This window comes from Spirosoma spitsbergense DSM 19989, assembly GCF_000374085.1.
Classification (GTDB): Bacteria; Bacteroidota; Bacteroidia; order Cytophagales; family Spirosomataceae; genus Spirosoma; species Spirosoma spitsbergense.
In genome coordinates this window covers 1-47,979 of the sequence record NZ_KB893533.1, presented here as the reverse complement: position 1 = coordinate 47,979, position 47,979 = coordinate 1, and the positions used below count along the sequence as shown (strand labels likewise).

42 protein-coding genes and 2 pseudogenes are annotated in these 47,979 nt (G+C 54.0%); 33 read left to right on the top strand and 11 right to left on the bottom strand.

Going from position 1 to position 47,979, the window contains the following annotated elements; all coding sequences use genetic code 11:
* Both B157_RS40520 and B157_RS40515 read left to right on the top strand, forming a co-directional pair.
* Window positions 1-1,716 (top strand): annotated as a pseudogene (locus B157_RS40520) (beta strand repeat-containing protein); the annotation flags it as partial.
* A gap of 789 nt (window positions 1,717-2,505) precedes the next feature.
* Window positions 2,506-4,734 (top strand): annotated as a pseudogene (locus B157_RS40515) (putative Ig domain-containing protein); the annotation flags it as partial.
* A 622-nt stretch (window positions 4,735-5,356) separates the two neighbouring features.
* Here the strand turns inward: B157_RS40515 and B157_RS0113870 are convergent.
* On the bottom strand, window positions 5,357-6,094 hold the full coding sequence (locus B157_RS0113870; protein WP_020603918.1) for an IclR family transcriptional regulator: 738 nt from the start codon (window positions 6,092-6,094) through the stop codon (window positions 5,357-5,359).
* A gap of 254 nt (window positions 6,095-6,348) precedes the next feature.
* Between B157_RS0113870 and B157_RS0113865 the strand changes: the two genes are divergently transcribed.
* From B157_RS0113865 to B157_RS39725, 18 genes are all read left to right on the top strand, one after another.
* Window positions 6,349-9,405 carry a SusC/RagA family TonB-linked outer membrane protein gene (locus B157_RS0113865; RefSeq protein ID WP_020603917.1) on the top strand — a complete coding sequence of 1,019 codons (3,057 nt, stop codon included), beginning with the start codon at window positions 6,349-6,351 and terminating at the stop codon, window positions 9,403-9,405.
* A 13-nt stretch (window positions 9,406-9,418) separates the two neighbouring features.
* Window positions 9,419-11,125, top strand: coding sequence for a RagB/SusD family nutrient uptake outer membrane protein (locus B157_RS0113860; RefSeq protein WP_020603916.1), 1,707 nt, complete (start codon window positions 9,419-9,421; stop codon window positions 11,123-11,125).
* A 137-nt stretch (window positions 11,126-11,262) separates the two neighbouring features.
* Window positions 11,263-12,666 carry a GH39 family glycosyl hydrolase gene (locus B157_RS0113855; RefSeq protein WP_020603915.1) on the top strand — a complete coding sequence of 468 codons (1,404 nt, stop codon included), beginning with the start codon at window positions 11,263-11,265 and terminating at the stop codon, window positions 12,664-12,666.
* Window positions 12,667-12,683: 17 nt separating this feature from the next.
* A complete protein-coding gene (locus tag B157_RS0113850) occupies window positions 12,684-14,141 on the top strand; it encodes a right-handed parallel beta-helix repeat-containing protein (RefSeq protein WP_020603914.1) in 1,458 nt (485 codons plus the stop codon).
* 11 nt (window positions 14,142-14,152) lie between these two features.
* On the top strand, window positions 14,153-15,616 hold the full coding sequence (locus B157_RS0113845) for a GH39 family glycosyl hydrolase (protein ID WP_020603913.1): 1,464 nt from the start codon (window positions 14,153-14,155) through the stop codon (window positions 15,614-15,616).
* Window positions 15,613-17,277 carry a sodium:solute symporter family transporter gene (locus tag B157_RS0113840; RefSeq protein WP_020603912.1) on the top strand — a complete coding sequence of 555 codons (1,665 nt, stop codon included), beginning with the start codon at window positions 15,613-15,615 and terminating at the stop codon, window positions 17,275-17,277. The genes B157_RS0113845 and B157_RS0113840 overlap by 4 nt, the downstream gene beginning before the upstream one ends.
* Entirely contained in the window at window positions 17,274-18,686 is a 1,413-nt protein-coding gene (gene uxaC, locus B157_RS0113835) for a glucuronate isomerase (protein WP_020603911.1), read from the top strand. The genes B157_RS0113840 and uxaC overlap by 4 nt, the downstream gene beginning before the upstream one ends.
* Window positions 18,679-19,515 carry an SDR family oxidoreductase gene (locus tag B157_RS0113830; protein ID WP_020603910.1) on the top strand — a complete coding sequence of 279 codons (837 nt, stop codon included), beginning with the start codon at window positions 18,679-18,681 and terminating at the stop codon, window positions 19,513-19,515. The genes uxaC and B157_RS0113830 overlap by 8 nt, the downstream gene beginning before the upstream one ends.
* Before the next feature lie 35 nt (window positions 19,516-19,550).
* Entirely contained in the window at window positions 19,551-20,303 is a 753-nt protein-coding gene (locus B157_RS0113825; RefSeq protein WP_020603909.1) for an RraA family protein, read from the top strand.
* Between the two features lie 2 nt (window positions 20,304-20,305).
* A complete protein-coding gene (locus B157_RS0113820; RefSeq protein ID WP_020603908.1) occupies window positions 20,306-21,292 on the top strand; it encodes a mannonate dehydratase in 987 nt (328 codons plus the stop codon).
* A gap of 8 nt (window positions 21,293-21,300) precedes the next feature.
* Window positions 21,301-22,803 carry a GH39 family glycosyl hydrolase gene (locus tag B157_RS0113815; RefSeq protein ID WP_020603907.1) on the top strand — a complete coding sequence of 501 codons (1,503 nt, stop codon included), beginning with the start codon at window positions 21,301-21,303 and terminating at the stop codon, window positions 22,801-22,803.
* Between the two features lie 63 nt (window positions 22,804-22,866).
* On the top strand, window positions 22,867-25,533 hold the full coding sequence (locus B157_RS0113810; protein WP_020603906.1) for a glycosyl hydrolase-related protein: 2,667 nt from the start codon (window positions 22,867-22,869) through the stop codon (window positions 25,531-25,533).
* A gap of 24 nt (window positions 25,534-25,557) precedes the next feature.
* Window positions 25,558-26,475, top strand: coding sequence for an ROK family protein (locus tag B157_RS0113805; RefSeq protein ID WP_020603905.1), 918 nt, complete (start codon window positions 25,558-25,560; stop codon window positions 26,473-26,475).
* A gap of 6 nt (window positions 26,476-26,481) precedes the next feature.
* Entirely contained in the window at window positions 26,482-27,426 is a 945-nt protein-coding gene (locus B157_RS0113800; protein WP_020603904.1) for a DMT family transporter, read from the top strand.
* A gap of 27 nt (window positions 27,427-27,453) precedes the next feature.
* Window positions 27,454-28,377, top strand: coding sequence for an SIS domain-containing protein (locus B157_RS0113795; RefSeq protein WP_020603903.1), 924 nt, complete (start codon window positions 27,454-27,456; stop codon window positions 28,375-28,377).
* A gap of 61 nt (window positions 28,378-28,438) precedes the next feature.
* Window positions 28,439-29,914, top strand: a complete 1,476-nt coding sequence (locus tag B157_RS0113790; protein WP_245565082.1) for an endo-1,4-beta-xylanase — start codon at window positions 28,439-28,441, stop codon at window positions 29,912-29,914.
* Window positions 29,915-30,068: 154 nt separating this feature from the next.
* Window positions 30,069-30,440, top strand: coding sequence for a hypothetical protein (locus tag B157_RS39730; RefSeq protein ID WP_245565081.1), 372 nt, complete (start codon window positions 30,069-30,071; stop codon window positions 30,438-30,440).
* Window positions 30,441-30,507: 67 nt separating this feature from the next.
* Window positions 30,508-30,789: a hypothetical protein gene (locus tag B157_RS39725; protein ID WP_245565080.1), complete on the top strand. Its 282-nt coding sequence runs from the start codon at window positions 30,508-30,510 to the stop codon at window positions 30,787-30,789.
* A gap of 21 nt (window positions 30,790-30,810) precedes the next feature.
* On the opposite strand, the gene B157_RS35345 is transcribed toward B157_RS39725, so the two are convergent.
* Window positions 30,811-31,749, bottom strand: coding sequence for a c-type cytochrome (locus tag B157_RS35345; RefSeq protein ID WP_020603901.1), 939 nt, complete (start codon window positions 31,747-31,749; stop codon window positions 30,811-30,813).
* Window positions 31,750-31,919: 170 nt separating this feature from the next.
* On the opposite strand from B157_RS35345, the gene B157_RS0113775 reads away from it, so the two are divergent.
* The 3 genes from B157_RS0113775 (at window position 31,920) to B157_RS0113765 (ending at window position 34,172) form a co-directional block, all read left to right on the top strand.
* Window positions 31,920-32,927 (top strand): helix-turn-helix domain-containing protein, encoded by a 1,008-nt coding sequence (locus tag B157_RS0113775; protein ID WP_020603900.1) that lies wholly within the window; start codon window positions 31,920-31,922, stop codon window positions 32,925-32,927.
* Between the two features lie 10 nt (window positions 32,928-32,937).
* Complete coding sequence (locus tag B157_RS0113770) at window positions 32,938-33,537, top strand: Crp/Fnr family transcriptional regulator (protein ID WP_026308687.1); 600 nt, start codon at window positions 32,938-32,940, stop codon at window positions 33,535-33,537.
* Between the two features lie 86 nt (window positions 33,538-33,623).
* On the top strand, window positions 33,624-34,172 hold the full coding sequence (locus B157_RS0113765; protein WP_020603898.1) for an SRPBCC family protein: 549 nt from the start codon (window positions 33,624-33,626) through the stop codon (window positions 34,170-34,172).
* 347 nt (window positions 34,173-34,519) lie between these two features.
* Here B157_RS0113765 and B157_RS0113760 read toward each other — a convergent pair whose 3' ends face one another.
* The 4 genes from B157_RS0113760 to B157_RS0113745 form a co-directional block, all read right to left on the bottom strand.
* Window positions 34,520-34,819 carry an SCP2 sterol-binding domain-containing protein gene (locus B157_RS0113760; RefSeq protein WP_020603897.1) on the bottom strand — a complete coding sequence of 100 codons (300 nt, stop codon included), beginning with the start codon at window positions 34,817-34,819 and terminating at the stop codon, window positions 34,520-34,522.
* A gap of 37 nt (window positions 34,820-34,856) precedes the next feature.
* Window positions 34,857-35,003, bottom strand: coding sequence for a hypothetical protein (locus B157_RS38280; protein WP_020603896.1), 147 nt, complete (start codon window positions 35,001-35,003; stop codon window positions 34,857-34,859).
* Between the two features lie 42 nt (window positions 35,004-35,045).
* Window positions 35,046-35,531 (bottom strand): antibiotic biosynthesis monooxygenase family protein, encoded by a 486-nt coding sequence (locus tag B157_RS36860; RefSeq protein ID WP_020603895.1) that lies wholly within the window; start codon window positions 35,529-35,531, stop codon window positions 35,046-35,048.
* 94 nt (window positions 35,532-35,625) lie between these two features.
* Window positions 35,626-36,240: a TetR/AcrR family transcriptional regulator gene (locus tag B157_RS0113745; protein ID WP_020603894.1), complete on the bottom strand. Its 615-nt coding sequence runs from the start codon at window positions 36,238-36,240 to the stop codon at window positions 35,626-35,628.
* Window positions 36,241-36,613: 373 nt separating this feature from the next.
* On the opposite strand from B157_RS0113745, the gene B157_RS0113740 reads away from it, so the two are divergent.
* The 3 genes from B157_RS0113740 to B157_RS0113730 all read left to right on the top strand — a co-directional run bounded on the left by B157_RS0113740 (window position 36,614) and on the right by B157_RS0113730 (window position 38,232).
* Window positions 36,614-37,138, top strand: a complete 525-nt coding sequence (locus B157_RS0113740) for a hypothetical protein (protein ID WP_020603893.1) — start codon at window positions 36,614-36,616, stop codon at window positions 37,136-37,138.
* A 15-nt stretch (window positions 37,139-37,153) separates the two neighbouring features.
* Window positions 37,154-37,654: a TspO/MBR family protein gene (locus B157_RS0113735; RefSeq protein ID WP_020603892.1), complete on the top strand. Its 501-nt coding sequence runs from the start codon at window positions 37,154-37,156 to the stop codon at window positions 37,652-37,654.
* Window positions 37,655-37,776: 122 nt separating this feature from the next.
* Window positions 37,777-38,232: a TspO/MBR family protein gene (locus tag B157_RS0113730; RefSeq protein ID WP_020603891.1), complete on the top strand. Its 456-nt coding sequence runs from the start codon at window positions 37,777-37,779 to the stop codon at window positions 38,230-38,232.
* A gap of 220 nt (window positions 38,233-38,452) precedes the next feature.
* Here the strand turns inward: B157_RS0113730 and B157_RS0113725 are convergent, their stop codons facing one another.
* Window positions 38,453-38,929 (bottom strand): MarR family winged helix-turn-helix transcriptional regulator, encoded by a 477-nt coding sequence (locus tag B157_RS0113725; protein WP_020603890.1) that lies wholly within the window; start codon window positions 38,927-38,929, stop codon window positions 38,453-38,455.
* 80 nt (window positions 38,930-39,009) lie between these two features.
* Here B157_RS0113725 and B157_RS0113720 point away from each other — a divergent pair, with 80 nt between their 5' ends.
* The 4 genes from B157_RS0113720 (at window position 39,010) to B157_RS35335 (ending at window position 41,722) form a co-directional block, all read left to right on the top strand.
* Window positions 39,010-39,642 (top strand): flavin reductase family protein, encoded by a 633-nt coding sequence (locus B157_RS0113720; protein ID WP_020603889.1) that lies wholly within the window; start codon window positions 39,010-39,012, stop codon window positions 39,640-39,642.
* 9 nt (window positions 39,643-39,651) lie between these two features.
* On the top strand, window positions 39,652-40,053 hold the full coding sequence (locus tag B157_RS0113715; RefSeq protein ID WP_020603888.1) for a GlcG/HbpS family heme-binding protein: 402 nt from the start codon (window positions 39,652-39,654) through the stop codon (window positions 40,051-40,053).
* A gap of 220 nt (window positions 40,054-40,273) precedes the next feature.
* A complete protein-coding gene (locus B157_RS0113710; protein ID WP_020603887.1) occupies window positions 40,274-41,095 on the top strand; it encodes a helix-turn-helix domain-containing protein in 822 nt (273 codons plus the stop codon).
* 72 nt (window positions 41,096-41,167) lie between these two features.
* Window positions 41,168-41,722, top strand: a complete 555-nt coding sequence (locus B157_RS35335) for a YceI family protein (RefSeq protein WP_157618438.1) — start codon at window positions 41,168-41,170, stop codon at window positions 41,720-41,722.
* A gap of 103 nt (window positions 41,723-41,825) precedes the next feature.
* On the opposite strand, the gene B157_RS35330 is transcribed toward B157_RS35335, so the two are convergent.
* On the bottom strand, window positions 41,826-42,263 hold the full coding sequence (locus B157_RS35330) for a Rossmann-fold NAD(P)-binding domain-containing protein (RefSeq protein ID WP_211224994.1): 438 nt from the start codon (window positions 42,261-42,263) through the stop codon (window positions 41,826-41,828).
* A 53-nt stretch (window positions 42,264-42,316) separates the two neighbouring features.
* On the opposite strand from B157_RS35330, the gene B157_RS35325 reads away from it, so the two are divergent.
* The 3 genes from B157_RS35325 to B157_RS0113680 all read left to right on the top strand — a co-directional run bounded on the left by B157_RS35325 (window position 42,317) and on the right by B157_RS0113680 (window position 45,826).
* A complete protein-coding gene (locus tag B157_RS35325; protein ID WP_020603884.1) occupies window positions 42,317-43,171 on the top strand; it encodes a Gfo/Idh/MocA family protein in 855 nt (284 codons plus the stop codon).
* A gap of 755 nt (window positions 43,172-43,926) precedes the next feature.
* Entirely contained in the window at window positions 43,927-44,937 is a 1,011-nt protein-coding gene (locus tag B157_RS0113685; protein WP_026308686.1) for an IS110 family RNA-guided transposase, read from the top strand.
* A gap of 394 nt (window positions 44,938-45,331) precedes the next feature.
* A complete protein-coding gene (locus B157_RS0113680; protein ID WP_020603881.1) occupies window positions 45,332-45,826 on the top strand; it encodes a transposase in 495 nt (164 codons plus the stop codon).
* A gap of 71 nt (window positions 45,827-45,897) precedes the next feature.
* Here the strand turns inward: B157_RS0113680 and B157_RS0113675 are convergent, their stop codons facing one another.
* From B157_RS0113675 to B157_RS0113665, 3 genes are all read right to left on the bottom strand, one after another.
* Window positions 45,898-46,200 carry a hypothetical protein gene (locus B157_RS0113675; protein ID WP_020603880.1) on the bottom strand — a complete coding sequence of 101 codons (303 nt, stop codon included), beginning with the start codon at window positions 46,198-46,200 and terminating at the stop codon, window positions 45,898-45,900.
* Window positions 46,201-46,399: 199 nt separating this feature from the next.
* Window positions 46,400-46,678 carry an HAD family hydrolase gene (locus B157_RS0113670; protein ID WP_020603879.1) on the bottom strand — a complete coding sequence of 93 codons (279 nt, stop codon included), beginning with the start codon at window positions 46,676-46,678 and terminating at the stop codon, window positions 46,400-46,402.
* A complete protein-coding gene (locus B157_RS0113665) occupies window positions 46,675-47,682 on the bottom strand; it encodes a type I phosphomannose isomerase catalytic subunit (protein ID WP_020603878.1) in 1,008 nt (335 codons plus the stop codon). Before B157_RS0113665 ends, B157_RS0113670 begins: the two co-directional genes overlap by 4 nt.
* Window positions 47,683-47,979: the final 297 nt, after the last annotated feature.

Here is a 47,979-nt window from a genome sequence, read left to right as displayed (position 1 = left end):
GTGGATGGGGATGGCGACCTGGACTTCTTAGTTGCTAATCAGAACAGTGCCAGTGTGAGTGTGCGCTTGAATGACGGCAGTGGTAACTTCAGTGGTGGCTCCAATATAGGGGTGGGCACTAGTCCTTATAGTGTAGCAGTGGGGGATGTGGATGGAGATGGCGACATGGATATCTTAGCAGCTAATAATAACTCTAACACGGTGAGTGTGCGGCTCAATCAACTACCACCCCCTACCATCACCGGCTTTGCCGCCGTGGACAACACGGTGTGCGTGGGTAGTCCCATCAGCTTTACCGCCACGGTAAGCAACGTGACGGGCGCCTACGCCTTTACCCTCTCCAACGGCAGTAGTACCACCATGGGCAGCGCTAGCGGCTCGGCCTTCAGCCAGAGCCTGACGGCCAGCGGCAATGGCCCCCAGAACTTCACCCTGAGCGTGGGCGACAACGGCTTCCAGGCCATGGCCCAGACTTCGGTGACGGTCAATGCCCTGCCCCTGGCGGGCCTGACCAACAACGGTCCGTTGACCTGTGCCCAGACGTCCGTCACCCTGACGGCCTCAGGGGGCAGTTCCTACACCTTCAGCGTGGGGGCTACCCAGATCGGCACCAGCAACCGGGCCACCATAAGCAGTGCGGGCAGCTACTCGGTGAGCGTGGGCGACGCCAACGGCTGCGTGAGCACCACCAATACAACGGTGATGAGCAACACCGCCGTGGTGACGGTAAGCAACCCCACCACCAGCACGGCTACCATCAACACGCCCTTCAGCCAGAGCTTCACCGCCAGTGGTGGAGTGGCTCCTTATACCTACAGCCTGGCCAGCGGCAGTCTGCCCCCGGGCCTGAGCCTGAGCACGGCCGGGGTGCTATCGGGCACTCCCACCCAAGGGGGCAGCTTCACGCTGGTAGTGCGGGGGCAGGATGCTAACGGCTGCGCTGACTTAGGACCCGCCTACATCCTGACAGTCAACGCCACGCCTACCATCACGGGCTTTGCGGCTGTGGACAACAGCGTCTGCGTGGGTAGTCCCATCAGCTTTACCGCCACGGTAGGCAACGTGACGGGGGCTTACGCCTTTACCCTCTCCAACGGCACCAGCCCCCTGAGTGGCACGGCCACGGGCACGGCTTTCAGTCAGGTACTGACGGCCAGTGGCAGCGGCACCCAGAGCTTCACGCTCACGATAGGTGACAACGGTTTCCAGGCCACGGCACAGACTACCGTGACAGTCAACTCCCTGCCCATCGCGGGCCTGACCAACAACGGTCCGTTGACCTGTGCCCAGACCTCCGTCACCCTGACGGCCTCGGGGGGCAGCTCCTACACCTTCACCAACGGCAGCGGTCAAGTGTTGGCCGGCAGCGGCAACACCCGGATGGTGAGCAGCGCGGGTAGCTACTCGGTGACGGTGGGCGACGCCAGTGGCTGCGTGAGCACCACCAGCACCACGGTGCTGAGCAATACGGCGGTGGTGATGGTGAATAACCCTGCCACCAGTGCGGCCACCATCAATATGCCTTTCAGCCAGAGCTTCACCGCCAGTGGCGGAGTGGCTCCTTATACCTACAGTCTGGCCAGCGGCAGCTTGCCTGCGGGCCTGAGCCTGAGCACGGCCGGGGTGCTATCGGGCACGCCTAGCCAGGGCGGCAGCTTCACGCTGGTGGTACGGGGGCAGGATGCCAACGGCTGCGCTGACTTAGGACCCGCCTACATCCTGACAGTCAACGCCACGCCTACCATCGCGGGCTTTGCGGCTGTGGACAACACGGTGTGCGTGGGTAGTCCCATCAGCTTTACCGCCACGGTAGGCAACGTGACGGGCACCTACGCCTTTACCCTCTCCAACGGCACGAGTCCCCTGAGTGGNACGGCCACGGGCACGGCCTTCAGCCGGAGCCTGGTGGCCAGCGGCAATGGGCCTCAGAACTTCACCCTGACAGTGGGTGACAACGGTTTCCAGGCCACGGCACAGACTACCGTGACAGTCAACTCCCTGCCCATCGCGGGCCTGACCAACAATGCCCCCCTGACCTGTGCCCAGACCTCCGTCACGCTGACAGCCTCAGGAGGCAGTTCCTACACCTTCACCAGTCCGGCCGGCAGCGTGCTGGCCGGCAGCGGCAACACCCGTACCGTGAGCAGTCCGGGCAGCTACTCGGTCACCGTCAGCGACGCCAACGGCTGCGTGAGCACCACCAGCACGACGGTGAGTCAGGACAACTCCGTGCCCCCGGCCAGTCTGTTTAGTTCGGGCACGCTTACCTGCGCCACCACCAGCGTGACCCTAACGGCCAACACCGGGGCAGGGTTGAGCTACCGCTTTAGCAGCGGAGCCACTCAGATCGGCTCAACCAACCAGGCTACGGTCAGCAGCTCGGGTACCTACTCGGTGACGGTAACGGGGACCAACGGCTGTTCGGCTACGGCCCAGACCACCGTCACAGGGGATCAATCGGTGCCCACGGCAAGTCTGACTAACAACGGTCCCATCACCTGCTCTATGACCAGCGTGACGCTGACCGCTTCGGGTGGCACCAGCTACCGCTTCAGCAGCGGGGCTACCCAGATTGGGTCAAGTAATCAGGCTACCGTCACCACCGGCGGCCTCTACTCGGTCACCGTCACCAACGCCGGCAACGGTTGTTCGGGCGTGGCCAGCACCAACGTCAGTTCCAGTACGGCCCTGCCCACGGCGACCATCAGCGGCAATACGACCGTCACCAGCGGGGGCTCGACCACGCTCACCGCATCGGGGGGCACCTCCCAGACCTGGTCCACCGGACAAACTACCCCCAGCATCATCGTTATGGCGGGAACCTACTCGGTGACCGTCACCAACGCCAGCGGCTGTAGCAGTTCCACCAGCGTGACCGTTAGCACCGTCAATTCGGCCCCGGTGGCCACGGCCAACGCCAACCAGACGGCCACCGTGGGCGTGCCCTTCGCTTATACGGTCAACGCCTTCACCGATGCCGACACGCCCAATCAGCTCACCTACAGCGCCAGCATTAATCCGGCCAATGGGTTTAGTTTCGATCCTAACAGTCGTGTTATTTCGGGCACACCTTCCATGAGTGGGGTGAGCAACGTGACTGTCACGGCCACCGACCCGGGGTCACTATCCGCCAGTACCAGCTTTACCATTACGGTAAACCCGCCCCCGCCAACGCCGGTCTTCAGCATCACGAGTGTCACGACGGTGAGTTGTCAGGTGCTTTCGGCCGGGCAGCGCCGGGTCACCTTCAACCCCCGCTACGCCGGGCTGGATGGTAGTCCGGTGAGCTTCTCGGTGGTCAACGAAATGCTGCCGACGACGAATCCGGGGCCTTACACGCTGAACCTGTACACCGACAATTCGGTCATCACCCTACAGGCACGGCAGAGCGGGGCCTCCACCAGCTTCGCCTACAACTGGCTCTCGGCCTGTAGCTCCTCGACGGCCAATACTCCTCCCACGGTAGCGAATCCGGTGCCACCCCAGTCGGCCACGGTGGGAGTGAGTTACACGCTCTCACTGGCCAATGTGTTCACCGATGCCGAAACGCCCAATGGCCTGGTGTTGTCGGTAACGGGTCTGCCCGCGGGGCTGAACTTCGTGGCTCCCTCGACCATCTCGGGCACGCCCTCGATGTCGGGTGTCTCGACAGTGACGGTGACGGCGACTGATCCGGGTAGCATGAGTGCCAGCACCAGTTTCACCATCACGGTGAGTCCGGCCGCCGGTACGCCACCCCCGCCAACGGGCACCTTCAGCATCACCAGCGTGCAGACCATCAGCTGCCAGGTGCTCTCAGCGGGTCAGCGCCGGTTGACCTTCAATCCGCAGTACGCGGGCCTGAACGGAGCCCCGGTGAGTTTCTCGGTGGTCAACGAACTGGCCCCCACTACCAACCCCGGCCCCTACAGTCTGGACCTGTACACGGATAACCCGGTTATCACCCTGAGAGCGGTGCAGAGCGGCATCAGCAGCAGCTTTGCCTACAACTGGCTGTCGGCCTGTAGTTCCTCGACGGCTAACACCCCGCCCACGGTGGCCAATCCGGTGTCGCCCCAGTCGGCTACGGTGGGTGTGGGCTACACCCTGTCTTTAGCGAATGTGTTCACCGATGCCGAAACGCCCAACCAGTTAACCTTATCCGTTTCGGGCTTACCCGCGGGCCTGAACTTCGTGGCTCCTTCGACCATCTCGGGTACACCGTCGATGAGTGGGGTGAGCACCGTGACAGTAACGGCCACTGATCCGGGTAGTATGAGTGCCAGCACCAGCTTCACTATTACGGTGAATCCAGCGGGCGCTACGCCACCACCAAGTGGCCCCTTCAGCATCACGGGCGTGCAGACCATCAGCTGCGAAGTGCTTTCGGCGGGTCAGCGTCGGGTGAACTTCAATCCGCAGTATGCGGGTCTGGATGGTAGTCCGGTGAGTTTCTCGGTGGTCAATGAGATGCTGCCCACGACGAGTCCGGGTCCGTACGTACTGAATCTGTACACCGACAATCCAGTCATCAGTCTGCGGGCGGTGCAGAGCGGGGTGAGCAGTAGTTTCAGCTACGGCTGGCTGGCGGCCTGTAATCCGGGTGCACGGCTGGGTGTCAGTCCCGAAGTACCGCTGAAGGTTGTGGTACTGGGTAATCCTGTGGTGAGTCAAACGGTCGAAGTGGAGGTGTGGGGCGCCCAGGGCCAACCGCTGCGACTGCACCTGACCGACGAACGGGGTCACCTGGTGAGTGAGCAGTCGGTTGGAGAAGCCGGGATGGTGGAGCGTCAGACGCTCAACCTGGGCCAGACCCCGGCAGGAGTGCTGCTACTGCGGGTGAGTACGTTCACCCAAAGCCTGACACTCAAGCTGCTCAAAGTAGAGTAGGTCTGGTTCTTCACCAGAGTGGTTCACAAAAAAAGCCGCGTTCCTCCAAGGGAGCGCGGCTTCATTGTTGGTAGGATGCTAAACTGGGATGGCTACGGACACCGGGAGACATGGCGGTTTTAGCGTTGTATGTGGGTAGGTCCGTAATGTGCGCGGTAGTCCCCGAGGCCCGATAGGATTTGGAGGATTTTGTGGACGATTTTTTGATGGCTGTTAGTAATACAACCCATTCATTGATAACAAAATAACGAGTTCATTAAATAGCATAAGTTACCCTTTTATTGGCCGAAATCAGCCGGTTGAGTAGGAGGGGAGCGTGTACGGAAATAAACATTGATGTCACATAAGGAAAATGCTCCGCAACATCCACCAGAAGCTTTGTGAGGGTGTTTTGAGCTATTTATTGCCTATATGAAGCTGACCAGTACTGTACGCCGAAAATCACTACAATTTCTCGGAACGGCGGTTCAGGCAAATTACTTGACTATCATCCAAGTCGTGCTGAAACTTCAGTAGCTGCTCTTTGCAAGGCTGTAATTATTTCCTGCTCTTTTGATCTTGAACAGCGGAATTCCGGCAGAAAAACGCTGAGTCCAGCCACAACCCCGCCCTTCGCCCAAACCGGGACAGCATACCCTTTTACGTGCCTGTCTTTGTGGTCAGTAAAGACGATGCCTTCCCGTTTAATGCTCTCCAACTGCATTTTCAGGACTTCAGTGGTAATTACTCCCGGCCACAAAGCCTCCGTCGGTAATCCATTCAGGTCAATGAATCTTTTCAGTTCGCCCGGATTTAAGTACGCGATTAAAAGCCGCCCGCTTGCTGTATCATACACGTTACGTTCCGAATGAACCTGCACCTGAATATCGTGCCGGGAATTGACTACGTTCAGCGTGTAGCGTTTGTTGTTCCGCAAAACCCCCAGAATGCAGGACTCGCCTAACAAGGTTGTAAGCCGCTCCATTACATCCTGCGATGCACTGATGAGTTCCTGTCCGTAGGCGTTCTGATTGGTTAGCTGGAAGGCGGCTGGCCCCAGCCGATACCCTTTCTTGGTGCCTATGTGTTCCAGATACCCTTTGTGGACGAGCGTCTGGATGATGTTGGCAACCGTCGACTGGTTCAACGTCAGCTTCTCGGAAATTTCCGTGAGTGTAAGCGCGTCTCCCCGACGCTCGGCAACCAGTTCTATGATGTCGAATCCCCGAATAATCACCTGTACCATATTCTGAAATGGCTTCTGCGTTTTACTGTATCAATATGAGAGTAAATGTATGACTATTTTGCCTAACTACATCAATGTTGTGGTAAATCAGTAAATGGCAACATGATATGAAAAATATTTTTTACTGTAATAGATTGATTAATAGAATTTTATAAAAGTTAGTCTCTGATTATTGCAACTTTATTTGCTATTTATTATATCACTCTATAATATTGTATCGTGGTAGTATTAAATATCATTGTTGTAGTAAAACTATGAAAAAGAAATACGAAGGATTCAAATGGGGGCTGGTTTGGGCATTGATGTTGCTCATTCCGGGTATCTCGCTGGCGCAGGTTGTCAGCGGCAAAGTAACCGACGAAACCGGTGGGGGCCTGCCCGGAGTAAGCGTGGTGTTAAAAGGTACGACTACAGGCACCACCACTGATGTTTATGGGCAGTACAAAGTTTCGGCATCTCCCACGAACACGCTGATTTTTTCGTTTGTCGGCTACGGAACCAGGGAGGTACTGGTCGGTAATCAGACGACTATTAACACCGTTCTGGCGCCGGACGACAAAACCCTCAACGAGGTGGTTGTTGTTGGCTACGGCACCCAGCAACGCAAAGACCTGACAGGCGCTATCGCATCGGCCAACCTGGTGGCGTTCAAAGAATCGCCGAACGTGAGCATTCTCCAGTCGCTGAAGGGATCACTGCCGGGCCTGACCATCGGCCAGACCAACCGGGCGGGCGACGAAGCCGCCATCAACATTCGTGGCACCTCGACGCTTAACGGCAACACCGCCCCCCTCATTATTGTGGACGGGCTTATCTTCAATGGGCGGCTGTCGGACATCAACCCCGCCGACGTAGCCAGCGTCGATGTACTTAAAGACCCCAGCAGTAAGGCTATTTATGGGTCACAGGCGGCCAACGGGGTTATTCTGGTGACTACCAAAACAGGCCGGGCTTCAACCAAACCAACCATTACCTATTCGGGCAGTTATGCTTCGTCATCGCCTACCGTGAATGCGAAACTGCTGCGCCGGGATGCGTTCCTGGAGAAAATTCGGGACATCAACTACCTGAAGGCCTTCACGAAAGAGTCGGGTTATACCCAGCCGGACCCCGCCTGGACGTTCGCCAACTCCGAACTGTTTCCCATTTCGCTGGCTGGCGTTGCCGCCGGTAACGACTTCGACTGGTATGGCGGCCTGACCCAGAATGGCTCCATTCAGAGCCATAACGTAAGCATTTCGGGGGGGGCGGATAAGACCAACTACTTCATGTCGGGCGGGTACACGAAGGAGAAAGGCTTTATTAAAAACGACGATTACGCCCGCTATACCCTGCGTATTAACCTGGATACCGAGGTGACGAAGTGGCTTACTATTGGAGCCAACACATCAGGGGCATTTACTAATTTCTTTAAAGACTCGCCCGATATGAACTCCATCGTGGGCACCAATCCGCTGGTACTGCCCCGCGATGCCGGCGGAAACTATATCATCAATCCGATTGGCGATTTCAATGTCAACCCGTATCTGTCCGCCGAAAACGACCGTTACGAAGTGCAGAACCGGCTGGTGGGCAACTTCTACGGTATCGTGCGGATTCCGGCCCTGCCGGGGTTCAGCTACCGGGTTAATTTCGGCAACAACCTGAAGTTTTTCAAGAACTATGCCTCCAGCATCTACGGGGCTGGCCAAACGGGGTCGGCATCCAAAAACGATGCCACGCAGTATGACCAGACGCTGGATAACATCCTGAACTACACCCACAGTTTTGGCAAACACAGTCTCAACGCCACAGCCGTGTATGGCTACAATGCTTCCCAGTATAACAACACGGCCGCGTCGGGTACGCAGTTTTCGGACTTGAACCTGTCCTATAACAGCCTGCAGCAGGCTGAAATACAAAAAATATCCTCGTCAGCCTGGAAAGAGGTTTTGCTTTACCAACTCGCCAGCGTATCGTATAACTACGGCGGCCGGTATCTCGTCAAAGCCACCGTTCGGCGGGATGGATTCAGCGGCTTCTCGGCCAATAACAAAACGGGCATTTTCCCATCGGTGGGTCTGGGCTGGGTCATTTCAGAAGAAAAATTCTTCAAAGTCCCCGGCATTGACTTCCTGAAACTCCGGGGCAGCTACGGCGAAAACGGCAACAAGGTGGCCCGGTACAGTTCGCTGGCGCAGGTGGCAGCGGTCGACGCATCGAAGTACGTCTACGGTGATGGCGGGCTGACGGCCATTGGTAGGTCGGTGTCGACGCTGGGCAACAACGACCTGAAGTGGGAACGCACGCGGGGTATTAACGTCGGGGTTGACTTTGCCATTCTCAACAACCGCGTCGACGGTAACATCGAGTATTACAACTCCAATACGAAGGATTTGCTGTGGCAAAAAACGCTGCCGCAAACGTCGGGCTTCGCTAATGTGTTCACCAACCTGGGCCAGCTTAACAACACCGGCTTTGAGTTTATGCTGCATGCACAGCCCGTGCGAACCAAAAACCTGAGCTGGAACGTAACCGTCAACTTTGCCCGCAACCGCAACAAAGTGGTCACGATTCTGGGCGAAGACAAAAACAACGACGGCGTAGAAGATGACCTCGTGGCAAGTGGCCTGTTCATTGGCAAACCCATCGGCACTGTTTACGACTACAAGGTGCAGGGTATCTACCAGTTGAACGACGAGAAACTGGTGGGCTTCCTGCCGGGTACGTACCGCATCGAAGACGTGAACGGAGACGGCAAAATCACGGTTGCCGACGACCGGCAGTTTCTGGGAAACACCGAACCGGCGTATTCGTTCGGGATTCAGAATACGGTTTCCTACGGGCAGTTTACGCTGCGGGCGTTTATCAACTCCATTCAGGGCGGTAAAAACAGCTACCTGAGCGCCAACTTTCCCTACGCCTACAACGGCACGACCGGACAGGCCACCAACGCCAACTGGTTCGATTTCACGGATTTCTGGTCGCCCCGCAACCCTAATGGCCGCTACCCCAACCCGTGGTTGTCTACGCCCGCCGGGGGGCGCGAGTACGTGCAGCGCAATTTCGTGCGGCTACAGGATATCTCGCTGTCATACAGCCTGACCGATCAGGTAGCCAAAAAAATCGGGGCGGCCAATTGCAAAGTATTCGTGAGCGGCAAAAACCTGCTGACGTTCACCAAATGGCAGGGCTGGGACCCCGAAACAAACACCACCCTCTACCCAGTCGGTGGGCCGTCGGGTGGCATCAACACCGCCTTCGGCGTTACGTCGATCAATGCCTTCCCGGTCATGAAATCGTATTCTGTTGGACTCGACATCACCTTTTAATTCCTGAAACGCCATGAAAACCAATATAGTAAAAATAATCCTTCTGGCCGCTGTCCTATTGTTTCAGGCCGGGTGTAAAGAAGACGAGTTTCTGAAAGAAGTGCCGCTGGATTTTTACAGCCCCGAAAATTCGTTCATTACCGAAGGTAACTTTACGGCTGCCCTCACCGATTTATACGCCCGCGTCCGGGCCATTCAGAGCGTGGATGGCGGGGCTAACCTGTACTCCGAAGTGCTGGGTACCGACGTGGCCCTGAACGCCCGCCTGGATCAGTCGCGGCTGGGCAACTACACTGTATCGCTTACGCCCCAGGGCGATATTCCGAATCAGCACTGGATTCGGTGGTACAAGATTATCTCGAACGCCAACACCATCATTGCGCGGGTAAACACCTCGGCCCTGACTGATGCCCAGAAGAAAGTCATCGGTGCAGAAGCTAAACTGTTCCGGGCCTATGCTTACTTCAAGTTAGTGCATCTGTACGGGGGCGTTCCGCTGATTCTCGATGAGATAAACACCCCCCAGAACAACTTTACGCGGGCTACGAAAGAGCAGATTCTCCAGCAGATTATTCTCGACGCAACCGATGCTGCTACCAATCTGCCCGCCATCGATGCGGTAAGAGACGGGAAACTCAGTAAGCCCGTAGCCAATCACGTGCTGGCGGAAACCTACCTTTCGCTTAAAGACTATGACAAAGCCATTGCGGCCGCCACGGAGGTTATCGAGAAGTCGAACCTGAAGCTGATGACCGACCGTTTCGGGAGCCTTCGATCACAGCCCGGCGATGTGTACTACGACCTGTTCCGGGTGGGCAACCAGAACCGCAAGTCGGGTAATACGGAGTCTATCTGGGTTATTCAGTACGAATTAGACGTAATTGGCGGGGCGCTGACCTCGGCGGGTAGTCCCCTGAACAACCTCGAACGGGTAGTCGCCCCGGCGGTTTTCTCTATCGTTGATCCGGGTGGCAAAGCCGCTCTGCTCGACAATTCATCGGCCTCGACGCTCAATAGCGGTGGGCGCGGGGTGTCCTTTGTACAGCCAACCAATTACTGGACGTATGACATCTGGGGGCTTGATCCCAAAATAGACAACCGGAAGCTGGATGCATTTGTCACCGACATCCGTACGTCGCCGTTCAACATTGTCCGGGATTTTGTGTATACCAACCCGGCTTCACCGACCTACCTAAATAAAAGCCTGATTGATTTCCCGGCCCCCAACTGGCTGTCGTCCTCCTGGCGTTGGTACCCGTACCCCTCAAAAGTGACCACCCCCGGTCAGCATCCGGTGGGCGTGGTACAGGACGCGGCCAAACAAACGCTAAAAACCAGTGCCGGGGCTACCTTCCGGGATATGTATCAGATCCGGCTACCCGAAACCATTCTGCTCCGGGCCGAAGCGTACCTGATGAAAGGCAATACGACCCAGGCCGCTGCCGACATCAACATAATCCGTAACCGGGCAAAGGCCAAGCCCGTAACCCCCGCCGAGGTCACGCTCGACTACATCCTGGATGAGCGGGCCAGGGAGTTGATATTCGAGGAAGACCGTCGTATAACGCTTTCGCGAATGGGCAAACTGGTAGAACGGGTGAAAAAATATAATCCGTTGAATGCGCCTAACATTCAGGATTTCCACGCCCTCTTCCCCATTCCGTTCTCCGAGATTCAGGCCAACACAGGTGCGAAACTGGAGCAGAATCCGGGGTATTGATTTGTAAGGTTACCGACGCATTGTAGAGACGCATATTTGCGTCTCACCGCCTAGACGCACTGCCGGATGGCTCTGATGTACTTGAATTGCTGACGCACCTGAGACGCAAGTATGCGTCTCTACAATGCTCAAACGCCATGAAAAACACCTTATTTCTTTTTTTGCTTCCAGTACTGGCAACCGCCCAATACCAGCCTACCTGGAAAGTAGTTGGCTCACTCAACACCCGCGATGCGAAGACCATTGCCGCCAGTACGTGGAGTATCGGGGCCGAAACGCTGGACCGGGATTATACGGATTACCAGTCGTACAAAACGTACCTGGGGCCGCTGGGTGCCAAACGAATCCGGTTGCAGGGCGGCTGGTCGAAGTGCGAAAAAGTAAAAGCGGAGGGCCGCCCCGGAGCCTATGACTGGGCATGGCTCGATGCAGTGATTCCTGATGCGGCCAGCCGGGGAGTAGCCCCCTGGGTTGAGCTCTCGTATGGCAATCCGATTTACGAAGGTGGGGGAGAGGCCAAGCTGGCGGGGCATATTCCCACCTCGCCCGAAGCCCTCACGGCCTGGGATAACTGGGTACGTGCCATTGTGACGCGTTACAAAAACCAGGTGCCCGAATGGGAAATCTGGAATGAACCCGACCTGAACAAAGAACATACCGGCACCGAAATCGCTCAGTTTTATATCCGTACAGCGCGGGTCGTGAAATCGGTGCAGCCCAACGCCCGGCTCATTGCGCTGGGTATGGCAAGCGTAACCAGACTTGATTTTACACGGGATTTTTACGATGTACTCAAACGCGAGAACGCGCTGGATTTGGTCGATGTAATGACCTATCACGGCTACGCGCCTAACCCCGATACGTCGTACCCCCAAATTGAAAAACTCCGCGAACTGGTCTGGTCATACAAGCCAGATGTAGTATTCATGCAGGGCGAAAACGGCGCACCGTCAACGGCCAAACCCATCGGTGCGCTGCGGCAGTTTGACTGGTCTGAACTGACCCAGGCCAAGTGGGACCTGCGCCGGATACTGGGCGATCATGGGCGCGGCATTGCTACCAACCTGTTTACCATCTCTGATATTCACTACGCAGCGGGCGATCATATGGTGGGTGTGAATACCAAGGGCATCCTGGAAACTAACCCCGACAAAACCATCAAGCGGCCCAAACTGGCTTACAAAGCCGCCCAACACGTATTCTCGCTCTTCGACGATCAGTTGGAAACGCAGTTGACTAGTAAGCCAACGCTCAATCAGGAAACGGTCAATGCGTTTGTGTATCGTCACAAAAAAAGCGGGGGTAGCTTAGTCACGCTGTGGAGTAAAGAAGCCCGGCCTGCTGAAGAATACAAGCCCAAACCCACGACTATTTCGGTTGAAGGCCAGTTTAGTCAACCCGTTTTTGTGGATTTGATATCGGGCAAGATTTATGAAATCCCGGAAAGCCAATGGTCGAAAGCGGGGGAAACTTATACGTTCACGTCCATTCCAGTGCCGGATTACCCAGTGTTGCTGGCCGACAAGGCTGCCCTGAACTGACGAACACACCTAAGCGTATGAGAACTGCCGTCTATTTCTGCCTGTGCTGGGCGTTGTTGCTCGTTGATGGAGCCTGTCAAAAACAGGCCGATAACGGCGTTATGCCAACACCGCCCGTTGTGACCCCGCCTGCTGCAGCAACGACCACCCCCGCTGTCTCGAACCTGGTCTTTTACGTATCCGGCACAACCGGTGACGACAGCCGCACCATCGAACAAGCCAAAAACGCGGCTACACCCTGGAAAACTATTCAGAAAGGAGTAAATGCCTTACCCGCCAGTGCTACGCTCATTATTGCGGGCGGGACGTACATCGAAAAAGTGAAAATTCCGGCTTCGGCCAGCGGCACGGCCACCGCGCCTACCCTCATCCGAAACAAACCGGGCGAAACGGTTATTCTCGACGGGCAGAATGTGGGTACTTCCTTTGAAAGTATCGTTGGTCTGAACGGCAACCAAAACCTAATTGTACGCGGGCTGAAAATCCAGAACGGATTCTGGTTTGGTTTCGCAGCAGAGGCCTCGACCAACATCAGTTTCGACAGTTGCAGTACGTTTAACACGCGGGCTTCGGGGATTTACGTCAAAACCACGTCACAGCTTACCATTAGCCGCAATAATGTCCGGAAAGCGTGTCAGGAGCCGGGGCGCGATGCCAACGGAAACGGGGCGCAGGAGTGCATTACCGTAGCCGGGGTGCAAAACTTTACCATCACCCAAAACGAAGTCTGGGATAGCGCCGTCGTGGGCGAAGGCGGTGAAGGCATCGACGCCAAGGGCGGTTCTTTCAACGGCGAAATCAGCGGCAACTACGTCCATGATTTAGCCGAACTTGGCATCTATGTCGATGCGGGCAGTAAAGAATCCTATACCATTCGGGTGCTTGGCAACCGGCTCGTCAGCACCAGTGGCCTGTCCGTTGCCGGTGAACTGGGCGGCCATGCCCGCGACATTTATTTTTATAACAATCTGGTGGTTAACAGCAAAAGCTCCAGCCTGACGTTCCAGTCGATTGGAAACGGCAAATTCACGAACGTGTATGTGGTGAATAACACCTTTTATAACAACGCTCAAAACGGTTTTGCGGGCGACGTATCGAATTTCAGTAAGAACACGGGCAACGGGAATCTGGTGATTCGGAATAACATTTTTTACAACAAGACCGCTAACTACCGCTACTCCATCTGGCACGATATAGCCGGCCCGCACGTCGTTGGCAACAACCTGTATTTTGATTTTAAGCCGAGTGCAAACGGGACTAACAGCTTCACCGCAACCAGCTTAACGAGTGCCGATATACAGGCCGACCCGCAGTTTGTGAACGCAGCGATCAGCGATTTCTCTCTGAAACTAACCTCGCCCGCCCTCAAAAAAGGCGTAATCGTCCTGGTGTCCGGTGCACCCCTGTTTACGACCGATTTTGCCGGTAAATTGAGGGGAGTGTCGGCCTGGGACATGGGGGCTTTTGCCAATTGACAAGAAAAAGCATGAGAAAACAGACGTTCATATTTCTGATTGCCGCGTTGACCACAATCAGCGCTTCGGGCCAATTTATCGACTCGTCTCCCGACCGGGTGAAAACGCCGTTGACGATTAGCTGGAAACGTATCGGTACGCTCAAACCCCGTTCGGCGAAGGACATTGCTTCATCGCGGATTACGGTGGGCTGCGAAACGCTGGACCGCGACTATACAGACTTCGACGCCTACAAGACGTACCTGCCTCCGCTGGGGGCCAAGAAAATCCGGCTTCAGGCGGGCTGGGCCAAGTGCGAAAAGGTGAAGGGTGTCTATGACTGGGCATGGCTCGACAACGTGATCGACTATGCCGTGGCCAACAAGATTGAACCCTGGCTCGAAACCTCGTATGGCAACCCGATTTACGAAGGTGGTGGTGGTACAAATCTGTTGAACAGCCTGATGACCTCGCCCGAAGGCTATGCCGCCTACGACCGCTGGGTGGAGGCAATGGTGACACGCTATAAAGACCGGGTGCGCGAGTGGGAAATCTGGAACGAACCCGATCACCCCATGCAGAAAATCACGCCCGAAACGATCGCCGAGCTGAATATCCGCACCGCCGACATTATAAAACGCATTCAGCCCGATGCCCGAATTGCCGGACTGGCCTTTGCCTCGCATTCAGATACCGAATATCTGGATCGTTTTCTAAAGGTTATCAGCGACAGGGGCAAGCTCAATCAGTTTGAGTGGATTTCATACCACAGCTACGACTTCCGGCCCGAAGGTTCTTACAAAGGGGTGATGGCGTTGAAAGCCGTGATTGAGAAATACTCCAAAACGCTGTTGCTACGGCAGGGCGAAAACGGCGCCCCGTCGGGCTACATTCCGAGCTTCGCCCTCGACAAATACTACTGGACAGAATACACGCAGGCTAAATATGACATACGCCGGTTACTGGGCGACCTGGGCCGCGACATCGAAACGTCGATCTTTACCATCATCGACATTCGGTACGCGTTTAATCAACCAGTGCTAAACATGAAAGGATTAATTCAGTCAGATTTAGACAAAACGGCCATCCGCCCGAAAGTGGCGTATTACGCCGTGCAGAACGTGACGTCGGTGTTCGACAATACGCTCGAACTGGTGCCGAACGCCAACCCGGCGACCACAGCCACTGAGTCAGTTTCTATTTTTCAGTATCACCGGAACGCCGGCCGGGAAAAAGCGGGAAAAAAGCAGGTCGTTACCGTTTGGTTAGACAGCAAAACACCCAACAACCTGTTTCAGACAACGCCCATCGACATCACCCTACAAACCGGTAATTTCGACAACCCGGTCTGGGTGGATATGCTAACGGGTCACGTCTATGAAATTCCGAAAAGTAGCTGGAGTAAATCCGACTCGACCTACACGTTTAAGGCAATTCCGGTGTACGATTCGCCGGTACTGATTGCCGATATATCGCTTTTAAACCTAACCAAATGACCTCACTCGCCACCCTCGATTACGTCGCCATTGTGCTGTACATGGTTCTCATGGCGGGAATCGGCTTGTTTTTTAAGTGGTACGTCAAAGACCTGGCCGCCTACACCAAAGGGTCGGGGGCGTTGCCCTGGGTGGCGGCTGGCATTAGCAACTTCATGGCTCTCTTCAGCACGTTCGTATTTGTGGCTTACGCGGGTATTGCCTACGAACACGGGCTGGTATCGGTTACGGTGCTGACGAGTACGGTACCGGCCTGCCTCATTGCAGGAGCCGTATTTGCCGGACGGTGGCGACGGTCCAACGTGGCCACGCCGGTCGAATACCTCGAAACCCGCTTCAATGCCACGCTGCGGCAAACGGTGGGCTGGGTCGGCATTCTGATGCGAATTCTCGATAACACGGTACGACTCTACGCCATCGGTATTTTTCTGAGTGCCGTAACGCCCCTGTCGCTGCCGATGGCCATGATTCTGTCGTCCGTTATCGTTATCGGGTTCTCGCTCTACGGCGGTTTGTGGGCGGTATCCATCATGGGCACAGTGCAGTTCGTTATCCTGCTGTTCATCTCGTTCATGCTCTTCTGGCTCTCGCTCGACTACGTGGGTGGCTTTTCGATCATCGCCCAGAAACTGCCGCAGCACGTCACCTGGTTCAACGGTCCCAAAGGCCAGTTTTTCTGGCTCAGCGTGTATTATGTCGTCATCATCATCAAATACAACGAAAACTGGACGCTCATTCAGCGATTTTATTCGGTGCGCGACGAAGGCGAAGCTCGCAAAGTCGGCTATCTGACGGCGGCTCTATTTCTGATTACGCCAATTATTTTTCTGGTGCCGCCCATCGTGAGCCGCATCATCATGCCCGACCTGCCCGACAAAGAAATGGCCTACGTTGCTATTTCAAGTATGCTACTGCCGCCCGGCCTGATGGGCGTGATGATTGCGTCGATGTTTGCGGCCACCATGTCGTCGCTCAATTCGGAGTATAACGTGGTGGCCAGCGTCCTCTCAACGGACGTGTACCAGCGGCTTATCAACAAACGGGCAACGGACAAACAACTGTTTCTGGTGGTGCGCATTGCGTCGGTGCTGGTGGGGCTGCTGGTGCTGCTGGGTTCCCTGTTCATCAGCGACATGGGCGGGGCGTTTGAAGCCAACAAGCTGTTTACCGGTATCTTCGCCATTCCCATCGGCATTCCGCTGGTGCTGGGCATCGTCAATAAAAAAGCCACCCCGCGCGGGGCCATGCTCACGGTTGTGGTGGGTGCGCTGACCGGTATCGTACTGAATGCCCTGCCCGGTTATTTTTCGTGGGAGCTGGCTACGACCATCGAAATCGCGGTGTGTCTGCTCATTTTCTTCGGTTCCGGTTTGCAACACTACGGCAATGCCGCTTATCTGGAGCGGGTACGGCTGTTTTTCGAGAAATTAACCACGCCCATCGCTGAGCAGGACAAGCCATCGGTCGATACCGGGTTCGGCAACGCGCTCAAATACTTGTACGCTATTTCGCTGCTGTTCGCTGCCGTACTGTTTATCGGGTTGGGTCTGCCGTACCGGAACTTGCTCAGCGGTGCGCTGTCCATTGCGTCGGGTATGGTGTGCCTGTTCATCGGTGCGGTCATCTGGTGGGCCATGCGTAAAAAAACTAACCCCGAATGACAACGACCATGCCTTTCATTCACGACAATTTTCTGCTCTATAACATAACGGGCCGTTCGCTGTACCACGATGTGGCGGCCCGACTGCCTATTGTCGATTTTCACAACCACATCGACCCCGCCATGGTGGCCGGGAACGCGCCGTTCCAGACCATTCAGGACGTTTGGGTGTCGGGCGACCCGTACAAGCACCGGGCCATGCGGATTTGCGGCATTCCCGAACGGCTCATCACCGGCGACGCACCCGCGTTCGAGAAGTTTGTGGCCTGGGCGAAATGCCTGACAAAGACCGTTGGCAATCCGCTGTTTCACTGGTCGTGCATGGAGTTACAGACCATTTTTGGGATTGACGAGTTGCTGACCGAATGCAATGCCGCCGACATCTGGGAACGGGCTAACGCACTGTTGGTGACCGAAGCGTTCCGACCACAGGCAATCCTGAAAAAGTTCGGTGTCGAACTCCTCTGTACTTCCGACGACCTCGCCGATTCGCTCGAACACCATCGGGCTATAGCCGACCAGAACGTACCGTTTCAGTGCCTGCCCTCGCTGCGGGGCGACAGTATCATCGCCGTTAATCAGCCCACGTTTCCGGCCTGGCTACCGAAAATAACGGAGCAAACCGGCGTGGACATTACTGATCTCGCGACGTTCAAGCAGGCGGTGGAAACCCGGCTCGATTTCTTCGTGGAATGCGGCTGTCTGCTGGCCGACCATTCGTTCGATGCTGGTTTTCGGTACGTGGCCACCGACGAAGCAACGGCCAGGAACCTACTCGACAACGTCCTGAACGGAGCCGCGTTGAGCAGTGAACAGACGGTTCAGTTGCAATCGTATTTGCTGCTGTTTCTGGGTCAGGCATACCACCATCGACGCTGGCGGATGCAATTGCACATTGGCGCGTTCCGTTACACGAGTTCACGGCTGCGGGCGCGGGTGGGGGGCGCGGGCGGGTTTGCCGCCATCGGCCAAACCGCTGATATAGCCTCCCTGAGCTGGTTTCTGGACGATCTGGACAAGACGGAAAGCCTGCCGAAAACGATTTTATACACGCTCAATCCCGCCGATAATGCCGCGTTTGCGTCGCTGACGGGTTCGTTTTCGGAGGATGGCGTAGTGGGCAAAATTCAGTTTGGCCCGGCCTGGTGGTACAACGATCATTACCTGGGCATTACCGAACAACTGACCACGCTGGCTAATTACGGACTCCTCAGCACGGCCATCGGAATGACCACCGATTCGCGGAGTATTTTCTCGATGACCCGCCACGACTACTACCGCCGGATTCTGTGCAACCTCGTGGGCAACTGGGTCGAGTCGGGGCAGTTACCAAACGACGACGAGCTGCTCAAAAACCTAATCAAAGACCTTTCGTACAACAACATAAAATACTGGCTGACTAATGAGTGATACAAGTAAAATAGCCGTTGTAACTGGCGCGGGCGGGACGCTCTGCTCCGAAATGGCGCGAAACCTGGCCGGGCAGGGCTATAAAGTTGCTCTGCTGGGACGTAGCATGGACAAACTACAACGGGTAGAGGCCGAGATAAAACAGGCGGGTGGCACCGCTATTTCCGTGGCTGCCGACGTGGCCGACGAAGCCTCCGTCAAAGCGGCTCATGCCGTTGTCAGCGAAGCGTTTGGCCCGTGTACGGTGCTGATTAACGGGGCGGGTGGTAATCAGATGGACGCGCTGACCAACACCACCGAATTTGACGAACGCGAACTGCTTGACGATGGGTCGGTGAAGGGTTTTTTCAACCTCAGTATGCCGGTGTTTCAGAGCGTTATCGACATCAACACGATGGGGACGGTGATACCGAGTTTCGTGTTTGGCCGCGATATGGCGGCTCAGAAGCGAGGGGTTATTATCAACATCGCGTCGATGAATAGCTACCGACCGCTGACTAAAGTGGGGGCGTATGGCATGGCTAAAGCCGGTATTGCCAACTTCACGCAGTGGCTGGCCGCGTATCTGGCCCCGGCGGGGGTGCGGGTCAATGCCATTGCGCCGGGCTTTTTCCTGAACGACCGCAGCCGCAAAATCATGTTCCACGAAGACGGCTCCCATACGCCCCGCGCCGAGAGCATCATGGGCCACACGCCCCAGAAACGCTTCGGCGAAGCGCCCGAACTGATTGGCTGCATGAACTGGCTCATCAGCGACGAAGCCGCCGGATTCGTCACGGGTATCGTAGTGCCGGTGGATGGTGGTTTCCTCGCCAGTTCGGGCGTGTAAAACAAAGACAACAACCTTTTTAAAAGACGATAGACATGATACACAACGGAATTGACCAGTACAAAAAAGAAGTTGGGATGATGAATCTCGAAAAGGTTATCAAAGAGCGGGAGTACATCTCGACGAAGTCGTTTCCCGTGCCGGACAACGAACTGCTGCTGCGCTTTGAGCAACTTTATACGGGTGCTGTTAACGACGTACTCCGCGAACATTGTTTGCTGAGTCAGGCCCTCCCCAATCGCATTGTGCCGTTGCGCGAGTACCGGACAGTGGCAGGTTTTGCCTTCACGATCAAGAGTGCGCCGAACGCCGTAATCACGGGCGAAATGGCCTTTCGAACCGAAATGCTGGATGCTATGCACGAAAACGCGTTTGTCATCTGGGATTCCAGTAAAGACGAAAAAGCGACGCTCTGGGGCGGGGTAATGACCGCTACGGCCAAAGGAAAAGGCATAAAAGCCGCCTGTCTGGACGGCGGTATTCGGGACACGCACCAGATTCTGGAAGCTGACTTCCCGGTTTTTTACAAGTACCGCATCTCCAACGGAAGCCTGGGCCGTTGCCTGATTACACATTACCAGACCGTGCTGCAAATTGACGACGTAACCATCCGCCCCGGCGATGTGCTGCTGGGCGACATTGACGGGGTGCTGGTCGTGCCGCGCGACATTGCCTACGCCGTGCTGGTGCGGGCTGAAGAGATTCGGGAGAACGAAAAGAAGATTTTTGGCTGGGTGCGCGATGGTGAAACGGTGCAGTCGATTACCGAAAAAGGCGGTTATTTCTGAGCATGACCTTAACCTTCCTCTTTTTCGGCAATCGGCCCGACGAGAAGTGGCAACTGGCTCGGCAGATGGGCATCAGCGAAGCCATCGTCAAACTCGCGCCCGAACTGACTGGACTGCCCGCCCCCGATAACCTCGACTCGCTCCGGCAGTCGCAGGAAATCTACGCGGCTAACGGGTTGCGGATTATTGGGCTGGAGGGCGACCAATTCGACATGAGCCGGATCAAACTCGGTTTGCCGGGCCGCGATGAAGACCTTGACCGCTATTGCCGAATGCTGGAAAACATGGGGCAGTTGGGTATCAGGCTGCTGTGCTACAACTTCATGGCAACGGGCTGGTACCGCACCTACAAAAACCTGCCCGAACGGGGCGGTGCCTTAGTCAGCGGGTTCAATTACGAAGCATCGCAGCAGGAACCCGTCTCAACATACGGTCTGTTTTCGGAAAGTCAGATTTGGGACAACTACCAGTATTTCGTGGAGCGGGTCATGCCCGTTGCCGAAGCCAATGGCATACAGATGGCCCTGCACCCCGACGACCCGCCCATCAGCCCCGTCAACGGTATTGGACGGATTCTGACCTCGGCGAATGCCATGCGCCGGGCGTTATCGCTGTCCGACAGTCCGGCGCACGGGCTGACGTTTTGCCAGGGAACGTACACCACCATGCAGGAAGACGTACCGGCGCTTATCCGTGAGTTTGGTGGGCAGCAGCGCATCTTCTTCGTCCACATCCGCGACGTAGCGGGCCACCCCGCCGACTTCCGCGAGACGTTCCACGACAACGGCCCGACCGACATGTACGCCACCATGAAAGTGTATTACGAAACCGGCCTGAACGTACCGCTCCGCTCGGACCACGTACCGACGATGGCGGGCGAAAGCAACGACCACGCGGGCTACGAAATGAAGGGCAACCTGTTCGGTGTGGGCTACATCAAAGGACTGATGGAAGCTTGCGCTGTGGAGACGAAAACTCAACACCATTAAAATTTTACATGAAACAGCTCCTTTTTCTGGTTGTACTTATAGGTATTGGCTTTCAGTCGGTTGCCCAAACCATCGACACCGGGCCAAATCGCGCTCAATCCTCGTTCAAGACCGATTTGCCGTACCTGGGCAGTGTGAAACCGCGCTCCACCAGCGAGATTCAGGGGTCGAACTGGCTCATCGGCTGCGAAACGATGGACCGCGATTATACCGATTACGATCAGTTCAAAGAATACATTGCCCCGCTGGGGATAAAACGGCTGCGGATGCAGGCGGGCTGGGATAAAACCGAACATACCAAAGGACAGTACGACTGGGCCTGGCTCGACCACATCATCGACGATGCCCACCGGCGCGGTTTTCAGCCCTGGCTTGAAACGTCGTATGGCAACCACAACTACCCCAACGGCGGAGGCTCCAACCTCGGCGCGGGCGTACCCACCTCGCCCGAAGCCTTAGCCGCCTGGGACCGCTGGGTAGAAGCCCTCGTGAAACGCTACAAAAGCAAGGTTGTTGACTGGGAAATCTGGAACGAACCCAACTTCGGCGACAACACAGGAAACACGCCCGAACGCTGCGCGGCCCTCCACATCCGCACCATCGACATCATCAAACGCATCCAACCCGAAGCGCGGGTGTCGGGCCTGGCCATGGGCCACATCGACCTCGACTATGCCGACCGTTTTTTCAAGGTGCTGGCCGACAAAAAGAAAATCAACGGGTTTGCCAATTTCACCTACCACGACTACGTCTATAACCCCGATTCGCACTACCCGAAAGTAAGGCAGTTGCGGGCTATTCTGGACAAATACGCACCGAACATCCCGCTGCGGCAGGGCGAAAACGGTTGCCCCTCGGCGCCCGGTTTTGGGCGGGGTGCGCTCGGCGATTACGACTGGAGCGAACTGACGCAGGCCAAGTGGAACACGCGCCGGATGCTCGGCGATTTGGGTCACGACATCGAAACAAGCATCCTCGGTATCATCGATATGGCCTACACGGCTGGCCCCATTCGCAAACTCAACGTGAAAGGTATTATCCAGTCAGACTCAACAAAGCGGGCCATACGCCCCAAAATGGCGTATTATGCCATGCAACACGTGACGAGCATTTTCGACAATTCGCTGGAGCGCATCAAACACGTCAGCCATTCGCACAACCCCAAAGCCGTTCCCGCCAATAAAGCCGACGTAACGTATTCGCCCAATACCGACCGGAGTTTGGCCGTGTTTGGCTACCGGAACAAAGCCACCCAAAAACAGGTGTTCACCATCTGGTCAGACGACGCAATCCCGGCGGAATCCACCACGCCCCGGCTGTTGAATTTTACGTTTACCAATGCCAACATCGACACGCCCGTTTTGGTGGATATCATTACGGGCGGGGTCTATGAAATCCCGGCGGGTCAGTGGAAAAAAACGGACGGCACCTACACGTTTACGAACATCCCGATTTACGATGCCCCTGTTTTGATTGCCGACCGGAGTTTGGTCCAGTTTGTCCGGCCCTGATTTCGGGTGAAACCGGGAAGTTTGGCTAATCAGTCCCTTTTATACAGATAACCATCTCCCTGCATGAAATACGCCCTGTTCATTCTGTGTCTCCTCGTTGGTCTATCCGTTGTAACGGCCCAACCGGATCGCCGGGGGGGCGGCTGGGCGGCACTCCGCCTTCCGACCGCCGTCAAGCGGCTGTACATCGCCAACGATGACCATACCGACTATATGTGGACGGCCAACGAAGCGACCTACGACACGGCCTTCGTGCAGATGCTCGACTACTACCTCCGGCAAATTGACTCCACCAGAAACAGCCCGCCCGATTTTCAGGCCCGCTTCAACTGCGACGGTAGCTACTGGCTACGGGCCTACCAGAAATACCGTTCTCCGGCGCAGTTCAACCGGCTGATTGCCGCCATAAAATCGGGGCATATCAGCAGCCCGCTCAATACGCTCGTGAGTACCTACGGTGCTCAGCCTACCGAGGCCGTTTTGCGGGGCATGTACTACGCCGGCAGCCTGGAACGGACGTACAAGCTGCGGTTTTCGATGGCGCAGACAATGGAAAACAATACCATTCCGCTGGGGCTGAGTTCGCTCTGGGCCGGTTCGGGGGCGAAGTACAGCTACAAAGGTATTGGCGGGTACGGCAGTCAGATGACAGAAGAATACCGCGACAACCGGCGGCATCAACTTTACCGCTATGCGGGGCTGGACGGGGCCAGCGTGTTAATGAAGTGGTATAATTACAACGAGAAGACCAAAGCTCCGTTGGGTGGCTACGCCGAATGTCGGCTGTATCCGGAGAATCGGCCCGCTACCGTGAGCCAAACCGACGAAATAACGCGGGTTATCGGTAAACTCGATGCGCTCTGCAATACACCAGCATATCCCTTTGCCATTGCCGGGGCCTTTGGGTACGGCTGGGACGACCTGTCTACCTTCCTCTCGGCCCCGTTCATCGAAGCCGCCCGAAACGGCACCAACGACAACCGAACGGTGCGGGTCTCCAACGAGGAGGATTTCTTCCAGGACGTAGCCAAAACCTATCCCAACCTGCCGGCCGAGTCGGTGAGTTACGGTAACGAGTGGGATTTGTACTGTGCGTCGATGAATGAAACTACCGCCAAAGTTCGCCGTTCGACCGAGAAACTGCGCACTGCCGAAGCTCTTTCCGCACTGGTATCGCTGAAAAATCCTTCGTTTGGCAATGACCTCACAACCGCCCGTGACCTGGCCTGGGAGTCGTTCGGGATGTACTGGGAACACAACTGGACCGCCGACGGGCCGGTGAAGCAGCCCGTGCGGGCCACCTGGCAAAACAAGATTCAGCGGCAGATTTCGGGCTATACCGATACGCTGTTTTCGCGCTCCGTCCGGGCGTTGGGCAGTCAGATTCGGAAAGCAGCGGATGCCCGGTTCTACGTCTTCAACGCCCTGAACTGGACACGTACCGATGTGGCCGATTTTGCCTGGGCTGGTACCGGCCCGGTGCGCGTCATCGACGTAGCCACCAATCAGGAAGCAGTGAGTCAGTTGATTACCAAAGCGGGGAAAACCTGCCTGCGGATTATGGCCGAAAACCTGCCGCCGGTGGGTTACAAAGTCTATGAAATCAGACCGGGAACACCGAAATCAAGACCATTGGCGGCTACCGTTACGGGCCAAACCATTCGCAATGCCCACTACCGACTCCGGCTTAGCCCGTCGGGGGCGATTACGGAATTGTACGACAGCCTGGCCAATAGCCGACAGGTCATAAAGGCCCAAAACGGGCGGTATCTGAATGATTTGGGCGCGACCAATCTCAACGACGGCAGCCCGGTAACCATTGAGAATGCCGGGCCGGTGTCGGTAACGCTGAAAGCCGTTTCGCCCAATCCGGTGCCGCATACCGTCCGGATAACGCTGTTTGCTGATAGCCGCACCGGCGAACCGGGCGGATCGCCCCGTATTGAGATTGAAGACAGTATTCAGGCCAACTTTACCGATATGAAAACGTGGGCGTTCTCATTCAACCTGACGAACCCCACCACGCACCACGAAGAGTTGGGTGCGATACTGACCGCCAAAAAAGAAACGCGGGGTGGGCATTATGCCGCCCAAAACGCCCGGCTCGACTGGCAGACGTTCAACCACTTTGCCGACCTGAGCGAGCAAAACTATGGCGTTACGCTCTCCAATCAGGATTGCAGTTTCTTTAAACTGGGCAACAGTAGCGTCGATTCGCTGTGGGAAAATTCGGCCCAGCTCAGTGCGTTGGCGGGCGGGCAGGTCGATACCAAACGCGAAGACAAAGGCGCGCTGGGTATTCGGGGGCAAAACGGCGAAACCAGCTTCGGCTACAGCTTCGCCCTGACTACGCACCGGACGGATTTCGATCCGTTAACCGCGATGAAATTTGCGCTCGAACACCAGAATCCGCTCGTAACCGGCGCAGTTAGTGGTACGCAAACGGGCTATCCCAGTCCCACATTCTCGCTGCTGAAAACCAGCGACCCGAATCTGCTGCTCTGGGCCTTGAAACGGGGCGAAGACGGCATTGAAAATGGCCTGATTGCCCGCTTCTGGAACCTGAGCAACAAGCCGGCTACCCCAACGCTAACGACAACCGTACCGATTCGGCAAGCCTGGCAAACAACGCACATCGAAACCAACGAACGGACACTGAAACCAACGAACACGTCTTTGAAACTCAATTTTCGCCCTCATCAACTCAACACGTACCGGCTTCGGTTCTAAACGGGCCAACGCTGTTTGCTACGCATGAAATCACTCGCGATTGGTATCGATATTGGCGGAACCCGCACCAAAATCGGGCTGGTAAACCTGACCACCGGGCAGGTGGAGGCCATGCGCGTTGCCCCCACCGAGACTGAGGACGGGGGGCGGTTTCTGGACGAGATTGGTCAGGCTATTCGTCAACTGAAGGGCATTGCTGCCAGCGAAGGCGTTACCATCAACGGCGTGGGCATTGGCGTTCCGGGGTTTGTCTTTACCAATGGCGTGGTGGATTCGACCTACGGATTTCTGAAATTTATGGAGGATTATCCACTGGCCGACTTTATTCAGCAACAGCACGGACTGCCCTGTCTGCTCGATAATGATGCGCGGGTGGTAGCCCTCGGCGAAGCCCTCTACGGGCAGGGGAGGGGCCATAACCGGGTACTGGTGCTGACGCTGGGTACGGGTCTGGGCATTGGCTTTGTGGTTAATAAGAAGCTGGACGGACGGTTGCCTTACGGTCATATGGGTGGGCACCTCACCATTACCACCAACGACACGGTTTGCTACTGCGGCAAAACGGGCTGTCTCGAATCGCTGGTATCATCGGGGGGCGTGCTGCTTATTGCCGACCGCCTGGGCTGGCCATCCCGCTACCCGGAGCTGCCGCGCACCGCCGAAGCGATTTTCACCCAGAAACAAACCGGTAACCCGAATGCCGGAGCGGTTGTAGCCGAATACATGCAGTACCTTAAAACCGGCATCGACAACTACGTCAACCTCTACGCACCCGACCTCATTGTGCTGGGCGGAGGGGTGGCTAAAGGCTTGCGGCATGACCTCGATAAACTGCACAATACCCATTTGTTACACGCCTATAAAGCTTACAAAACCACCCTTGTTCTCTCCGAACTGGAAGAGCAGGCGGGTATTCTGGGTAGTGCGGCCCTCTTCAGATAAACGACTATGAAAAACAAACCCGCCCGGACCGCCGGACCGCCCTGGATGCTGTACTCGGTAGCTGCTGCCTTTTTCTGGGGTTGCTGGGGTGTGGTGGCCAAGCTGATTTCTGCCGACGTTTCGCCGTTTACCAATCACCTGCTGTTCAGCGTGGGGATGTTGTTGACACTGCCGCTGGTGCTTAAGAAAGTCCGCAGAACTACTCCCAACCGCAAAGGTATCCGCTGGGGGCTGGTTGCCGGTGTGCTGGCCGTCATTGGCAACGTAGCGGTCTATCAGGCGTTCACGGCGGGCGGGCTGGCGGCTATCGTGATTCCGGTAACGAACCTGTACCCGCTCGTGACCATCGCGATAGCGTTGCTGGTTTTCAGGGAAAAACTGAACTGGATAAACGGAATCGGCATTTTGCTGGCCATTCCGGCGGTGGTGATGCTGTCGGGCGAATCGCTTTTGTTCGATAATCCGACGGCTTTCTTTCGGGGTTTTGGTGCGGGGGGCACTCAGTTGTGGCTGCTGTATTCGTTTGTCGCCCTGTTTTTCTGGGGCGTGTTCAGTGCCGCCCAGAAAGAGACCACCAATCATATTTCGGCAGAATGGTCGTATATCAGTTTCATCGGTTCGTCGGTCGCCATTGCATTGGTATTTGTGGCGTTCGGCTGGGCTGAGGTCGCCATGTCGCCCCAAACGTTGATGCTGGGGGCGCTGGCGGGCATGTTGAACGGCCTGGGTGTGCTGGCGAGTTTTGTCGCGTACAGTGTCGAAGGGAAAGCTTCCAAGGTGACGACCATTGCCGGTGCCTTGCAACCCGTTTTCACGATTGTGCTGGCCATTCTTTTTCTGAACGAGAGACTGTCGGGCCTCGAATCGCTGGGTATTGTCCTAGCCGTTATCGGCGCGTTGACCTTGTCGTATGAAAAAGAAACTGTCCTTGCCGAATCACAACCTGTGTAGAAACCAGTCTCTACAAAAAACAACAACATGGACCCTGTTTTATCCGAAATTTTAGAGATTCCCGTCCGGGCGGCTGAAGTACTCAGCTACCCCGTCGAGCCGCTGCCGCTGCACGTACCCTACCTCGGCATGGGGTCGTCGTATTTCGCGCCGTTGGCCTTCCACTACATGGGTGTACCTATTTACCCCGAACTGGCTTCAGAGTACGTGTATTACCTGGCGAAAGGCAAAAAAAGCCCACTGGCCGTCCTGTTGTCGCAATCGGGGCGTAGCAGTGAGGTGCTGTGGTGCCGGGAGCTGTTTGAGCGGTATGTGGCCGTGTCCAACGACCCTGACAGCGACCTTTGCAGGGGCCCCAACGTAGCGCAGGTACTGCCTATCCGGGCCGGGATAGAACACTATTCCTCGTCGAAAACCTATGTTAATACCCTGCTTGCCCTATTTAAAGGGTTCGGTTTTTCGCCCACGGCAACGGTGGCGCGGCTGGCCGCTGATTTTGAGCGATACCAGCAGCAGGGCGAAGAACTGGCCAATCAGGTGCTGGCCCTGCTGAAGCAGTACCCCATTCACGGCATGTACATCACGGGCAGCGGCCCCAACATCGGTACGGCCTGCGAAGCGGCCCTGATTCTGAGCGAAAGCACAAAGCTGAATTTTCACGGGTTGCCGATGGCCCAATATGACCATGGTCCCAAAGAAACGGCCCAAAACAGCATTGCCATTCAGATACTGGCCAAAGGTGCCGCTTACGACCGCAGCCGTCGCCTGTCCGAGACCGTTGCCAGGTCGGGTGCGCACGTGTTCGCGGTTGAAGCACCATCGGACATTGAGGAGCATTTTTCGGTGCTGCACACCATTGTTCCGTTCAATTTCATGGCGTATTACCTCGCTCAGGCGTTGGACGTGGGCGAAACCTTCACTGTGGGAGGGAAAGTTACCGAAGCCGGGTGAACCGGGTTCGTTACTGGTTCAGGATAGTGCCGCTTGTTTCATACTCATTTTCTCTATGTCCATGATCGTCTGTTTCCGCTACCCCCATAGCTCTTTAGTTTCCTGGCTACCCCTGTCCGGGTACCGGTTGCTGGGTGGCTGGCTGATGCTGATAATCGCGGGGCAGTTCGGTCTGGCCCAGCCTACGGGTCAGCGCATTGCCGAAGAAGCCGCAGCCGCCAGCGCCGGACGCGATTTGCTGGTGCGGGAGCGCGGTCGTATCGAGGCCGAATACCTCATCCGTGCGAACCAGGCTATCGAGAAATACCGCAAGGGCTATGCGCAGATTCGGATTGTCGATGCCAGCGGAAAACCCCTGCGGAATCTTTCAGTGACCATCAACCAGGTGTCGCAGGATTTTCTATTTGGCAATCTGGTGTTTGAACTGGGTGGGTTTGCGCCGAAAGAACCCTATAAAACGGACCTGTTCAAAGAGCGTTTCAAAGCCCTCTTCAACTTCGCCGTGCTGCCTTTTTACTGGGCCAATTATGAACGCAAACCGGGAATGCCCGACTGGAGACGCAATCAGGAAGCCCTCGACTGGTGCCGCGCCAATGGTATTACGGCCAAAGGGCATACGCTGGGCTGGACCTCACCGGCCGGTACACCGGGCTGGTTGCTGAAACTGCCGCCCGCAACCGCCGAAGCCGTTTATAAAGCCCGCATTATCAATAATGTAGCGGGCTACAAAGGGCAGATTGATATGTGGGATGTGGTAAACGAGCCGGTCAATACGGTATCCTGGGAAATGGCCCTGCTCGATACCGCCAATACCAACGACTTCCGGTACAATGTCAATAACGTATCTGTCGATCAGATTGCGCCCTGGGTAGAGCAGTCGTTCCGGTGGGCCTACGAGGGTAATCCTGCGGGTAATTACATCCTGAATGAGTATTTTACCCTGGCCATTCCGAAAGTAAGGGAGCGGTTTTATCAGTTGCTGAAGATTCTCAAAAGCCGGAATACGCCCATCAGCGGCATCGGTATCCAGGGACACGAGCCCCGCGAGATGTGGTTCTCGCCCATTGAGGTTTATAAGACATTTGACCTATACGCTGAATTTGGGCTGCCAATTCACATCACCGAACTGATTCCGCAGTCGTCGGGCAAGGCCATTACGGACTGGCGAAGCGGCACCTGGACCGAAGCCGCACAGGCCGAGTTTGCCCACCAGTTTTACACGCTGGCATTTGGGCATCCGGCCGTGCAGACGATCAACTGGTGGGGCCTGTCCGACAAAAGCATCTGGCTCAAAGGCGGGGGACTGCTCGACGAGAACTACAACCCCAAGCCGGTCTATACCACCCTGATGAAACTGATAAAAGAGGACTGGATGACCAAAAATCTTCGGGTACAGACAGGAAAAACGGGTACCATAGCTTTCCGGGGCTTCTACGGTCACTATGAGCTTGTCATTACCCGACCCGATGGTACGCAGCAAACGAAAACCGCCCACCTGCGCGAAAATGCCGATAATCACTGGACATTTACGCTCTGATGAAAATGGGAAAACAAGAAAATTCCATAAAGCCAGATAGGTTGACCCGCCGACCATTCCAATGAAACCCATCAAGTTTTATGCGCCCGAATGGGGTAATACCCTGCCTTTTGCTCAATTCTGCCAAAACGTGAACGATGCGGGCTAGGACGGGGTGGAAATGGTCCTGCCGCCCGACCCGGACGAGTATCAACAACAGATTCTTGATACCGTGCATGACCATAACCTCGAACTGATTGGTCAGTACTACCAGTGGTTTGAACGCGACCTGACCGAACACGTCCGTAACTACGAAACGTACCTGCGCCACCTGGCCGGATTTGACCCGCAGTTCATCAACTGCCAGACGGGGAAGGATTATTTCAGCTTCGAGCAGAACCGGTATCTTTTTGAGCTGGCCGTCAGGATTTCGGCGGAAACGGGCGTGCGCATCACCCACGAAACGCACCGGGGCAAGACCCTGTTTGCGGCTCATGTGGCGCAGGATTACCACACCCGCCTGCCCGACCTGGCGGATCTGTCTTGATATTTCGCACTAATGTAACGTACATGAATCGCTTCTCGCGGATCAGCCCGAAGCCGTTCAACTAGCCGTGTGTCGCGCCGACCATATTCACAGCCGGGTTGGCCACCGGGAAGGACCGCAGGTGAATGACCCGCGTGCCCCCGAATGGGCATTGACGCTGAATACGCACCTTGCCTGGTGGGATACGGTAGTCGAAACGCATCGGGCAGCGGGTACGCAACTGACCATCACGACCGAGTTTGGCCCAGCCCCGTATATGCCGTTACAGCCCTACTCGCAGGAACCCCTGGCCAGTCAGTGGGATATCAACGTATATATGCTTAACCTGCTCAAGAAACGGTATGCGTGACCTTCGGCTGATACCATCTGGCTACCGGGAAATTGGATGATGTACCGGCGGCACTGATTTAAGATATTGATAGATGGCATTGATCTCGCGGTTATTCATCAGGGGGTAGGGTAGCATGGGCGACCGGACAATTTGCCCGCTGCGTTTTTTGCCCAAGTGCATCACCTCGCGGAATTCGGCTTCGGTGTAGCGGCCAAAGCCCGTTTCCGGGTCCGAGGTCAGGTTCGCCGAGTACACGAATTTTTCATCGGTATCGTCGAACTTGCTGCCGCCCGCTAAGTAGCCTTTTGTTTTCTCTGGCTGCAACAGGTTGGCTTTTTGGACATAGGCCGAGTGGCAGGCAAAACACTGATAGCGACTATTCACCAAATACCGGCCATACAGCAGTGATTTTACCGTATCCGGCAACGGGATTGGCTGCTTCGGTTCAGGCAGGCGTTTGATGAAGAAGGTGGAAATAAACCCCGACAGGATGGAGGGCTTATGGGCTGGGCCTGTGTAGCGCGTGGTTTGCACCGAATACTCGTTCGAGCGCAGGAACGCAACGATAGCCTGCATATCGGCATCGGCCAGCAGGGGGTAGCGGGGCATGATAAAATGCGCTTTATAGCCCTTCGGATCAACACCCGTCCGCAGCAGGGTAACGAGCTGGATATCCGACCACCGCCCAATTCCCTGCACCGAATCTTTCGTGATGTTGGCCGATACAATCCGGCCCAGCGAAGCCGAAACACCGTCAATGGGTTTGCCCGTCAGCCGCCCCTCGTCGTTGCTGTGACAGTGGGCGCAGTTGGTCAGCACCAGCCGCTCGCCCTGCTGAATTAAACGCCGATCTGGTGGCGTGGTTTTTAACGGCCCCGGCGGGCGGATAGAGGCCAGATCGGCCCAGGTCAGGCCGAACAGGGTAACTGTTGCGCCCAGCAGGAGGGTCAACGTCAAGGCAGCGGTGTAGTTTTTCATCCAGTTGAGTAATCGGGTTGATTCACAGCGCGGAGCGTTAGGCACTGCCGACCCGATTGGGCCACAAAGTTCAGCCAGGGTCAGCGGTTATGGGTAAGACAAACGCGGTGTATATCGGGACAAATCGGGGTTTGGGTTGTTTATCTGGTAACTAAATCGGTCATACCGTTATGAATCAGTCTGCTATTCCAGTTCTGGACCCAACCTTGTTTGTTGAGCAGTTCGTCACCCCGGAAGCCCATGAGCAGGCCCGGCAACTACGTTCAACGAACAACCCCCAAACGTCGCCTACAAACTTTTTCACCCTGATGCGGATTGAGGATTTTGCCCGGCACATTACCTTTCCCATACCGACCAGCCGCAGTTTTCATTACGATTTTATGTTCCTGACCGCGGGTTTCGTTCAGCGTACCTACGGCCTGGACTCCTACACCATTGGTCGGGATGCCGAACCGTCGGCCTTTCGTGGTCGGGATCGCTCCGGAATGCCGGACCACGGCGGACCGGCATCACCGGCTATGTTTTCGGTTTACCGGGCGGGTGATATTATCTCGACCGATGCCTGTAGTGCCGATGCTGCGGGCTTTTACGGCCTGTTCGATGCCGACTATGTGCTGGCTATGCTTAAAAAACCCCGTGCGCTGGATGAACTGAACTTTTTGCAGCTCGATGCCAGTCCGGTACTGGCCACCGACGCGGATACCACGCAGGACTGGCTGGCGCAGTTAGTCAAGATGGAACGGGCATTGACCAGTCAGCGGCCCGATAGTCAGGCGTATGTTGGTTCGTTGCTGTATGCGTTTCTGCTGGATGTGCAGCAACAGTATGGTCAGCGGGTAGTGGCCCGGTCGCTGTCGTCGTCGGCCCAGTTTACGGCCCGCTTCCGACTGTTGCTGACGCAGCATATTTTGAGCAAACGCACCGTACATGACTATGCCGACCTGTTGTCCGTTACGCCCAACCATCTCAACAAATGCGTGAAAGAAACGACCGGCAAACCGGCCAGTGTCCTGATTGCCAATATGTTGTTACTGGAAGCGAAGGTGCTGCTCGGCCAGCCGGGTCTGACCATTTCGGAGATTGCGTTCCGGCTGAGTTTCGATGACTTGTCGTACTTTGCGCGTTTCTTCAAAAAACATACCGGCCTGAACCCAACCGATTACCGGCAGCAGACCTGAATCAACCGCGATGACACCTCGACAAACACCGGCGGCCCAACAGTTACGCCATCAAATGGAACAGTTCGTTGCCCTTACGGATGGTGATTGGGGGTTGCTGGAGCCACACCTGACGGTTTCTGTTATCAAAAAACACGAATTATTTGCTCAGGAAGGGCTTGTATCGGGCGAGGTGGGGTTTGTCATTGAGGGCATGTTTCGGCAGTTTTACACCAAAGATGGCGATGAGCGCACCACGTATTTCTACTTTGAGTATCATTTTCTGTCCGCTTACATTAGCTGCCTAACCGGCAAACCGTCGCTCGTCACTATCGAAGCCTTGAGCGACAGCACCTACATTAGTTTCCCCTACACAGTACTGCATGGCCTGTTCGAGCAACACATGGTCTGGCAGAAATTTGGGCGGCTCATTGCCGAATACCTGACTATTGGTTTGGAAGAGCGGATGGCGAGTTTATTACTGCTCAGTCCCGAAGAACGGTATCTTCATTTGCTGGAAGGCACCAAAAAGAAAATTCTGGAACGGGTACCCCAGCACTACATTGCCAATTGCCTGGGCATCACACCCGTCAGTATGAGTCGGATACGCAACCGCATTCTGCGAAAATAAGGCATTCCCAATTCGTTATCTTTTGTTATCGTTCGGGGTCAGTCGCGGATAGCAACTTTGTGTCATCAAACAAACAGAAAAACACGATGAACACAATCACCAAATCAATCGCGCTGGCTACCCTGATAGGTGTATCGGGCCTGGCCGCATCAACGTCAATCAATAACAATGGCCGACCAATCATGAACGTATACACAAACCCCAACGCACCGGTAAAGTGCACCAAGAGCATCCTCATCAACGCCCGCCCCGAACGCATATGGGCCGTACTCTCCAACATCGACGGCTGGGCAATCTGGCAGACCGACATCACCAAACCCAAGTTGAACGGCCCGGTGCAACCCGGCACTACGTTCGACTGGAAAACCGGGGGAGCAGGCATTCACTCGACCCTGCACACGGTGGAACCTAACCGGAGCTTAGGCTGGACGGGTAAAACGTTCGGGATGTATGCCATTCACAACTGGACGCTGACCGAAGTGGCGGGTGGTACGCAGGTCGCGGTCGATGAAACGATGGAAGGGCTGCTGGCCAGCCTGTTTAAGGGGTCGTTCAACAAAAATCTGGCGAGCGGGATGCAACACTGGCTGGAACTCCTCAAAACCGAATCGGAGAAGCAACCGTCTGTTCAGTAATGGGGTGATTTCCCGCGCAGGACGAGTCAGGACGGGAAAAACAGCCAACTTGTCAAATCCATATCCCGAATAAACCAGCATGTATGCTTTATTACCCCGTCTCCTCTGCGCAACTGCCAGCACTGGATAAACGGTCCTGACGGAGCAGCCAAACTGCTTGGCCAGCCGCCCTCGGTCTTGGAATCATTAGGCATTGCCAAACTGCACAAAGCGATTGAGCAGCTCACACCGTTTCTAAGGCCCAACAACATCCTGTGAGGTATCATTGGGCGTTAGAAACGGTGTGAACTGATTTCACCCCGAAAAACCGTTACGCTTTTATCAGCCGGTCGAGCTTTATGGCTTGTTTAAAATCGCCCTTCAGCCACGCCCGTTGCCATGCCCGCCATCGGATTGAGTTCGCCAAAGACGAGTTTGGCAAAATCGGTGCTGGTCAGCGTTACCCGAATGGCGGCCGTCAACTGATGGGCTTCGGGCGCACCGGCCAGCCAGCCTTTTCCGTTTCCATCCTGCGCGTCGAGGGTATAGGCCTCGCTGGTGTCCTTGAAGTGAAAGCCAAAGACGGTCTGAATCTGATCCATCATCTGGGCGTTTAGTTTGCTCTGCAAGTGCTCAATAGCCTGATTTACTGTGTGTTTCGTTTCCATGATTGATTAATTTAAACGGGTAAGTAACGACCTGTGTTTATGCTTGTGCGGTGTACACCTGGGTATAGAATCGAAAATCGGGTGTGGCAATCGCTACCGTTTCGTCAAGGTTCACGTCTTCGTCGGCCATGGCAGAAATGGCTTCAATCAGGTGATCTTCGCTGTCCCAGAGCGAGTAATTCACGGCCCGCTCCCCGTCGTGGCTTTTGTGAAAATTGGCCGACCGTTAGCCCGGTGTGCGAAATGACTGCTCCTCGTTGTTGGCAATGACCAGTTCGAGCAACCGGGCCTGTGTGGGGGGTTGAGTCGTGATTTCGTTGATGAAAATGGTGTCGGTGTTCTCCGTCGAGATGGTGGTTACACCCTCTGCACTTCGGTCGTTGGCATAGACCACATCGTAAAGCCGGGGTTTTCCGCTCTCCGGTTCAATCCGGGAGCGAGCCGCTTCCAGCAGGGATGCGGGTAGTTTTTCACGGGCCTGTTGGAGCAGGTCAGCGGTTTGCCACTGGATGTAGGTCGCCACTCGGGTACCATCGGTGGAGCGGAATACACTGACTGACACGAAGCCGGACTGTTGTTTGAGCGGTTCTGCTGCCTGCCGAACCGCGTCAACAACCGGTTGCTGCTGATCGGGATTCATATGCAGAAAATTGATCTCGGTGACGTAAGCAGCGTCTTTGTGGATTCTTATGGGCTTCGTTAACTGACTCATGATGAACTGGTTTTAAGTGAAAATTTGGTTTAACGCGCAATACAGGTAATTCACCAAGTTATTTTATCATTTGGTGAATTTTAGGGCAAAAAAATCAGGGGGCTATTGCCTGATTAATGAAATCGGGCAGGCTCCGCGTGCGTTCGGTCAGCATGGTCTGGTATTGAACACCATCCAGCCCTAAAATAGCCTGGATGAGCGACTGCGCCACTAAGGGAAACAAACTGAGCGAAATCAGGCTGACAAAAAGTTGAACCGGATTGAGTGGCCGAATCAGACCCGCTTCGATGGCCGTGTTTACCTGCTCCACAAACAGTTTCTGTACGTCGTGTAGGGGGCGGATAGTGAGCGGTTGGTTGGTGCGGTGCTGGCTTTGGTTCAGCTCGGTCATGATGAAATTAGCTACTAAGGGAAAGTCGTCGGCCATACTGGTGTCATGTTGAACCAGCAGCCGGATCTTCTCTGGGAAGGACACATCTGCCGTCAGCACCCTTCCAATCTGACCCAGAAAACGCCCGGCCATCTCCTCAAAGACTATCGCAAAGAGTTTGTCTTTGGAACGGAAATAGTAGTGTACTAGGGCTTTATCGACTTTCGCTTCGTCGGCGATGTCCTGCATCCGGGCACCGTCAAGGCCCCGGCGCAGAAATACCTGCCTGGCTGCCTGTTTGATGCGCTGTTCGGTATCGGTTAGTTCTGCGGGTTTCATAGCTACACAACTTTGCTGTTAATCAAATAGTTTTACCAAATGGTAAAACTATTTTTCGCTACCTGCATTAGGCCACCTTTGGGCGGCTGCCCGGTTGATCAGGGTCGAGTCAGTATTCAGTTCACTTTGGGTTGTTCGTCAATCATTTGACGAGGAAGGAAGTAGACCAAAATTTTACTTAAAAAACTGCCGGGGTGGTGCATTTCTTTCCTGCTACCTGTTTGCTGCTCATCCCTCAGCGTAGTGGTCGAGTCAGTCGTAATGCAACAGGCATAAATTGTGCGAGTATCCCCCCGTTTCGTCTTAACCCCACACTATCTACAAGAGCGAACTTTGTGGTGTCGCTTTGATACACAGGCGGCACGGATAAGGGATGAAACTGACCATCAAACTGCTATTCATTTGTCTGCTCGGATTCCTGCACTGGTTTTTTGGGAATCTGTACGACACCCTTATTTTGACACCCAATGTGCTGTTGGCTGACGACCAGGTGGCGATGCTGGGCATTGTTTGGAGGTTATTCAGTGTGTCGCCCCCCTATTATTATTACCTGCCCTGGGGACCGCTGTCCATCGGATTAGTGGTCTATTTGTGGTTCCGGCTCCGCCGAACGAACTCCGTTCAGGTGCGTCGATGGATTACCTATGCTACCGGATTCGCTATCAGTGCGGGGGTGGTTACCTGGTACATCATTGTACATTATAACCTGACACTCTGGGTGGGGTCGGGGCAATATTCGGCCACGGAACTGAGCGCGCTCATCCGGGAAAACACCGTGGTTGCCCTGTTCCAAATCGGGCTGGTTGGCGCTACCGTTTATTGCCTGTACCGAACAACCCGGCTGGTGGTTCCCGCCTATTTTGAAGCCCGGTCTGCCGTAAGTCAATCCGTACTATAAATCAATAAATTTATCATGAATACGAACCTAACTCCGTCCACTTCACCCCTCCTGAGTCTATTGTTTTACGTAGGCATCTGCCTGCTTGTGGGGCAGGTAACGGCTTACTGGGGGAACGAATACTTTGGTCACGACTGGAACCGGAACCTCATCAAGCCCTCCGTTACGCAGTTCAACTGGGTATTTTTTGTCTTCATTTGGACAATCAATTATACTACAATGGGTGTAGCGGCCTGGTATGTCCGGCAGTCGGGCCAAACTGCTGACGTAAAGCGGGTTTTGCGCTGGTTCTGGGTTCAGTTTGTGTTGTGCCTGCTCTGGATACCCGTTGTGCATAGTACCGGGTGGGTCGGGTCGGCGGTCATCATGGATTTTGTGGTGGGTATTCCAGCCTTTATCACCGGCTACTGGTTCTACAAAACATCGCGCCGGGGGTTCGTATGGTTCATTCCGTACCTGATCTGGACCGTTATTACCACCCACGCAAAAATCTGGATGTACTGGCTTAATACCTGACTAACCATCGGCAACAGGCATAATTTGTGCGACCATCGCCCCAATTCGTCTTACCTGTACCCGGCGTGAGCCAGCTATTTTTGTACTGTCGCTCAGGCATAAAGGCGACATGGACAAACGAGATGAAAACGACTGAATTAACGCAAGAAATTAACCGGTCATCAGCCATACAAAAGACAGAAAGCGAGAAGTGGTGCATACTCGCATTCTTTTCCATCGGTACATTAGGTATACGGTCGGCATTTTGGGTCGTCTGGCTTATTCTGTACCCGTCGATGGGCCTGGCTGCTGGCCATGTCTGGCTAAAAAGAAAGGAAGCCGACGTGCGAGGCCCCATGATTTTTTATGCGTCCATCCTGCTGACTAACTTCATGTTCCTGCCCATTGCCAATGTTTCTAACGGCAATCCGGCCATCATGACGTTTATGGACATCAACGGGGTGCTGACAGCCATCCTGCTGGGCTGGATATTTTCGCGGTATTCAAAACCGGCATTCTACTGGTTGCTTCCTTTGCTTGTGTGGATGCCCATCACGGCCATGTTTAAGATTTTGCTGTGGTTGGCTAACCTGTATTAAGTAGGTAACCTATCTGGTAAAACGCCCTCAGTTGTTGTCAAGGCAACCTGGGGCGTTCGTTACTTTCAAGCTGTTGCAAAGAGGCAAGATGGTCTGATTGAGGAGGTGGCTCAGGTCGATAGCATTACTCAGTAGGAACGTACTACCAGGTAGTGTCTAAGAAAAGTTCGTCTACTGCTACTCAAAATAACTGGCCAGAGGACAGCTTTCCAGGAATGAATTATAAGCCCAATTGCTGGCGTCGTGCATCCACAAATGCCAGCAGCGTTTGGAGTGTGGCGGTAAATTCGGATAATTTATCCACGCCGACAACCTGTATAAAAACCCCCTCCAGATCACCCAGCGTTGTGGCCAGGTACGTCAGAAACGCACGGCCCCGGTCGGTCAACTGCACTTGCTGCGCCCGGTTATCGGCCCTGTCGGCATTGATCGAAACATAGCCGCTTTCAGCTAATTCTTTTACTAATCGTCCCATCGTCTGCTTGGTGATTTGCGCCCGCTGCGCCAGAACCGTACTCCGTGTGCCCTCTTGATCAAGATTGCTTAGTAACTGGACGTGGCCGCTCCGTACCTCCGGGTAGCCATCTGCCGCCCATCGGTGTTCGCTCAGTCCGATTAAAATCCGGGAGAACCGGTGTACATGACCGGCAATATTCTTTTGTTGTACCTGATTGGCCACTTGCCTGTGCGTATCCATGAACAAATTTAGTAAGCATCGGTTATTATATGGTAAGTATTACTTACTATTGTAGTGTAAATTACTTGCTCCGACCGAATATGCACCTATCACCGAATGAATTACCCATTGATGCCCGCTATAAAGTGCTAACGGGTTCCATGATTCCCAGGCCCATTGCGATGGTCAGTACCCTATCGGTAAATGGAGCTTTCAACGTCGCTCCATTCTCTTATTTCAATATCGTTGGTCATTCTCCAATGGCGTTGTCTTTTTCTGTTGCCGGACCGAAACCAGGTGGTTCACCAAAAGACACCCTACGAAATGCCCAGTTACCCGATCAGGGCGGCACGGGTGAATTTGTCATCAACATAGCTACCGAGGATTACGCAACCGCTGTTGCTATGTCGGCCACTCCCTTAGACGATGACGAGTCCGAGTTTAATTTTACCGGCCTTACACCATTGGCCAGTCACCTGATTAAAGCACCCCGCATTGAGCAGGCGAGTATCGCCTTTGAGTGTAAAACGGTGCAAGTGGTGGAAGTCGGTCGCTCCCGGCTTGTCATCGGGGAGGTTGTGTACCTGCACATTCATGACAAGCTGATTGATAAGCGTTACCGGATCGACTTTGCCCAGTTTCGTGCCATCGGTCGTATGGCCGGTTCACGCTATGCCCGCACGACAGACACATTTGTCATTGACGACGAAAAGTTTTTTCCCGGCAACCGCTAACCCAATTCCATGAATCAACAACTGATTGACCAACTTTTTCTGGCCGCTGGCCAGGAAGCAAAACAACAAGGCTTGCCGGTTACATTGACTGTAGTTGATACGGGCGGGCATATACGAGCCGTGCTACGGCAGGAAGGCTGTAGTTATTTTGCCCTGGAAAGCAGCCGCCAAAAGGCGGTTACGGCCTCACAACTACAGATGCCAAGTCATGTTATGGGTGAGGTCGGGCAGAAATTTCCAGCTCTCCAGGCATCATTCAACGCTAATCCCGAAATATCTGGGTTACCGGGCGGTTTTCCCGTGCTATGGGAAGGTGTCGTTGTTGGCGGATTGGGCGTTGCCGGGGGAAATTTTGAGCAAGACCAGGCAGTCGGCGCGGCTGCTATCGCCATTCTACTAACGCTTCAATAAAATGTATCGCTAATGGCGTGACTTCTGGTTGCCTTGAAAGAATTTACGCTCGATAACGTGCTATTTTATTTCACCAAGGTCGACAGTTGAAGCGGTGAGGGAGGGAGGGAGGGTCAACAGGTACATATCAACGGTGAATTTTTAGCAATGATGACCTGTTTTGCCGACATGAAGCCTGTACCCATCGTCGTATCAGATCGAACCTACGCCCCGCCGACCCGTGGCGTTCCGGTTACTGCCCATAAAATCGTACCGCCAGCAGCACAAAACCTTTGCCGACCACCGGCATAGCTTTTATGAACTGATCTACATCGAAACCGGGACGGGCGTGCATACGATTGATTTTGTAGATTATCCGATCCAGAATCACACACTCTATCTGCTGAGTCCGGGGCAAGTGCATAGCCTGCAAAAGGGGCATATTGATGCGGGATTTGTCCTTATTTTCGACCGGGACTACCTGACGCCCGACCAGCTCGAGAACCAACCGTTAATGCAGATTCTGGTGTGTTCGCGCCAACTGCCCCAAATTTCACTGGCCGAAACCGACCAGCTGCACCTGCACTATTGCGAAATGCTGATATGCGATGAACTGGCCCGGACCCAGCCTGATTACGAACTCATTCGGCTGACGTTAAAAATCATGCTCATCAAGGGGTTGCGGGCCAGCCATTTTCAGATTGGTGCGGACTCAAGACCAACTGAACGCGCCAAAAAACTATTTTTCGATTTTCTCTGGCTCGTCGAGGAGTCCTACTCCCACCGGCAGGAAGTAGGGTATTATGCCGATAAACTTGGGGTTTCGGCTAAATACCTGACCGATTTAACCCGGCAAATCAACGGGAAAAGTGCGCTCCAGCTCATTCATGACCGGGTTCTGACGGAAGGCAAACGGTTGTTGTTCTACAGCGAATTGAGTGTGAAAGAAATTACGGGGCAGATCGGGTTTGACGAAGCGTCGTATTTCAGCCGGTTTTTTACCGGAAAAGTAGGCTTCACGCCCAAAGAATTCCAGAAGCGGAATCCAAAATATACCGGATAAGCGGCTATCTGTCCATTTTTCGTCCCCGCGCCCCGCCCGACCTTTGCCCCGAACCAACCGGCTTCTACAAAAGTGGCCTACAATAGCATGGAATCGAGCATTGCTGAACAAACCACCTGGGTGATTGACAAATCGCATACCCAACTCAACTTTACCATTGCCCACTTTATGATTGCCAAAGTGGCCGGTCATTTCGCCGACTTTTCCGGAACACTCACCGCTCCTGCTACCGACTTCGAGGGTGCCGAGATGACACTGACGATTCAGACGGCTTCGATCAACACCAACGATACCAACCGCGACGCGCACCTCCGTACTCCCGATTTTTTCGATGTCGCCAACCATCCTGACATTCGATTTGTCAGCACGGCGTTTACGCGTATAGGCACAAATCAATACCGCATCGAAGGCTTGCTGACGGTAAATGGGATCGAAAAAAAACTTGTTCTGGAGGCCCTGTACAACGGTCAATTTGAACACCCCACCTCGAAAAACACCATCGCCGTTTTTGAAACAAATGCTGACATCAAGCGGCTCGATTTCAACATTGGCAGTGCGTATCCAGCGGCTGCGTTGGGCGAAGTTATCAAGCTGAACAGCATTCTGGAACTGACTCGGCAGGCATAAACCGGGATAGGTGGTGCTGACCACCCCAACCCGATGCAAGTGTTTGGTTGGGGTAGCTGTTTAAAGGCATCCCAACCAAACGCCCCACACCTCTCGTGAAATACTACCGGCCAGCGGCAGAAAAAGCTGCCTGGTGCTGCGCTACCCAATCGCTGATGCCCGTCATTGAAATAGGCAATTTGCGGAGTACTTCGTCCATGTCGGCTTGGAAATTAGGACGTTGTGCCGGATTGTCCCACAGTTTCTGGTACTCCCCCGCAGCCGCAGCCCCGGCCCCCGGTCCGAATGCCTGATCCAGGATACCCCCGAAATCCTGGGGAGGCATGGCATAATACGTGATGTCCCGACCTAAGCCCGCCGTAAATGCTTGCGCCAACGACGGACCGTCGGGGTTTTCAAGACCGCTCACCGGCCAGTTGGCTCCGGCCAGATCGGGCCGGTGTAGGGCAGCCACAACCAACGCACTTACATAGTCGGAAGCAATCCAGCTCACGGGCATATCCGATGGATTCGGATAGGCTACGCGGTTTTCCTTGCTCACGAAAGGAGCCGTCCAAGGGCCGAGCAGATTTTCCAGATAAGCGCGTGGTGCAAATGGGGGCTCAGCGACGGTCGGCACCGGTAATTACCGAGGGCATCGAACAACTGCACAAAGGCATCATTGGGCGGGTGTATTTGGCCAAAACCTGGTATACCAATAACCGGAAGGCCACCTTTCTGAAACCCGGAACGGTGCCATCCTGGCTTGATTATGACCTGTGGCAGGGCCCGGCTCCGCGGATGCCTTATCAGGATGGGCTGATTCACTACAACTGGCACTGGTTCTGGAACTGGGGAACCGGCGAAGCGCTCAACAACGGTACGCACGAGGTAGACGTGGCCCGCTGGGGTCTGGGTGTCGATTACCCCATCCGAGTCAGTTCTGCTGGCGGACGGTACGAGTTTAAAGATGATTGGCAAACACCCGATACGCAGGTGGTCATCATGGATTACCCGGGCCGGGTATCGCTCATGTGGGAGTCGCGCAGCTCCAACGGACGCAAGATTGAAGGGCAGGATCGGGGCATTATTTTCTACGGCGAGAACGGTAGTTTAGATACGGGCAACGATGCCTATAAAGTGTATGACCTAGATGGTAAACTCGTGAAAGACGTAAAATTAGATGGGGGAGACGATAGTTTGCAGGGGCGCAACACGGCAAGCCCCAGCGTCGGTATGGATAACCTGCACGTCATGGACTTTCTGGATGCCATTAAAGATAACCGCCGTCCTAACAGCGACGTTGAACAGGGCTTTAAAAGTGTAGTGGCCATGCAACTCGGCAACATTGCCTGGCGCGTAGGCCGCAGTCTGGAAATCAATCCCAAAAATGGCCATATTCTTCATGACAGTGAAGCCCAGAAATTGTGGAGTCGCGAGTATCAAAAGGGCTGGGAGCCGCGAGTATAATAAATGTGGTGATTACATTATTGCACTAAATCAAAAAAAAGCCGCGTTCAGATTCAACTGGCGCGGCTTTTTAGGGGAGTTATTGTTTTGATACAGTCGGTTGGAAAGGGGACAAGTGACTTCCTTTTCATTCCCCATTCACATCCTGGCTAGTTCAAGTTTGAATTGGACGTTTAATTGAACCAGACCTACCAGTAGAGGGGGTACCAATAGGATAAATAGACTTTAACTAAAGTGAACCTTTAGCCCTGGCATCCGCTAATTCATTAAACTGAGGGGTGGGCATAAATAGGAACCAGCGAATGTTAGAGGGTTGACGACCAAATCAATCCAACTACACACGCGGTTCCATGCAAGCCAAATTACTGAATTTGTCTGACTTTCTGAATATCTGTTGGCAACCAACAGCCGATGAACAGCCAAAAAGAGGGAAACCTCAAACCTATCGCTTCGGCGCTCCGATCGAGTATGTCATTTTTACTCTTTTTTATGCCGCTTCGGCCTTTAGATTTGAGCCGCTGTACGATTCCAAGAATAACTTATCTTGGAACGCTCTCAAAATGAGAGTATACCAGTGCCAGTGGGGATACCCTACCGTCTTCGGCTGAGTTCGCGACTCATGGATCGATTCAGGACCCCACTGGACTACTGAAGCACAAGACTCAAATAGAAATTCGGGCTAATGACCCATGAGCAAGGTATTGAGTGTGCAACAGGAAACTGGCTTAAGTATTACTTTTAACTCATTCAAAAGTATGGAAACTTTTACGTTTTTTATTGGGATTGACATTTCCAAAGCTACCCTGGACTGGGCCGTTGTCATGGCTAATAAATTGTTGTTTCACTATCAGTCGTCGAATGATCAGAGAGGTATTGAAAGCTTTGTTAAACATTTAAAGCAACAATACCCAGCGGCTAGTTTTGACAACAGCCTGTATTGTATGGAGCATACTGGAATATACAATAACCACATTCTTAGCTTATTACAAGTGAATAAGGCTAATGTTTGGGTAGAACACCCTATCCATATTAAAGAAAGCCTGGGGATGATTCGGGGTAAAAACGACAAAGTCGATGCCCAACGAATCGCGCTCTATGCCTACAAAAATCGGGAAGAAGTGCACCTGTGGACACCCAAGCAAGAAGTCATCCAAAAGCTGGACCGGTTGACGGCTACCCGCAGCCGCCTGGTCAAAGTCCGTAAAATGCTCCAATCTCCGTTGACCGATTCGGATGGCTTTATCTTTAAGAAAGACCATACTGAGGAGAAGAAATCTTGCCAGAAAACACTGGATGCCCTTACTAAAGACATCAAACAGATCCAGGCAGACATTGCGGACACAATCGCCAATGATCCTTATTTAAAAGAACTGTATGGGTATGTGCAATCGGTTAAGGGAATTGGCCCAGCTATCGCCACGGAGTTACTGATCATCACCAATGAATTCAAAGCGATTACTGACCCTAAAAAACTAGCTTGCCACGCCGGTGTAGTGCCTTTTGTGTACTCCTCTGGTCAGTATAGAGGCAAAGCTAAAACCAGCAACAAAGCCAATAAGCCATTGAAAGCCCTCTTACACAATGGGGCTATGTCTGCCATCCAGCATTCTCAAGACCTAAAAGCATATTACGTCCGTAAAACAGCCGAGGGTAAAAATGAGATGCTGGTCATTAATAACGTATGTAATAAGCTAATTCACCGGGTTTTTGCCTGTGTTCATCGCAGAGAAAAATATAAAGATTTTTATGCTTCCGCAGTTGCATGAATCATAGAAATCGGTCCGATCATGCTCCTCAAACGTATTCACCCTTTTGCCGCCATGCACCGATGGGCTAAAGCCAATTATGCCTTGCTGGGTTGGCCACAGGCACCAGATCGAAAAACCATTCGTAGACGCTTTCTGGCTCTACCGGCCCTGATTCAGCAACTCATGCCCACTATTGCTCAGCAATGCCAAACCCTGCACCATCCTACCTTCGGATACGCCTGTAGTTTTGCCGACAAAAGCGTGTTTCGGTCTCTAGGTGGCCTGTGGCGCAAAAAACACATGCTTCTCAAGGTAGTTCCACATCCCAGTATTGATACGGAAGCATCTTGGGCTAAAAGTGAATATCACGGGTGGCGCTTTGGCTATGGCCTCCACTTGATCTGTAATCGGTATGGCACCGGCCACCCGGCGATTTCCCCTGATGGCAACCGTAACAACGGCTTCCACCAAAGACTATACGCTACTAAAGACCCTGATTGCCCCTTTGCAGCAACGCCTAGGCATCGTCGTAGCCGATAGTGGCTATTTTGCCCATCATTTCCTACAGGCGATCTACCAGCAGTTTTCGGTATTAGTTACCACGCCTTGCCTTTTCAAGGTTACCGAGCGGATGAGTGCTTTCAAGAAGTACTACAATGACATGGCTGGCAGTGTGATCGGTCGGTTAACTTACCGCCGACGGAAGCCTTCGATTGAGCCTACTTTTGCCCATATCAAAGAACTGACTCAACTATCTGCCACGAATCCACTCCCTTACAAAGGGCTAGACCGAGTCAGTGCTTATTTACTGGTGGCCAGTTGTACCGTTCAGTTGATGATGTACGATAATTTCACTAACCAACAGGAATTGGGCAGCATGGAAGCCTTCAAAGCCGCTTTTCAATAATGCCCACCCCTCATTCATTAAACTGTACGCTCACGTATTGAAGCCATTTTCCAACTTAGGTCATCAATACACTAGTTATCTATTTTTTTCGCCTGGCCACTAATGGCCCGCCCCGTTGCTTTGGTCGCTTTGGTAATGGCCCGCCCCGTTGCTTTCGTACCTCTGGCCACGGCTTTTCCGGTGGCTCTGCCCGCCGTACCAACCGCGTGCGCTCCGTCGGCAACATCAGTTTCGGCTTTATCGCCAACGCGCTTTACGTCTTGTCTGGTCCTTTCTTTACGGGCTGCGCGAGTTGCGGCCTGATCATCCTGGGCTAATGCGCCAGTTGTTAAGGCTGCGCAAAGAGCAAGTGATAATAGCAAGTTCGTTTTCATAACATTCTTTTATACTGGTAGTGGAGCCCGGCTCAGAGTACGTTGATCGCACCGGCCAATTAACGTCTTTGACGGGCGGTTTGTTTTGGCGAGTTTGGCTGGATGGTTTTTGGAGCTGTTGGAGACCCTTAGTTTATAGAAATCCGCCCGGCCAAGTTATTGCTTTGAACACGTTGATGAAATTTTTACTTTTCGGTGCTTACCTGACAAGCTGCCATTGTTCAATTATTTTCAGATGAAAGCCCGGCTGGTAGAATTTAGTGCCGCAGGTAGGGAGAATAGACAATTTCTTCGGCGACTGGTTTTTTGGTAAATGAGCTAACACCTGCTTTTCAAATTGAGGCCAGTCACCGCCCGATATGGTGGCCACCTGGGCGATGCCAAGTAGTTTACTCATGTGTCCTTCCATTTCATCGTCAATAGTCGCTTTGCTTACCGACAATGTACCATCCAAGTCAAAAATAAATAGTTTATTCACGATAGCTTTGTTGAGAGATTAGTAGCCGGTATCGCTATTTCCAGCAATGTAATCTGATCATCAGGCTTACAGGTACATTGACCGATAACAGCCGGTAACAGCATAACATCGCCTTTATGTATACCGTAATCGTTCCCGTTATAATCGAGTTTTCCACTACCATCCGTACAGACTAAAATACGGGGTTCATCCGTAAAACCTACCCTGAAATTCGATTCGCTTTTTGTACGCCACACGATAAAATGTTCATCATCGAATAATTTTTCCGTGTTCGGATGATGAGGAACTACAACCGGCGGCACTGGCCCAATATCAACCTGGTCAAAATCGATACAGGCGAGGGCCTCATCCACCTGCAAATCGCGGTGTTTACCGGTTTTAGGATCGGTACGGTCCCAGTCGTACAGGCGAAGCGTAACGTCACTGTTTTCCTGTACCTCAAAAACTACGGTTCCTCCCAGCGTATGCACCGTACCCGAATGAATAAACACTGCATCGCCGACGTTTGGTACAAAGCTGTGAAGCCGCTTGGCTACCCTATTGTTTTGAATAGCTTCACGTAAATTCTGTTCGTTGGTTCCGGGTTTTAAGCCGGCATATACACGGCTGTCGTTGCCGGTTTCCAAGACTACCCAGGCTTCTGTTTTACCGGTGTCTCCTTTGGGAATGTATTTTTTCTGATCGTCTGACGGATGTACCTGCACGGATACCACTTCTTTACAATCCAAAAACTTCAGCAACAATGGAAAGTGATTAAACCTATTTTCTAATTTACCCATTACCTCATGGGGATACTCGTTCATTAACTGCGTGATGGTATACCCTTTTAAAGGCCCCTCGGAAACCTGGCTGGCATGATCAGTCCGGTCACTCAAAATCCATGCTTCGCCAATCGGCTCATCACCAGGCAGCGGTTTGGAAAGCAGGTTTCCTAGTTTTCTGCCTCCCCATAAACGGTACTGATAAATAGGTTCAAATTTTAATGGATACAGTATACTATTCATAACTGTTTAGGTATTTTTGAATTTAGCAAATATTTACACGATTACCTAAGTACAGGACAAAAGTAGGGAGTAGCTGATGTTGAGGTAGTTTTGTGTCGCTAAACGTAAACCCCTCCAACTACTCCCTATGCAAAGTAACGAAGATGCTGTCTACGATGCCATCAAAGATCATTTTCAATGTGATAAACGGCGTATCCGCTTTATGGCCCTGCTGATCATTGCCCTCTTGAAACTGGCTGACTCCTCATTGGCTCAATGGAGTCTGGCTATCAACCAAACCACCCTGCGGGCTTCCCG

Coding starts and splice junctions, on each gene's coding strand:
- B157_RS0113820 (WP_020603908.1), top strand. CDS start 20,306: ATGACCTTAACCTTCCTCTTTTTCGGCAATCGGCCCGACGAGAAGTGG.
- B157_RS0113745 (WP_020603894.1), bottom strand. CDS start 36,240: ATGAAACCCGCAGAACTAACCGATACCGAACAGCGCATCAAACAGGCA.
- B157_RS0113845 (WP_020603913.1), top strand. CDS start 14,153: ATGAGAAAACAGACGTTCATATTTCTGATTGCCGCGTTGACCACAATC.
- B157_RS35345 (WP_020603901.1), bottom strand. CDS start 31,749: ATGAAAAACTACACCGCTGCCTTGACGTTGACCCTCCTGCTGGGCGCA.
- B157_RS0113775 (WP_020603900.1), top strand. CDS start 31,920: ATGAATCAGTCTGCTATTCCAGTTCTGGACCCAACCTTGTTTGTTGAG.
- uxaC (WP_020603911.1), top strand. CDS start 17,274: ATGACAACGACCATGCCTTTCATTCACGACAATTTTCTGCTCTATAAC.
- B157_RS0113815 (WP_020603907.1), top strand. CDS start 21,301: ATGAAACAGCTCCTTTTTCTGGTTGTACTTATAGGTATTGGCTTTCAG.
- B157_RS0113765 (WP_020603898.1), top strand. CDS start 33,624: ATGAACACAATCACCAAATCAATCGCGCTGGCTACCCTGATAGGTGTA.
- B157_RS0113805 (WP_020603905.1), top strand. CDS start 25,558: ATGAAATCACTCGCGATTGGTATCGATATTGGCGGAACCCGCACCAAA.
- B157_RS0113810 (WP_020603906.1), top strand. CDS start 22,867: ATGAAATACGCCCTGTTCATTCTGTGTCTCCTCGTTGGTCTATCCGTT.
- B157_RS0113675 (WP_020603880.1), bottom strand. CDS start 46,200: ATGAAAACGAACTTGCTATTATCACTTGCTCTTTGCGCAGCCTTAACA.
- B157_RS0113825 (WP_020603909.1), top strand. CDS start 19,551: ATGATACACAACGGAATTGACCAGTACAAAAAAGAAGTTGGGATGATG.
- B157_RS0113860 (WP_020603916.1), top strand. CDS start 9,419: ATGAAAACCAATATAGTAAAAATAATCCTTCTGGCCGCTGTCCTATTG.
- B157_RS0113770 (WP_026308687.1), top strand. CDS start 32,938: ATGACACCTCGACAAACACCGGCGGCCCAACAGTTACGCCATCAAATG.
- B157_RS0113680 (WP_020603881.1), top strand. CDS start 45,332: ATGGCACCGGCCACCCGGCGATTTCCCCTGATGGCAACCGTAACAACG.
- B157_RS0113830 (WP_020603910.1), top strand. CDS start 18,679: ATGAGTGATACAAGTAAAATAGCCGTTGTAACTGGCGCGGGCGGGACG.
- B157_RS35325 (WP_020603884.1), top strand. CDS start 42,317: ATGGGGGCTCAGCGACGGTCGGCACCGGTAATTACCGAGGGCATCGAA.
- B157_RS0113850 (WP_020603914.1), top strand. CDS start 12,684: ATGAGAACTGCCGTCTATTTCTGCCTGTGCTGGGCGTTGTTGCTCGTT.
- B157_RS0113800 (WP_020603904.1), top strand. CDS start 26,482: ATGAAAAACAAACCCGCCCGGACCGCCGGACCGCCCTGGATGCTGTAC.
- B157_RS0113795 (WP_020603903.1), top strand. CDS start 27,454: ATGGACCCTGTTTTATCCGAAATTTTAGAGATTCCCGTCCGGGCGGCT.
- B157_RS0113735 (WP_020603892.1), top strand. CDS start 37,154: ATGAATACGAACCTAACTCCGTCCACTTCACCCCTCCTGAGTCTATTG.
- B157_RS0113865 (WP_020603917.1), top strand. CDS start 6,349: ATGAAAAAGAAATACGAAGGATTCAAATGGGGGCTGGTTTGGGCATTG.
- B157_RS0113685 (WP_026308686.1), top strand. CDS start 43,927: ATGGAAACTTTTACGTTTTTTATTGGGATTGACATTTCCAAAGCTACC.
- B157_RS0113740 (WP_020603893.1), top strand. CDS start 36,614: ATGAAACTGACCATCAAACTGCTATTCATTTGTCTGCTCGGATTCCTG.
- B157_RS0113790 (WP_245565082.1), top strand. CDS start 28,439: ATGATCGTCTGTTTCCGCTACCCCCATAGCTCTTTAGTTTCCTGGCTA.
- B157_RS0113725 (WP_020603890.1), bottom strand. CDS start 38,929: ATGGATACGCACAGGCAAGTGGCCAATCAGGTACAACAAAAGAATATT.
- B157_RS0113730 (WP_020603891.1), top strand. CDS start 37,777: ATGAAAACGACTGAATTAACGCAAGAAATTAACCGGTCATCAGCCATA.
- B157_RS0113720 (WP_020603889.1), top strand. CDS start 39,010: ATGCACCTATCACCGAATGAATTACCCATTGATGCCCGCTATAAAGTG.
- B157_RS0113760 (WP_020603897.1), bottom strand. CDS start 34,819: ATGGAAACGAAACACACAGTAAATCAGGCTATTGAGCACTTGCAGAGC.
- B157_RS0113855 (WP_020603915.1), top strand. CDS start 11,263: ATGAAAAACACCTTATTTCTTTTTTTGCTTCCAGTACTGGCAACCGCC.
- B157_RS36860 (WP_020603895.1), bottom strand. CDS start 35,531: ATGAGTCAGTTAACGAAGCCCATAAGAATCCACAAAGACGCTGCTTAC.
- B157_RS0113840 (WP_020603912.1), top strand. CDS start 15,613: ATGACCTCACTCGCCACCCTCGATTACGTCGCCATTGTGCTGTACATG.
- B157_RS0113870 (WP_020603918.1), bottom strand. CDS start 6,094: ATGGTACAGGTGATTATTCGGGGATTCGACATCATAGAACTGGTTGCC.
- B157_RS0113715 (WP_020603888.1), top strand. CDS start 39,652: ATGAATCAACAACTGATTGACCAACTTTTTCTGGCCGCTGGCCAGGAA.
- B157_RS0113665 (WP_020603878.1), bottom strand. CDS start 47,682: ATGAATAGTATACTGTATCCATTAAAATTTGAACCTATTTATCAGTAC.